General features: G+C 56.7%; 41 protein-coding genes. 9 read left to right on the top strand and 32 right to left on the bottom strand.

Annotation, left to right across the window (positions count from 1 at the left end):
- Positions 1-207: 207 nt before the first annotated feature.
- Positions 208-1,866 (bottom strand): acetolactate synthase large subunit, encoded by a 1,659-nt coding sequence (locus AC2FLJ_RS22295; protein WP_282171154.1) that lies wholly within the window; start codon positions 1,864-1,866, stop codon positions 208-210.
- Positions 1,856-2,050 carry a hypothetical protein gene (locus tag AC2FLJ_RS22290; protein WP_282171155.1) on the bottom strand — a complete coding sequence of 65 codons (195 nt, stop codon included), beginning with the start codon at positions 2,048-2,050 and terminating at the stop codon, positions 1,856-1,858. The genes AC2FLJ_RS22295 and AC2FLJ_RS22290 overlap by 11 nt, the downstream gene beginning before the upstream one ends.
- 175 nt (positions 2,051-2,225) lie before the next feature.
- Between AC2FLJ_RS22290 and AC2FLJ_RS22285 the strand changes: the two genes are divergently transcribed.
- Positions 2,226-2,843 carry a GNAT family N-acetyltransferase gene (locus AC2FLJ_RS22285; protein WP_282171156.1) on the top strand — a complete coding sequence of 206 codons (618 nt, stop codon included), beginning with the start codon at positions 2,226-2,228 and terminating at the stop codon, positions 2,841-2,843.
- 515 nt (positions 2,844-3,358) lie between these two features.
- Here the strand turns inward: AC2FLJ_RS22285 and AC2FLJ_RS22280 are convergent.
- The 6 genes from AC2FLJ_RS22280 to AC2FLJ_RS22255 are packed head-to-tail and all read right to left on the bottom strand — an operon-like array spanning position 3,359 to position 8,985.
- The gene (locus AC2FLJ_RS22280; protein ID WP_058277033.1) at positions 3,359-4,150 is read right to left on the bottom strand and encodes an SDR family NAD(P)-dependent oxidoreductase; all 792 of its coding nucleotides are present in this window, start codon (positions 4,148-4,150) and stop codon (positions 3,359-3,361) included.
- A gap of 21 nt (positions 4,151-4,171) precedes the next feature.
- Complete coding sequence (locus tag AC2FLJ_RS22275) at positions 4,172-4,969, bottom strand: SDR family NAD(P)-dependent oxidoreductase (RefSeq protein WP_058277032.1); 798 nt, start codon at positions 4,967-4,969, stop codon at positions 4,172-4,174.
- Positions 4,966-5,784, bottom strand: coding sequence for an ABC transporter permease (locus tag AC2FLJ_RS22270; protein WP_282169969.1), 819 nt, complete (start codon positions 5,782-5,784; stop codon positions 4,966-4,968). The genes AC2FLJ_RS22275 and AC2FLJ_RS22270 overlap by 4 nt, the downstream gene beginning before the upstream one ends.
- A 9-nt stretch (positions 5,785-5,793) precedes the next feature.
- Positions 5,794-6,645 carry an ABC transporter permease gene (locus AC2FLJ_RS22265; protein ID WP_282169970.1) on the bottom strand — a complete coding sequence of 284 codons (852 nt, stop codon included), beginning with the start codon at positions 6,643-6,645 and terminating at the stop codon, positions 5,794-5,796.
- Positions 6,646-6,667: 22 nt separating this feature from the next.
- Positions 6,668-7,825: an ABC transporter substrate-binding protein gene (locus AC2FLJ_RS22260; RefSeq protein WP_058277121.1), complete on the bottom strand. Its 1,158-nt coding sequence runs from the start codon at positions 7,823-7,825 to the stop codon at positions 6,668-6,670.
- Positions 7,826-7,863: 38 nt separating this feature from the next.
- Entirely contained in the window at positions 7,864-8,985 is a 1,122-nt protein-coding gene (locus tag AC2FLJ_RS22255) for an ABC transporter ATP-binding protein (protein ID WP_058277029.1), read from the bottom strand.
- Between the two features lie 127 nt (positions 8,986-9,112).
- Between AC2FLJ_RS22255 and AC2FLJ_RS22250 the strand changes: the two genes are divergently transcribed.
- Together AC2FLJ_RS22250 and AC2FLJ_RS22245 are read left to right on the top strand one after the other, a co-directional pair.
- Positions 9,113-9,937: a helix-turn-helix transcriptional regulator gene (locus tag AC2FLJ_RS22250; RefSeq protein ID WP_282169971.1), complete on the top strand. Its 825-nt coding sequence runs from the start codon at positions 9,113-9,115 to the stop codon at positions 9,935-9,937.
- Between the two features lie 306 nt (positions 9,938-10,243).
- On the top strand, positions 10,244-11,284 hold the full coding sequence (locus AC2FLJ_RS22245) for an IS110 family RNA-guided transposase (RefSeq protein ID WP_282169972.1): 1,041 nt from the start codon (positions 10,244-10,246) through the stop codon (positions 11,282-11,284).
- A 748-nt stretch (positions 11,285-12,032) separates the two neighbouring features.
- Here the strand turns inward: AC2FLJ_RS22245 and AC2FLJ_RS22240 are convergent.
- The 8 genes from AC2FLJ_RS22240 to AC2FLJ_RS22205 all read right to left on the bottom strand — a co-directional run bounded on the left by AC2FLJ_RS22240 (position 12,033) and on the right by AC2FLJ_RS22205 (position 21,209).
- A complete protein-coding gene (locus AC2FLJ_RS22240; RefSeq protein WP_282119703.1) occupies positions 12,033-13,178 on the bottom strand; it encodes a serine hydrolase domain-containing protein in 1,146 nt (381 codons plus the stop codon).
- Positions 13,175-15,265 carry an acetate--CoA ligase family protein gene (locus AC2FLJ_RS22235; RefSeq protein ID WP_282119702.1) on the bottom strand — a complete coding sequence of 697 codons (2,091 nt, stop codon included), beginning with the start codon at positions 15,263-15,265 and terminating at the stop codon, positions 13,175-13,177. The genes AC2FLJ_RS22240 and AC2FLJ_RS22235 overlap by 4 nt, the downstream gene beginning before the upstream one ends.
- Positions 15,262-16,422, bottom strand: a complete 1,161-nt coding sequence (locus tag AC2FLJ_RS22230) for an acyl-CoA dehydrogenase family protein (protein ID WP_199913573.1) — start codon at positions 16,420-16,422, stop codon at positions 15,262-15,264. The genes AC2FLJ_RS22235 and AC2FLJ_RS22230 overlap by 4 nt, the downstream gene beginning before the upstream one ends.
- 12 nt (positions 16,423-16,434) lie before the next feature.
- Positions 16,435-17,232, bottom strand: a complete 798-nt coding sequence (locus AC2FLJ_RS22225; protein ID WP_108862254.1) for an ABC transporter permease — start codon at positions 17,230-17,232, stop codon at positions 16,435-16,437.
- Positions 17,229-18,077: an ABC transporter permease gene (locus AC2FLJ_RS22220; RefSeq protein ID WP_058272685.1), complete on the bottom strand. Its 849-nt coding sequence runs from the start codon at positions 18,075-18,077 to the stop codon at positions 17,229-17,231. Before AC2FLJ_RS22220 ends, AC2FLJ_RS22225 begins: the two co-directional genes overlap by 4 nt.
- A 62-nt stretch (positions 18,078-18,139) precedes the next feature.
- The gene (locus AC2FLJ_RS22215) at positions 18,140-19,246 is read right to left on the bottom strand and encodes an extracellular solute-binding protein (protein WP_058272769.1); all 1,107 of its coding nucleotides are present in this window, start codon (positions 19,244-19,246) and stop codon (positions 18,140-18,142) included.
- 78 nt (positions 19,247-19,324) lie between these two features.
- On the bottom strand, positions 19,325-20,326 hold the full coding sequence (locus AC2FLJ_RS22210) for an ABC transporter ATP-binding protein (RefSeq protein WP_282119701.1): 1,002 nt from the start codon (positions 20,324-20,326) through the stop codon (positions 19,325-19,327).
- Complete coding sequence (locus tag AC2FLJ_RS22205; RefSeq protein WP_058272684.1) at positions 20,319-21,209, bottom strand: beta-keto acid cleavage family enzyme; 891 nt, start codon at positions 21,207-21,209, stop codon at positions 20,319-20,321. Before AC2FLJ_RS22205 ends, AC2FLJ_RS22210 begins: the two co-directional genes overlap by 8 nt.
- A gap of 120 nt (positions 21,210-21,329) precedes the next feature.
- Between AC2FLJ_RS22205 and AC2FLJ_RS22200 the strand changes: the two genes are divergently transcribed.
- Positions 21,330-22,385 (top strand): GlxA family transcriptional regulator, encoded by a 1,056-nt coding sequence (locus AC2FLJ_RS22200; protein ID WP_282119700.1) that lies wholly within the window; start codon positions 21,330-21,332, stop codon positions 22,383-22,385.
- On the opposite strand, the gene AC2FLJ_RS22195 is transcribed toward AC2FLJ_RS22200, so the two are convergent.
- The 4 genes from AC2FLJ_RS22195 to AC2FLJ_RS22180 are packed head-to-tail and all read right to left on the bottom strand — an operon-like array spanning position 22,382 to position 26,670.
- On the bottom strand, positions 22,382-23,332 hold the full coding sequence (locus tag AC2FLJ_RS22195; protein ID WP_282119699.1) for a 3-hydroxyacyl-CoA dehydrogenase NAD-binding domain-containing protein: 951 nt from the start codon (positions 23,330-23,332) through the stop codon (positions 22,382-22,384). The two genes, AC2FLJ_RS22200 and AC2FLJ_RS22195, sit on opposite strands and share 4 nt — an antisense overlap.
- Positions 23,329-24,132: a carnitinyl-CoA dehydratase gene (locus AC2FLJ_RS22190; RefSeq protein WP_108862257.1), complete on the bottom strand. Its 804-nt coding sequence runs from the start codon at positions 24,130-24,132 to the stop codon at positions 23,329-23,331. Before AC2FLJ_RS22190 ends, AC2FLJ_RS22195 begins: the two co-directional genes overlap by 4 nt.
- Positions 24,133-24,136: 4 nt before the next feature.
- Positions 24,137-25,177 (bottom strand): LLM class flavin-dependent oxidoreductase, encoded by a 1,041-nt coding sequence (locus AC2FLJ_RS22185; RefSeq protein ID WP_282119698.1) that lies wholly within the window; start codon positions 25,175-25,177, stop codon positions 24,137-24,139.
- Positions 25,178-25,188: 11 nt separating this feature from the next.
- A complete protein-coding gene (locus AC2FLJ_RS22180; RefSeq protein ID WP_282119697.1) occupies positions 25,189-26,670 on the bottom strand; it encodes an aldehyde dehydrogenase in 1,482 nt (493 codons plus the stop codon).
- A 142-nt stretch (positions 26,671-26,812) separates the two neighbouring features.
- On the opposite strand from AC2FLJ_RS22180, the gene AC2FLJ_RS22175 reads away from it, so the two are divergent.
- The 4 genes from AC2FLJ_RS22175 to AC2FLJ_RS22160 are packed head-to-tail and all read left to right on the top strand — an operon-like array spanning position 26,813 to position 30,716.
- Positions 26,813-27,211: a RidA family protein gene (locus AC2FLJ_RS22175; protein WP_282119696.1), complete on the top strand. Its 399-nt coding sequence runs from the start codon at positions 26,813-26,815 to the stop codon at positions 27,209-27,211.
- Complete coding sequence (locus AC2FLJ_RS22170) at positions 27,204-28,004, top strand: alpha/beta fold hydrolase (RefSeq protein ID WP_496707697.1); 801 nt, start codon at positions 27,204-27,206, stop codon at positions 28,002-28,004. Before AC2FLJ_RS22175 ends, AC2FLJ_RS22170 begins: the two co-directional genes overlap by 8 nt.
- On the top strand, positions 28,001-30,100 hold the full coding sequence (locus tag AC2FLJ_RS22165) for a CoA transferase (RefSeq protein ID WP_282119694.1): 2,100 nt from the start codon (positions 28,001-28,003) through the stop codon (positions 30,098-30,100). Before AC2FLJ_RS22170 ends, AC2FLJ_RS22165 begins: the two co-directional genes overlap by 4 nt.
- A 13-nt stretch (positions 30,101-30,113) precedes the next feature.
- Positions 30,114-30,716 (top strand): amino acid synthesis family protein, encoded by a 603-nt coding sequence (locus tag AC2FLJ_RS22160; RefSeq protein ID WP_058272677.1) that lies wholly within the window; start codon positions 30,114-30,116, stop codon positions 30,714-30,716.
- 864 nt (positions 30,717-31,580) lie between these two features.
- Here AC2FLJ_RS22160 and AC2FLJ_RS22155 read toward each other — a convergent pair.
- From AC2FLJ_RS22155 to AC2FLJ_RS22100, 12 genes are all read right to left on the bottom strand, one after another.
- Complete coding sequence (locus AC2FLJ_RS22155) at positions 31,581-32,666, bottom strand: hypothetical protein (RefSeq protein ID WP_093965092.1); 1,086 nt, start codon at positions 32,664-32,666, stop codon at positions 31,581-31,583.
- Between the two features lie 27 nt (positions 32,667-32,693).
- On the bottom strand, positions 32,694-32,927 hold the full coding sequence (locus tag AC2FLJ_RS22150; RefSeq protein WP_481668634.1) for a hypothetical protein: 234 nt from the start codon (positions 32,925-32,927) through the stop codon (positions 32,694-32,696).
- Complete coding sequence (locus AC2FLJ_RS22145; RefSeq protein ID WP_481668633.1) at positions 32,924-33,214, bottom strand: hypothetical protein; 291 nt, start codon at positions 33,212-33,214, stop codon at positions 32,924-32,926. Before AC2FLJ_RS22145 ends, AC2FLJ_RS22150 begins: the two co-directional genes overlap by 4 nt.
- Before the next feature lie 130 nt (positions 33,215-33,344).
- Positions 33,345-35,732, bottom strand: a complete 2,388-nt coding sequence (locus AC2FLJ_RS22140) for a zinc-dependent metalloprotease (protein WP_481668632.1) — start codon at positions 35,730-35,732, stop codon at positions 33,345-33,347.
- 367 nt (positions 35,733-36,099) lie between these two features.
- Positions 36,100-36,732, bottom strand: a complete 633-nt coding sequence (locus AC2FLJ_RS22135; RefSeq protein ID WP_496707693.1) for a tyrosine-type recombinase/integrase — start codon at positions 36,730-36,732, stop codon at positions 36,100-36,102.
- 262 nt (positions 36,733-36,994) lie between these two features.
- Entirely contained in the window at positions 36,995-38,674 is a 1,680-nt protein-coding gene (locus AC2FLJ_RS22130; RefSeq protein ID WP_281995932.1) for an amidohydrolase, read from the bottom strand.
- A 31-nt stretch (positions 38,675-38,705) separates the two neighbouring features.
- Positions 38,706-39,926 carry a serine hydrolase domain-containing protein gene (locus AC2FLJ_RS22125; RefSeq protein WP_171238375.1) on the bottom strand — a complete coding sequence of 407 codons (1,221 nt, stop codon included), beginning with the start codon at positions 39,924-39,926 and terminating at the stop codon, positions 38,706-38,708.
- A gap of 108 nt (positions 39,927-40,034) precedes the next feature.
- Positions 40,035-41,066, bottom strand: coding sequence for an extracellular solute-binding protein (locus AC2FLJ_RS22120; protein WP_171238374.1), 1,032 nt, complete (start codon positions 41,064-41,066; stop codon positions 40,035-40,037).
- Positions 41,067-41,116: 50 nt separating this feature from the next.
- The gene (locus tag AC2FLJ_RS22115; RefSeq protein ID WP_425595924.1) at positions 41,117-41,947 is read right to left on the bottom strand and encodes an ABC transporter permease; all 831 of its coding nucleotides are present in this window, start codon (positions 41,945-41,947) and stop codon (positions 41,117-41,119) included.
- Complete coding sequence (locus tag AC2FLJ_RS22110; RefSeq protein ID WP_171238372.1) at positions 41,940-42,896, bottom strand: ABC transporter permease; 957 nt, start codon at positions 42,894-42,896, stop codon at positions 41,940-41,942. The genes AC2FLJ_RS22115 and AC2FLJ_RS22110 overlap by 8 nt, the downstream gene beginning before the upstream one ends.
- Positions 42,896-43,957, bottom strand: a complete 1,062-nt coding sequence (locus AC2FLJ_RS22105; protein WP_171238371.1) for an ABC transporter ATP-binding protein — start codon at positions 43,955-43,957, stop codon at positions 42,896-42,898. The genes AC2FLJ_RS22110 and AC2FLJ_RS22105 overlap by 1 nt, the downstream gene beginning before the upstream one ends.
- A 114-nt stretch (positions 43,958-44,071) precedes the next feature.
- Entirely contained in the window at positions 44,072-44,848 is a 777-nt protein-coding gene (locus AC2FLJ_RS22100; protein WP_170352659.1) for a helix-turn-helix transcriptional regulator, read from the bottom strand.
- Positions 44,849-45,347: 499 nt separating this feature from the next.
- Here AC2FLJ_RS22100 and AC2FLJ_RS22095 point away from each other — a divergent pair, with 499 nt between their 5' ends.
- Positions 45,348-46,067 carry an NYN domain-containing protein gene (locus tag AC2FLJ_RS22095; RefSeq protein WP_282170906.1) on the top strand — a complete coding sequence of 240 codons (720 nt, stop codon included), beginning with the start codon at positions 45,348-45,350 and terminating at the stop codon, positions 46,065-46,067.
- Positions 46,068-46,541 lie beyond the last annotated feature (474 nt).

The raw sequence follows: 46,541 nt of genomic DNA, 5'->3' as shown, positions 1-46,541 counted from the left end.
TTTGACAGAGTTCATAAGGTCGTGAATGGGCCTATGGCGACAGAAGGCACGGTTTTGCGAATGACCGTTTTGTCCGCACTGTGTGAATTCAGCATGACCTTAATCTTGCTCTCGCAGCGAACGGCAGGTTCGACGGGCCGCACCGCAGCGGAGGAGACCGGTGGTCAACGGCGGTTGTGGGCCGTCCGTTTCAAAAAGAATTTGTGCTCAAGATGCTGGCGGGCACACAACTTCGATCAAGAAAGGGCCGTCACGTGATAGCCCCGCAGAAAGGGCTTTTACAAAGCCATCGGTGTCTTCAATTCGTATCCCGGGAACACCATGCCCTTTAGCAAGCGCAACCCAGTCAAGCGTTGGGTTTTCCACATCAAACATTGCCTCCGCATTCTTGCCAAAACTCTCAACACCGACATTTGCCAGCTCATCCCGAAGTATTTGATAGCCGCGGTTGGCAAATACAATCACCGTAACATCCAGGCTTTCGCGCGCCATCGTCCACAAAGATTGCAATGTGTACATGGCGGATCCATCGCCTGTTAGTGCAATTACTTTTCTGTCTGGACATGCAATTGCTGCGCCAGTTGCGCACGGTAGGCAAAGCCCTATCGCCCCACCGGTTCCCCCAAGCAAGTCATGTGGTCGCGCTGCTGCAGTCGGAGGAATGACGTGGAACCCGGACGTCACGGATTCATTGCAAACGATAGCATTTTCGGGAATGAGGGCCGCTAACGTCTGGCCGACTTTTGCTAAGGTGAGATCTCCGGTTGGGATTGGAGGCAGGTCGAGAGCGTATGTGTTCAGCTGTGTCTTGCTCGAAACACCAACTGCGTCTGCCAGTGATTGAAGAGTCCATGCAATATCATCCCTCGGAGCGCACAGGCTTGAAACCGTGCAACCGGCGGGCTCAGGTGTGCTCGGTTTCCCCGGGTATGCAAAGAAGGCAACGGGTTGGTCGGCGCCGATCAAAGTGATTGACGATGTCTGTTCAAGCTGAGCGATCTTGGGTGCAATTGGATACACAAGTTGATCCAATTTGGCAGCCCCGGCCCCCTTCGAAATTCGAGGGATTAGAGTATCCGCCAACAGGCGGCATCCGGTTTTGACGGAAATTTTTCCAGCCAGTACATGAAGTGAACCAAAAAGCGCGGACCCACCTATCATCAAAGCTGCGTTTGCAGTCTTCAGACGCATGGCTGCGGCCTCGATGTCTTCCAAAGACGGACGATGAAGTGGTTGGGCCAGAATGCTATTCGTCGCAGGGCCAGTCGCTGCATCCCAAGCAGTATCGGCGGGAAGAACAAGAGTGGCGATCTGGCCGTTTTGAGATCGGGCGGCCTGAATGGCTGCGGCCCCGTCCGATGCGACGCTTGTGGCGTGATCAGAAACTCGTGTCCAATGGCTTATAGCCTGACTTACGCCAATAATGTCCCCTCTGAGTGGGCTTTCATAACGCAGGTGATGTGTTGCGTGATCTCCCACCACATTCACGATCCCGGACCTTGATTTTCGGGCGTTGTGTAGATTGGCAAATGCGTTGCCTAGCCCCGGTGCAAGATGCAGCAGAGTGCCGGCGACGTCCCGTTTCATGCGGTAGTAGCCATCAGCGGCGCCCGTCGTTCCACCCTCGAACAGGCACAGAACACAGTTCATCTCGGGATGTCTATCAAGAGCCGCAACAAAGTGCATTTCAGACGTGCCTGGATTGGCGAAAACTGTATCCACGCCGTTGTGAAGAAAGGTTTTGACTAAAGATTCTGCGCCGTTCATTCGATCACCGCCAACTCTGATTTCGACGAACTTTATGGGAGAGACAATCCAAAAGTAACTGAAAAAGCTTTCGATGATGTGCAGGTCGTCAATCGTCATCGATGCCCTCGCCCGCAAGACTTGCCATGTTGAACAACGCGGGATCGTGGTGGTTTTCGGCCAGTTCAAGTCGAACTCGGATCGCCCAGACATGCTTAGGTTTTCGCGGCCGCTTCTGACCGACGATACGTCCCTTGTTCCAGGTTGGGCGAAGCGCGAATGGCAGGTAAGTTAGGGTTTCCATGACTGACCCTCCGATCCGCCATACCCTCCCACAACGACAACCCGACATTGACGAGAGACAATATCACAGGATGCTGCGTCGCCTCAGAGGTCTGCTGGGAGCTCGACGCAGTCATCCTTCGTTGCTTAAGCAGGACAATAAATTGCGCATTTGACAACAAGTATTTGCGGCCCACATGCTGAAACGTGAAAATCGAGGTGTAACGACCAAAGGTAATTTCATGTTTAGATCATCAACCCGAAGTGAGGCAGAAAGTTTGTTAAGCGGACTTGCTCTTGGATTTTCTGCCGACCCATTCATGCGTTGGCTGTATCCTGAACCTGCCGATTTCCTTACCCACTTCCCGCGCGTAATGGACTTCTTTGGGGGGCGTGCATTTGAACAGGGTAGCGCGTTTCGAAACGATGATTTTACTGCTGGCGCACTTTGGCTTCCGCCAAGCATTCACCCTGACGAAGAACTGCTTGTCGCCTGTTTTGAGCAGACGGTCTCATCAGAAAAGCATGATGCGTTGTTCGAAACCTTCGGGCAGATGGACAATTATCATCCCGATGAGGACTGCTGGCATTTAGCTTTTATTGCGGTCGATCCAATTCGCCAAGGAAAAGGGTTGGGGTCCGCGTTGCTTGAATGCTGCCTCAAACGTTGTGATGAAGATGGAAGACCTGCTTACTTAGAGTCGACAAACCCTACAAATCTATCGCTGTATAAGCGCTATGGTTTCCAAGAGATGGGTCTAATCAAAGCCGACCAAGCCCCACCCCTGTTTCCGATGTTTCGAGCCGCCCAATAGCGGTAGATCAAACGGCTGCATTTGTCTGCAATCTGTGAGTTCGGCAGTTTCAGGATTTTTTTGTCCGTAGCGAATGGCCGGTCTGGTGAAGCCGCACTGCGGCATCAGTGACTGCGATGAATGTCTCTTATGGGCCGGCCATGATTTGGGTAGTTGGCGAGGCCCAGCATATACTGCAATGCCTCCGATGGCTGCAACGAGCCCAAAGCGGAAGTGCTCCATCTCTGAACCAAGCAGGCGCAACAAACTATTCGCCGAAGTCACCAGCTGCGTCGCAGAAAGAAAAGCGGCCATTCATTCAAAGCGCAGCGAACTTTGGTACGTCGATGTCTGAGTTGCGGACTTTCCCGACCTTCGGCTGAAATGCTCCAGAAGCCGCATCCGGCCCATTGCAGTCATTCGTCGTGAAAGTTCTCGCCGCATTGCGGCTCCACCGATCCAGCCATTCGCTGCGCCGCCAAAGTGATCGTGCAACTCAAAGTCCGATGGTCATGATTGTCCTATTCGCTTGGCATTTAACCTTTTGCGTACCAGCCGTTGTCAACATAGGTTGCATTGCCGTTCACAAAGCTGGCCTCATCAGATGCAAGAAAAACCACCGCCGCGGCCACTTCCTCTGGATAGCAAATGCGTCCCTGCGTTGCCGCCATCCCAGAGTCTTCCCATTCCTGTCCGGCGGCGTCCAACTCTGCTATTTCCTTGAGGCCATGCGCCGTTTCAACAAACCCAGGGCAGACCGCGTTACACCGGATGCCCGCATCGCGATATTCGGTTGAGATCGTGCGCGCCAGTTGAAGAACCGCGCCTTTTGACATGCAGTAGACTGACTCCAACGCATAGCCCAGTTCAGCCGCAATAGACGAAGTAATCACGATTGAGCCGCCGCCATTTGCGCTCATGTCCTGAACCGCACGACGGCAGGTCAGAAAGGCCGATTTCACGTTTACATCCATCAACCAGTCATATTCTTCTTCGCTGGTTTCATGCATCGCTTTGACGATGATGGTTCCTGCGTGATTGAACAGGACATTATAGGGTCCAAAGGCTTCAAGGGCAGCGTCAAAGGCAGCATTGATCTCGGCGTCCTTGGTGACATCAGCATGAAAAAATGCCGCCTCACCACCTGTGTCGCGGATCATGTCGACTGTTTTCCGACCCTCTTCATTCTTGATATCAAAGATGCTGACCTTGGCACCTTCTTCGGCAAACATCAGCGCGGTGGCCCGCCCCATTCCAGTGGCTCCCCCTGTAATCACGGCAACTTTTCCCGCGAGGCGGCCATTGGGTGTCTTGAGGCTATTGGTCATATTGGTGCTCCGTACAGAAGTTCAGATGCATTCTCCGCCATCGATGACCAGCGCATGGCCCGTCATAAAGGTGGACATGTCGGAGGCCAGAAACAGGATTGAATCGGCCATTTCTTCGGTCGTGCCCCAGCGTCCCATCGGAATGGTTTCAGACACGTAGTTTTCTAGCTTTTCGCGCCCGCCCATTTGCACTTCGAAACCGGCGTTAAACGGCGTGTCGATAAAACCCGGACACAGGGCGTTAAAACGAACATTGTGTTTGGCATAATCTGCGGCCATCTGACGGGTCATGGCGACCACTGCATGCTTGGTAGTGGCATAGGCAATCATTTCGCGGTCGTATTGCACACCCGAGTTTGACGAAGTGATGATTACACTGCCACCTCCCTGCTCGCGCATGGGACCCACCGCAGCGCGAGCCGCGATAAAATGCGACCGCACGTTCAATCGCCAGGACATGTCCAAACCTTCAACGGGCACCTGCTCAAGGTTGCCTTCAACCTGATAGCCAGCGTGAGAGTGCAGGACATCAAGGCGCCCGTAAGCTTTGACGACTCTGTCGACCTCGGCTTTGACTGCCTGATCGTCGGTGACATCTAGCCCTCTCGAGGCCGCCACCAGCCCCTCGCCATGTAAGTCTTCGACCACATGCGCAGCCTTGTCGGCGTCCAGATCTGTCACAATAACTTTGGCGCCATGACGGGCCATGGCCATTGCCCCTGCCCGGCCAATTCCTGATCCGGCGCCTGTCACCAGAACAACCTTGCCGCCGAGTATCGGAAAAGGTCGGGCCTTAAGAGATTTTTCTGCAAGGGTCATCGGGACTTTTTACCTCCGCGTTGCAGCAACAACTGGGCGGTAATCAGCAGTAACAGAGACACGCCCATCACCATCGTTCCAATCGCGTTGATTTCAGGTGTCACACCGCGTCGGATGGATGAGAACACATAGATCGGCAGCGTCGTTTCTGAGCCCGCCACAAAGAACGCGATGATGAAGTCGTCGAAGCTAAAGGTGAAGCTCAGCAAAAAACCCGCCAGGATGGCCGGAAAGATCATCGGCAATGTCACCTGTCGGAACGTTCCCATCGGCGTGGCGTAGAGATCCGAAGAGGCCTCGGTCAGCGCGCGATCCATCCCCGCGAGCCGTGCCCGTACGATAATTACCACAAGCGCCATCAGGAACATCGTGTGGGCGGCGATCAGCGAGCCGATGCCCATGCGCAGCTTTGGCGGCTTGAACCCGTCCGGCCAAATCGCCGCAATCAGCGGGTTCAGTTGGTCAAATACGGTGACCAGCCCGATCAAAGTGGCGATCCCAATTACAATGCCGGGGATCATCACCGCAACATAGATCAGCAGATCAAAGGTAGCTCGCACGGGACCACGAATGCCCTGCAGGGCGACGGCGGCCATGGTGCCAAAGACGCTGGCAAACAGCGCCGAACAAAATGCCACGATCAGGCTGGTTTCCAGCGCGTCCATCACGAACGGATTGGACAGCGCCTTACCATACCATTTGGTTGAGAACCCCTGAAGCTGGCTCGCGTGTCGACCGGCGTTAAAGCTGAACAGGGCGATGACACCGATAGGAATGTAGAGAAAAAGGTAAACGCAGATTGCATACAGTCTCATCGCATAGCCTCACATAATCGATACGTCTTCACGGCTTGCGCCGAGGCGGCTAATCAGCCGCATGTAGATCGTGACGGTAATCAGCATGACGACCACAAGGGTGACAGCAACCGCCGACCCATAGGCCCAGTTGCGTGACTGCAGGAACAGGTCGACCAGTGCATTGCCAACAAAGAACACTTTGCCACCGCCCAGCAGAGCCGGGATCAGGTATTCGCCCATCAACAGGATAAAGACGAGCATGCAACCAGTCGCAATGCCGGGCACCGAAAGCGGGAGCGTGATCTGAAGAAAGGTCTTCCACGGCTTTGCGCCCAGATCAGACGACGCCTCGAGCAGGCGTTTGTCGAGTTTGTCGAGGCTGACATAGATTGGGAACACCATCAGCGGTAGATACCCATAGATAATCCCAACCAGCACCGCAAACGGCGTGTTGATTAGGCGTAGTCCCTCAATTCCGACCCATTCGAACAAGGCAGGTATCCCGCGTCCACCCAGCAGGAAAATCCAAGCGTAACTGCGGATCAGGATCGACGTCCAGAATGGCACGATCACCAGAACCAACAGGATGGTTTTCCACCTCGGAGTCGTTTTGACAGCGAGAAAGTAAGCCAGGGGATAGGCGATAAGCAGCGCCGCCATGGTTCCTAACGGCGCCAACGTCATCGTATTTTTGAACGCTGCCCAGCGTGCAGGAAGGTTGGTGTATTGTTCCAAAGTGAGAGCGAGCTCAACGCCACCTGACGAGGCTCGCTCTCCAAAGCTAAAGATGAAGACAACTGTTAACGGAATGATCAGCATCACGAGGAACCAAGTTCCCGCAGGTGCCAACAACAACCAGTTGCGTGTTCTATTCGTCATGTTGTCTTCACCTTAGTTCAGATCAGGCCGACTTGAACCGAGCCATCAGCTCGGCGCGGTTCGGATCGGTCAGAGTGACTGCGGCCCCGAATTCCAGTGGGCTCAAAAGCTCCTGAGCCGGGAAGATGATCGGATCATTCTTCAACTCTTCGGGCAGTTGATCATATGTTCGGGAATCTGCCGTCGGATAGCCGTGCGCCAGCACTTCTTTGACGTTAACATTCGGATCCAGCATGAAGTTGATCAACGCATAGGCCGCTGCCTTGCGCTCGGAGCTTTTGGGGATCGCCCAGTAATCGCTCCAGATTTCGCCGCCCTCTTTGCCAAGCACATAGGCGATCTCGGGTATGTCGGTGTTCAGCTGCTTGCCGTCGCCGGACCAGCAGATGGTCAACCAGGCATCCCCATTACGCATACCCGGCTGATAGTCCGACGTAATGGCAAACAGATGTGGCTTCACGTCAATCAGCAGTTTCTCGGCATCGGCCAGCTCTTTCTCGTCAACCGAATTGAACGAATAGCCAAAGGCGTTCAGGGCGCTGCCAATCGTGGTCAGCTGATAGTCGTGCACGATGGTACGACCCGAGAACTTGCCCATGGTGATATCAAAGAACTCTCGCCATGATGAAATCGCATTTCCACCATTGTGCTTAGTGTTGACGGCCATGCCGGTCGATCCCCAGTTCTTGGGAACACCATAGAGCTTACCGTTGACTGAACCTGCCTCGGCGTAGCGCGCATCAAAGGCCGACGCATCATAGTTCGGCAACATCGACGTATCCAACGGTTCGATCAGATCCTCTTTGACGTAATCTTCAAACGTGTAGTTGGTGGGCACATAGACATCCCAACCGGTGGCACCGGCCTGCAACTTGGCTAGCATTTCTTCGTTCGAGCCAAAGACGTTGACCTGCACATGTGCGCCGGTCGCCTCAGTAAAGGCGTCAAAGTTGGCCAGATCATGATAGTTCGGCCATGTAGCCAGAACCACGCGATCACCAATATCGCCAGCATATGCAGGTTGTGGGCGCAAACCGGGCACCGAGGCCCCCATCACAGCCGCTGCCGCACCAAGGCCGGTTACATTCAGGAAATGGCGCCGCGTGATTGAGCCTTTCCGGTAGCTTTCCAGCTTCTCCATGAACTCCTTCTTGGAGATATGGTCGATGGTCTTTGTCATTTTCTTTACTCCCTTTTGCATGGTTGTTGTGGACGTCGTTAATTTCGGTCGAGAATGAGCGCCGCCGATGTCTCCCACGAGACCAGGGCTTTGTCGCGGACGGCAAAAGCACCTTCGCTAAGGTCCGCCTGACGCGGAGCGAGTACGAGGAAGTCACCAAGGGTTTCGTGCGTCACCAGGTATTCAGTGTGTTCGCCAAGAAAAATTCGGTTGTGGACTTCGACCTCAAGACCTTTGCCCTGACGGCGCAGTTTCATTTGTTCAGGGCGCACGCTAACGCACACCTCCTGCCCGTCGACAAGACCATCACCGGGCATGCCCTGTATCCGCATTCCATTGTCCAGAAGCACCTCAGACAAGCCGTCCGTCGAACGCTGAAGTTTGCCATTAAAGAAGTTGGACGTGCCTACAAAATCAGCGACATAGCGAGAATTTGGGCGATCATACAACTCTTGCGGGCTACCGATCTGCACAATTCTGCCGTCCCGCATGATGCAAATGCGATCGCTCATCGATAGTGCCTCTTCCTGGTCGTGTGTCACCAGTACAAAGGTGATACCCAACTGGCGTTGCAGATCCTGCAGTTCGATCTGCATCTCCTTACGCAACTTGCGATCAAGCGCGGCCATGGGTTCGTCCAGCAACAGGAGTTTGGGCTCATTGATGATAGCGCGGGCCAGGGCCACGCGCTGTTGCTGGCCGCCTGACATCTCCCAGATCTTGCGATCCTCAAAGCCTGCCAGTTGCACCACATCAAGGGCTTTGCTCACCCGTTCCGAAATCTCTGCCTTTGGTATGCGCGGGCGGATCTGGCGTAACCCGTACCCGATATTTTGCGCCACGGTCATATGTGGGAACAATGCATATTGCTGAAACACCATGTTCACCGGACGGTGGTGCGCTTCGAGCGTGTTCACCACCTTTCCATCCAGCAACACATCCCCTTCGGTGGGGGTTTCGAAACCTGCCAGCATCCTCAAAGCTGTTGTCTTGCCGCATCCGGACGGGCCTAGAAAGGAAAGGAACTCGCCCTCGGCAATCGAAAGGTTCAAATCACTGGCGGCCAACACTTCGCCAAAGCGCTTTGTCACTCCACGCAGTTCTGCGATCGGTTTTTTGCCAGCTGGCTCAACCTCGCCAACATATCCCCCGTTTTCCATTTATTTCTATCTTTTTCCGATTTGTTGACTACTATCTATATTGGAAAAACTGTAAGAAAAACTTGTTTCAGTGTATATACCATGTTTTTAGTATATCAATCTGAATAGCAGGGCGCGGAGGAGGATCATGAAAGCTTTGTACGAAGCAACCGGCACGCTCATTGACGCTATCGGCTCAGAGAGCTTTGCACAAACCTTGTCTGATACGCTGAGGCAGATCACCCCGTTCGATTACACTGTTGTATTTGGATATTTTGGCCAAGCCCGCCCTTTGGATTTGTATGACGATTTCCCAAAAAATAAGCGCAAGGTCTTTGTTGAGGACTATCAGGAAGGCCCATACTTGCTTGACCCATTTTATCTTGTTTGCGAGACCGATTTCGTTCCCGGACTGCATCGAATTCGCGATCTGGCACCGGACAGGTTTTTTCAGGGCGAATACTATCGCAGCTATTATGCCCGAACCGGGCTTGCGGAAGAAATGGGCTTTGTGATCCGGCTTCCTGAATCCGCCAGTGTGGTTGTTTCCGTGATGCGTGAGCAAAAGGCTTTTTCAGCCAAGGATTTCCGACAACTCAATGAGTTTTGGCCCATTGTGCAGGCGACATGCAAAAGACACTGGGACGATCTTGCCAACCGGTTTGGATCTGTTGAAGGCGAGGTAGCAGATGATGATCTTTATCAAAGCGTGGCCCTTGCTTTTACCAATTTCGGACAGGGTGCCCTGACACCAAGAGAACGCCAGGTCGTCGAATACACGCTCAAAGGTCATTCCGCAGACGCTGTGGGGCGCATCCTCGAAATTTCCCCCGGCACTGTGCGTATCCACCGAAGGAATGTTTATTCAAAACTGCAGATCCGATCTCAAGGTGAGTTGTTTTCGAAGTTCATAGATGAATTGGTTTCGGGCGGACACTCATCGTTGTCGTCCAAATCACTGAACGCTAACTGAAGCCGATCGCCTTGGAGCGTACTTGCTCCAACTTCTTTTCACGAACGGTGAAGGCGAGGCAGAGCCCCTGCAAAACATAAAAACGTCTGAGTGTTCTGTGGGGTGTGAAGAAAGCATGCTCCATATTCGAACGGGACGCCTCCTGAGGCCTCATTCATCCATCTCGAGTGACCGCTTTTCTATTTTGGCTTGCATTTCATGCGCCTGCAGCGAATGACATGGTGTGATCGCGGTGGTCGCTCTCCTTGGGCAAACGAGGCCTGATATTATCAGCCTCACCAATCAAAAGCCGTGAGGAGAACGACCATGAGCCATTATGTTGGTCTCGACGTTTCATTGAAAGAGGTCTCGGTTTGCGTTGTGGATGCGGAAGGCACGGTCTTGCATCGCGCGTCTATTCCGACCGAACCAGATACCATTGCGGAATACATTTCGCGGAGAGCCCCCGATGTGGAGCGCGTCGTGCATGAAAGCGGGATAATGGCCACTTGGCTGACGCGTGAACTTGCGCGCCGAGCTGTGCCGATCACCTGTATCGACGCGCGCATGGCGCATAAGGCTCTGTCGGCGCGCCTCAACAAGTCAGACAAGGCAGACGCGGAAGGGTTGGCACAGTTGGCGCGGACCGGCTGGTTCACCGAGGTCCACATTCGCAGTGAAGCGTCGGACCGCGTGCGAGCACTGGTTGCAGCGCGGGAGAGATTGATCCGCATGCGCAAGGATCTTGAAGCTCATATCCGGGGCGTCCTGAAGACTTTCGGCATCCGCATGGGGCCTGTCCTGCGCGCGCACTATCGACAAGGGTTCCGCGACCAGCTGGCCGAGGCTGGTTCTTGTGATCCAATGTTGGAGCTGCTGGCGCAAACGATGATCCCGATCCACAAAAAGCTTTGCGCCTCGGCGGAAATGCTGGGTGATGAATTGATACATGTCGCCAAACAGAACCCACTGGCGCGGCGCCTCATGACCGTGCCGGGTGTGGGGCCGCTGGTTGCGTTGAATTTCATTGCGACAATAGATGATGCAAGCCGGTTCCGCCGGTCGCGCGATGTCGGCGCGTTCCTGGGGCTGACACCAAGACGATATCAATCCGGTGAGATCGACAGAACAGGCCGCATCTCCAAGTGCGGGGATGCCGAGATGCGTCGATTGCTTGTTTCCGCCGCCACGTCCTTGATGACACAGGTCAGGCGGTTCTCAGCCCTCAAATCCTGGGCAATCCGGCTCAGTACGCGAAAAGGCTTCAAGAAGGCCGCTGTGGCCACCGCGCGCAAAATCGCGGTGATCCTCCACGCGATCTGGCGCGACGGGACAGATTTCAATTGGACAAAGGAGCCTGCAAGCTGACAACCAGAAAGCCCGCCCGAGGATAGGGTGGGTTTGGCGTCCTCCGGGACGGAGGCAGATCGATCTCGCGTAAAGCGGTCGAGGTGGCGCAACCAGCATCAACCTCGTGAATGACATTCCAGACGATCAGCCCCGGACGCCATCATGAAGCAGCATCACCTGACTTCGGAGAGAACCAAGACCCCGGCGGACAACAAATCCAACGCCCTTGACAATACCGCGATCAGAGAACCGCTTCCCGCCCTTCGTGACGGATGCCGCACCTTTCATGAATGAGCAGATTGGGCTCGAAGCAGACATGCGGCAGTGCAGCGGTCGAAGGTTGAGCCTGTTCCCGTAAGCAGACTTTAGGAAAAACGAGATGACCCGGCGATTTCATCGGCTTGGCCAATCGTGCTGACATTCGTCTTCCACAAGCCACCCTTCGCACAAACCGGGCTGATCGACGGCTCAGAGCCCAAGAATACCGGATGCTGCACCTCGCACCAATGGCTTGGAATCGCGGAAAGCCGACATTGGCTCCAATCAAGGCGGCACATTACCGGGCATTCATTTGTGATGCCCAAAAAATTTCTGATTTCAACGAACCGGTCGTTCGTTCATGAATCTCAGAGCTTCGCAAGAGGTAGCCTGAAAACAGAAGGATACACACGCGCTGCGTCAGGAAAAGTGTTCTTCCAGATGTCATTTATGATAACGGGCGAACTTGGAAAAGATGGCGCGAGACATTTGCTACTATACCTGAATCCTATGCGGTTTCGGCGCAGCAGACGTGTCGCAGAACCTGCGCGACGTTGCTCATGAAGGTGTCATCATACCCGGCGTCGTTTTCGAGAACGCTCAGGAACGCGCATGACGTGCCAGTGACCGTGTCCACCATCAGGAACTGGCCACCGTAACCGGCATGCGCAACCACCCGTCCGTCGGTCATGATATGGTTGGAGTAGCGCAGCCATTCTTTTGGCGGTGTCAGAGATGGTGCTGAGCGGGTCAGGCTTTGGCGGAGGAAATTTGCATTGGCACATGCGTTTCCAGACAGATCAAGACCGCCGCGCGCAAGAAATAGGCCAAACCGTGCGAGATCCCGAGCACTCAGGCAACCCCCACCGGAAAAGGCAGGGAAACCATCTTTGCTCAGGCTGATGTGAAAGGCGCCCTCGTAACCAACGGCATCTGCAATCCGTTCAATTTGTGCTGTAAGTGGGACGGGGCAAACCTGCGCTGCGATCAATGTCAGCACATCTGTGTTGGCCGACTTGTACTCCGCTACTGTTCGCGCCTCTGTCTCTCTGAACCCCCTAATTCTGGAAGCAAAGTCCTTGAGCGAGATTTCCTCCTGATCCTCGGTGGGTAGGCGCCAGCCCAGGGCAATCTCTTCATCATAGCAATCCGCATGCGGGTCATCATAGTCTTCGGTAAAATCATTGCTGACTGCCATATCCAGGAGAGCCTGAACGTTAACCTCGCGGTAGCCAGATCCAATATCGGGCAAATACTGTGCAACCTTTGCGTCAGGCGAGACGAACCCTTGGCCGATCAACTGTCCCATAATCAGGTGAATGTGCAGTTTTGTAATGGATTGGATCGAATGCGGTCGGTCTGTCCCAAAATCTGGTGCGGCCTGTTCCATGATCACCTGCCCGTCCCGTAGGCAGCAAAACGCAGAGAAGGCGGGATGTGCCAGAAGGTCCGCCAATGCGGGCACGGTTGCTGTCAGGTCCTGGTGGGCCTCTTCGAGCATCAACACATTTCGCGAACGCACCATCAGGGTGCGTCGGAACAGGCGGTGCGCGTTGTGAAATCCATGGCGGCGGTGGGCAGGCTGATTCCAACGCTGCTTGTTGTCTGGCCCCACGGTCAGATCGGGGTTGGGGGCTACCTTCAACCTGCTCATGTGCAATTCTCGTGGATCAACGCGTCGACGGCGACAACGTGGTCAGCATAGACAAACATCGGATTGATCTCAATTTCGCTGACCTTTTCGCGGGCCTGCAGGAAAGCATCACAAAGGTCGTTCAGCACGGTGACCACCTTGTTTATATCGGCGCGTGGACGGCCTCGAAAGCCTTCCAACAGGTGAAAAATCTTGAGCGATTTCAGAGCACTGGCGATATCGTCCTGCGTGGAGGGCAGAAGGACCGTTGTGGCATCCCCAACCAGTTCGGTCAAAACTCCGCCACTGCCCAGCACCAGTGCTGCGCCAAACTGCGGGTCATTGCGCAAGGTGACAATCATCTCTGCAACAGGCGTGGGCGACATGGCCTCAATCAGGTAGCTATCGCTCACGGCCTGCTTATCATAGGCAGTGACAGCCGTGTTCATTTGATCAAGTGCTTGCTTTAACGCGGCGCCATCGGCAATGCCCAGAGCAACCGCGCCTGCCTCACTCTTGTGGGCCAGCCGGGTAGACATCATCTTGAGCGCGACCGGATAGCCGATCTTTTTTGCGGCCACCTCGGCTTTTTGAGCCGTCGTTGTCCGGCCCGAAGGGACCGTGAAACCGCGCTCTGCAAGCCAGGCCTTGCCCGCGTCCTCAGTCAGCATGCCGAGTGAGCCAGGCGGGGTTCCGGCAATCAGTGGCTCCGGCCTTGTCGCCAGAATGCGATTACGTCGCGCGGCCCAAATGCTGGCGCTTTGCATGGCGTTGAGCGTTTCGTGAATGCCCTGCATCGGCGCGACTCCGATCGAGATCAGATAACGGCGGGTGACCTTGTCCAGATTCTCCGGCAGGGTCGCACAAATCGCTGCCGGGATTCCGCGATCGCAGGCAGCCTGTGCAAAGGCGCTGGCATCGTTTTGGTAATAGATCTTGGAGGCATCTAGCCCTTCTGCAGGATAGTCCTGCACCAGAACTGCCGCTTCGGCCCCTACGGCGTCCATCGCTTTGACGAAGACCGGATAGGTCAATTCGGCCTGCCCCCAGATCGGTGTGGTGTAATCCAGCGGGTTTGACACTGTTGCGATGTCTGGCAGCAGATCCACCAGGGCCGCATGCTCCGTTGCGCGGACAGCCGAGAACGTGAGCCCGATCTTTTCCGCGTGATCGGCCAGCATCGTCGCGCCGCCCCCCGAACAGGTGAAACCCGCAACGCTTGGCCCCTTGGGCGCGCCGACCACACAAAGGTACTTCAGCGTTTCCAGAAACTGCGCGGGGCTGGTGACACTGATCACGCCCGTGCGCGCAAACAACGCCTCATAGAGCGCGTCTGACCCCGACAGCGATCCCGTGTGACTGACAGTCAGAGCTGCGCCGATTGAAGAGCTGCCTGTCTTGAGCGCAACCACAGCCACGCCTCGCTCAATGGCTTTCAGGGCGGCGCGTTCAAAGGCGGGAATATCTTGAAGGCCCTCAATATGCAGCCCGATAGCACGCACTGCCGGGTCATCAGCGAAGGCGTCAAGAAAGTCCTCTAACCCCAGAACCGCCTGATTGCCTGCCGATACCATATATGCCAGTGGCAAGGAGCGCGCAGACATGGTGATGTCAGAGGAAAACATGCCCGATTGGGTGACAATCGCTGCACCGTAACCGGGTGACCAGCCACCGTGTTCGAAAGACCAAAGTGCTGCGTTGTCGATGTAGTTGATCAAACCGTAACAATTGGGACCGATGAGGGCCATGTCACCGGTTGCCTCGATCAGCGCCTGTTCTGCCGCCGCATCGCCGGTTTCCTTGAATCCTGCAGAAAAACAGACCACGCCACCGACGCCCATCTCAGCCAATTCGCCCAATGCGGCGACAATACCACCTGCGGGAATGGCCAGATAGACAGCATCAGGCGCTTCAGGCAGATCAGCGATACAGGGCACGCAAGGCACCCCCTTCAGATCTGTTCGCCTGGGGTTCACCGCCCACATTTGCCCTGCAAACCCACGCCTGCGCGCCTCTCTTACGGCAATGGTCGCATCCCGCCCGCCGATAAAAGCGATGGAGCGCGGCTTGAGAAGCCGCTCAAAGTTGGCGCGTCTCTTTGGGGTCATGCACCCAGGGGCCGCAGGATGGAGCGTGTGATGATGTGGCGTTGAATTTCAGAGGTGCCGTCCCAGATCCGCTCAAGTCGGCTGTCGCGCCAGAAGCGTTGGATCGGCATTTCCTCCATCAGCCCCATGCCACCGTAGATCTGCACCGCATCATCGGCGATCTTGCCCAGCATTTCTGAACAAAAGACCTTGATCATCGCCGCATCCGCATCGCTCATCACGCCCTGTTCGGCACGCGCCACGGCGTCTTTGACCATTAGGTCGGCTGCGCGCAATCCAATAGCGCCATCTGCAAGCCGGAAACCGGTGGCCTGAAACGCCCCGATGGGTTTGCCAAACTGCTTTCGGGACGCGGCCCATTCGGTGGCCATCTCCAGTATGCGCTCCGCCTTGCCACAACAGGTCGCCCCCACCCAGATGCGCCCCATGCCCAGCCATTTGCCAGAGAGTTCAAGACCACGCCCTTCTTCCCCCAGCACCTGCCCCGGACCAAGGCGCACATTATCGAAGTGCAGTTCAAACGTCTTGTAGCCGCGATAGCTGACACATTTGGTGCCTTCGCGGCAGTCAAAGCCCGGTGTGCCAACGTCCACCAAAAAGGCCGTCACCCGTTTGCGCGGTCCACGTGGCGTTTCGTCAGCACCCGTCGCAGCAAAAACGATCGCAAAATCGGGCATACAGGGGCCAGAGATGAAATGCTTTGAACCATTCAGGATCCAGTCATCTCCATCCCGCCGGGCGTTGGTTTTCATACCCATTACGTCCGACCCCGCGTCCGGTTCCGTCAGGGCGAACAACTCTCGTTTTTCACCGCGCACCGCGGGGAAAAGGTAACGTTCGCGCTGATCGCCCTCGCAAGCCATGAGCAGTTCCGTGGGACGCGCAGCCCAGCTTTGCAGGGCATGGCTGGTCTTGCCGTACTCGCGTTCAATCAAGGACATAGGCCCGTAACCAAGGCCTCCGCCCCCGACCTCTTCGGGCAAGTTGCAGGCAAACAGTCCCAACTCCTGGGCCTTCGCCTCAATCTGACGGCCAATCTCTTCGGGGACATAGCCCATCTGGTCCACTTCCTCCTCGTGTGGATACATTTCTGTTTCCACAAAGCGGCGGACGGTGCTGATCAGCAGGTCGGTTTCAACACTGGCTTCCATGTTCATAAGGCGCCTCCTTTATGGGGCTTCGGACTTGTCGTTACGACGGGACATGATCGAAAAGATCACGAAGGCAATAAGCGTGATGGCGATCAACACCACAGCGGCGGCGGCTACCGTCGGATCGGTGTTTTCGCGGATGCCGTTCCACATGCGGCGCGGCAGGGTGTAGACGGTGTATTTGGAGATGAACAGCGTCACGACAATTTCATCCCAGCTGAGAATGAAGGCAAAAAGCGCTCCGGCAAAGACCCCCGGTTTGATTGAGGGCAGGATCACCAGGCGCATTGTGGTCCAGTTCGAAGCACCAAGGTTCTTGGAGGCTTGTTCCAATTTGGGATCAAAGGTCGCCAGCGAGGCGCTGACTGTGATCAGCACCATGGGGGCTGCCAAGATCGTATGCGCGAGGATCAGCCCGGCGTAGCTGTCCAACAGGCCAAGCGGGATCCACAGTCGATAGAACGCCATGGCAGAAATGATCTGCGGGATGATCAGCGGCAGCAGCAGGAAGGCGCGCATCAGCTCGGAATACTTTGAGGATACCCGCCACAGGCCAATGGCACAGAGCGTGCCAAGGAATGTTGCCAGCAGTGAGGTCGAGACTGCGATCACGCCACTTTGGAAAAAGCTCGACAGCCATTCCTCGGAAGTGAACAGCTTTTGAAAATGGCGCAGGGACAATTCGCCCTTTGGCATAGACAGAAAACGCTTTGGCGTCAGTGATACGGGAATGGCGATCAGCGCGGGCGTCACCAGAAACAGCAACAAAACCCATGCGCCCACGCGGTTGAACTTGGAGAACAGACCTGATGTCATCGTGCAGCCCCCCCAAACACGGTGCTGAGCTTCATGAAACGCGACATGATCCACAGCATCGCCAGAACGCCCGTCAGCATGATTGCCGCCAGCATCGCGGCTGTGCCCCACTTCAGGGTGACCAGCAATTGCACAGAAATGTACTCTGCCACCATGAGCACTTTGCCACCGCCTAATACGGCAGGGGTGACGTAAAACCCAAGGCTCAGGATGAAGACCAGCAGGGTCGAAGCCACCAACCCTGGCAGGGTCAGTGGCAGGTAAATGCGCCAGAAGGTCTGCGTGCTGCTGGCGCCCAGATTGCGCGAGGCATCCATCACACGCGTATCAAGCGATTGCATCGAGACCAGCAGTGGCAGTACCGCATAGGGGATCATGTAATGCACCATGCCGATCAGCACGCCCAACTCATTGCGCATAAAGGCGATGGGCTCGGCAATCAGTCCAATGTTTTCCAGCGTACCGTTCACCAACCCTTTGCGCCCCAGCAGCATCAGCCAGCTAAAAGTGCGCACAAGGATGGAAATCCAAAAGGACACAAGAAGCAACGTCAGCATATAGTTCTTCTGGCGTTGGTGGCAGTGCACCATGGCATAGGCGATGGAATAGCCCAGCGTGACACTGAACATCGTGGTGATGATGCAGATGCGCACCGTAGTCCAGACAATGCGGATCAGCGCATCGCTTTCCGCCAGTTTGGCGTAATTACTCAATCCAGGTTCCGGGTCCGTGACGCTGAGCCACAGGATGTTCAGGATCGGCCCCAGATAGAGCGCTATGACCATCAGCATCAAAGGTGCGATGATCAGCCAGCCGGGGTGGATATGTCGGGTGAAGGCTTGCATGAAATGTCCTGGGCCAAATCGATGGCCGCCCGCAGGAAGACACGGGCGGCTATCAGGCGTGTTTAGCTGATCGCCTCAAGGAAGGCGTTCACCGCATCACCGCCGTTTTTCCCCCACCAGTCGGGATCGTTATAAACGATTTTGTCGATGTTCATTGCCGAGGTGATCGCATAAGGCTGCTGATCTTCGGGGATCTGGCCGAAGGCTTCGGGGTTAGAGGGCGTCATACCAAGGCAATCAAGCAGCGCCAGCTGTGCAGGCACCTCTTGCGCTGTGGCGATGAAGTCCATTACGGCCGCACCTGCGGGGTTGCCCTTGGGCACGATATAGGCCCCCGGCATCGCCATGGCCTGATTGTTCACCAGCTTGTAGCGCCCATCGGTGTCATTTTCGATGTTACGTCCCCGGTTCTGCCAGACCATGCCGAGCGAGACTTCGCCATTCACTACCATGGAATGCGCCTCGGACCCTGAGCCCCAGTAAAGGCTGTTGTCCTTGATCGATTTGATCTTGGCGAGGGCGCGATCCATGTCCAACGGGTAAAGCGCATCGCCCGCAACGCCATCCGCCATAAGTGCTGCTTCGAGCGAGCCATTGGCCCATTTGTACAGCGAGCGCATGCCCGGGAATTTGGCGGTATCAAAGAAATCCGCCCAGTTCTGCGGGGGATTATCGCCATAGGCTTCGGTGTCATAGACAAAGGCATAGCCATAAAGGATGATCGAAACCCCATATTCCAGCGCATAGCCTGGCAGGGTCTTTTCCTTGGAAACAACAGAGTAATCAATTGGTTCCAGATGGCCTGTTGGCCCAAGGGACACGGCATTGAAAAGGTCTGCGTCCGCAACGTCGGCAGTGACATTGCCGCTGTCGACCATTTCCTTGATCTTGCCTTCCAGAGGGCCGGAGGTGTCAAATTTCAGTCCCTTGCCAGTCTTGGCGGTGAAGGCATCGCCAATGGCGGAGCCGTGGCATTCTTCAGACTGGCCACCCCAGTTCCACATCACCACGTGATCAGCAGCGGCTTCGGCATCACCTGCCATCACGGCGCTCATCGCCACGCCCGAGGCACCACAAAGCGCCAGGAACGTGCGGCGATCCATGCGGCCTTTCTTGTAGGCCTGCGCGCTGTCTTGCAGCATCTCTTTCTTGAATTGTCTATCGTGCATTTTCATCCTCCTATTGGGTTCGGGAGTTCCCGGACTTTTGCTCAATGGCACCTTTTGGCGGCACACGTTTTTGGGGCTTTAGCCCGTTTGTAATTCCACAGCAGCTTCGTCTTTCCACAACAGGTCCACGGTATCGCCTTCGTTCAAGGCTTCGCTGTTGCGCCAGACATCGATGTCCACTTCGATTTCGGTACCATCGCTGGCATCCACGATGACGCGCTGCATTGAACCAAAGTAGGTAATAGAGCGCACCACCCCACTCGTCTGTGCCTCCGCATGGCCCGCGCCTTTGCGCAGGTCGATTTTTTCGGGACGCAGGGCGTAAGTTTTGCCGTCTTGCTGAATGAAGTTGGATTTGCCCAAGAAACTGGCCGTGAACTGGTTCACTGGCCGCTCATAGAGCTCCTGAGGCGTACCAATCTGTTCAATCGCCCCGTCGCGCATGATCACGATGCGGTCCGACATGGACAGCGCTTCTTCCTGATCATGGGTGACGTAGATGAAGGTCGTGCCAACTCGGCGGTGAATATCCTTGAGTTGCTCCTGCACCTCGACCCGCAGTTTCTTGTCAAGCGCGCCAAGCGGTTCGTCCAACAGCAACACCGGTGGCGCAAAACACAGCGCACGTGCCAGCGCGACGCGCTGTTGCTGCCCGCCGGACAGCTGCCCCGGCTTGCGGTCCGCGAAATCCTGCAGCTGGACCAATTCCAGCATCTCGTCGACCCGCGCCCTAATCTCTGACGTGGGACGTTTGCGCACACTCAAGGCGTATCCGATGTTGTCTCGCACGCTCATATGGGGGAACAGCGCGTAGCCCTGAAATACCATGCCAAAATTGCGTTTTTCCGCGGGGGTTTGCGCGATGGAGGACCCATCCAGCGCAATGTCCCCTTCAGAGATATCGAGGAACCCCGCGATCATCATCAACAGCGTGGTCTTGCCCGACCCCGAGGGGCCCAGCAGAGTCAGAAACTCACCTTTCTGAATATCCAGACTGATGTTGTTGACTGCCCGGAATGTCCCGAACAGTTTCGAGACATTACGCACCTGCAAACTGCCTGTATCGGCGAGGTCAGCCATCCGCGCCTCTCAACTTCAGCTTGTTGCGCGCCTCTTGCGGGGTCAGCACACGCCCCCCCATGCGCTCAATGATCTCGCGGGCACGGGTGACAAGCTGGCCGTTGGTCGCCAGAACCCCGCGCTCCAAATAGATGTTGTCCTCCAGCCCTACGCGCACATTGCCACCCAACGCGACAGAGGCCGCTGCCATGGGCATTTGACCGCGTCCAATCCCGAAGCTGGCCCAGCTGGCCCCGGCAGGCAGTTGCGCTTTCATGGCAGCCATGGTTTCGACGGTCTGATCCGCGCCCCAGGGAATGCCCAGACAAAGCTGGAACATGGGAGGCGCATCAATCAGCCCCTCATCCACCATCGCCTTGGCGAAGCGGATATGGCCAAGGTCAAAGACTTCCAGTTCCGGCTTCACCCCCCATTCCTGCACCAATGCCGCCATACGCCGCAGTGTTGGCGGGGTAGAGATATAGATCATGTCCGTGTCAGAGAAATTCAGTGTCCCGCAATCCAGTGAACATATATCGGGCAAGCATTCCTTGATGTGAGCGAGCCGTTCCTCGGGGCCGATCATGTCCGTGCCGGGGCCCGGCATCGCTGGGTTGGCCGGGTCCGAGATCCAGTCGCCGCCCATCCCGGCGGTCACATTGATCACCACATCGGTGTCACTGTCGCGCACCCGGTCCACGATTTCCTTGAAAAGCTTCGGGTCGCGTGAGCCTTGGCCCGTCTCGGGATCACGCGCGTGAATATGCGCGGCGGAGGCCCCTGCCTTGGCCGCCTCAATCGCCGCATTAGCGATCTCTTTCGGCGTGACGGGCACATGCGGACTTTTGCCCGTGGTATCGCCCGCGCCAGTCACGGCGCAAGTCAGGACAACCTCATAGTTCATCTGGCAAACCCCCTATTTTTTTCAGCTTGACGCGGGAAAGGGTAAGAAAGTTGTCGATTATCCGACAGTCTTTCGGCTATGCTGGCGAAAAATCGCACTATGCAATCTGGACTTTAGCTCATGCAAATCGACATGACCCAGCAGACGCCCCGCGCTGTGCATCATGCCATTTTTGTGGTGGTCCCACGGTTCAACATAACCACATTGATCACCATGACCGAAACGATGCGGATCGCGAATTATCTTTCGGCAGAGCCCCTGTTTTCTTGGGACATCGTGTCCTTTGACGGCACTGAAATCGTGGCCAGCAATGGCATGACAACCCGCGTTTCAGCAGAGCAGGACAACCTGCCGCCAGCGGATTACATTTTTGTTTTGGGCAGCTGGGGGACGGAGCATTACGATAACCGCGCGCTTACCGCTTGGCTGCGCAAGCGCGCGCGGGCGGGGAGCAGTATCTGCGGGGTTGAGCTTGGCTGCTATATTGTCGCGCGGGCGGGTCTGTTGGACGGAAAGCCGGCGACGATCCACTGGTCCTGGCTCAGCGGTTTTCGCGAAAGCTTTAACCGGGTGGATGTGCAGGAATGCCTGTTCACCATCGAGGGCAAGATCATGACCTGCTCGGGTGGGCTCGCGGGCGTGGATCTAATGCTTCGTTTGATCGAGCGCACCCATGGCAGTGGCTTTTCGGGCGAAATTGCCGATCAAATGTTGCATCACCCGATCCGCAACGCGGGTGCGTCACAGCGGTCCACCATGGGGCGCAGCACGGAGACCATGCTGCCGCTGGTGCGTGAGGCGATGACGCTGATCGAAGGGAACATAGAAGAACCGCTCAGCGTGCCGGAGATCGCTGATAAGCTGGATGTCTCGCAGCGACAGCTAGAGCGGAAATTCAAGAAACACGTCGGTTGCACTGTGGTGCAGTTCGGTTTGTTGCGACGGTTGCAGAATGCGCGGTTGCTGCTGATCTCCACCGATCTCAGCGTGCGCGAGATTGCCACCGCGTCAGGGTTCAACACCCTGTCCCATTTTGCCTATTCCTTTGGCAAATTCTTTGGTCGCCGCCCTTCGGAATACCGAGAGGCATGGCCTGCAAATGAACCGGCGCCGAGTTGGCCCGGTTCCCTGTCAGATTTCCTTTCAACGCTTAAGGAGATTCCGGGCCGTCCCTAATCCAACCGCGCCTCGCGCAACGCGCGCAACACTGCGACAATCTCTCGATCGCGCTGCGCGGCCATATCCTCAAAGTGGCGATCTCCGGCGATGTCATTGCAACCATCGACCATGCGGCCACGCAGCTCTCGGGTGAGTTCTGGTGCCTCCAGCCGAGTCCAGGGCAGCTTTAGCGCGGGGCCAAACTGATCCAGATTGGTCGCCATGCCGCCCGCGCCACAGGCCACGTGAAAGGCCATACACTGACCTTGGGACACCATGCGCGGCGCAGGCCCATTCATCAAGGCAATGTCGATGTCTTCCGGCGTCGCCTCGCCATTGGCAACCATGTGCAAGGCCTCGCGCCAGAGCGCTTCTTGCAGGCGCGTCGCGACGAAGCCGGGGATTTCTTTTTTCATCAACAGCGGCGCTTTGCCCGCAATTTCGTAAAACTTCCCGGCCCATACCACGGCATCCGGCGCAGTTTTGTCACCGCCCACAATCTCGACCAGCGGCAGCAGGTAGGGCGGATTGAACGGGTGTCCGATCACGCAGCGTTCAGGGGTCGCGCATTTGGCTTGGATCTCGCTCATTGTCAGACCGGAGGTTGAGGAGCCGATGACAACGTCAGGCGGCAGCACCTCTCCCATCTGTGCGTAAAGCGATTGTTTGATCTCCAACCGCTCCGGTGCACTTTCCTGCACGAACTGCGCACCCTCCAGCGCCTGTTCAAGGTCGGTGACAATGCGGAGACGGTCCAAAGACGCGCCCTCAGCCAGCCCCAGATCCGTCAGACTGCCCCAGGCGGTGTTGAGGATCGAATGGAATGCTTCAGTTTCACTGGTGTCATGCAGATAGGCCGTCACATCATAGCCACGGGCCAGAAAATGCGCCGCCCAGCCGCCGCCAATTGGGCCCGCGCCAATGCTGGTGATGCGAGTGACGCTGATAGGATCAGGATACATCATTCACCTTTGAAGTTGGGTTCGCGCTTTTCCACGAAAGCCGCCACCCCTTCGGCAGCATCATCTGATTTGAGCATCTTGCGATAGATCGGCATCGGGTCCGTGCGCATCTTGTGAAACGCCTGCTCCAGTGGCACGCATTCGATTTCGCGCTGCACCTCTTTGACGGATTGCATCGCAAGCGGTGCCGACCAGGCAATCGAAGCCGCCCATTCGCGCGCAGCATCCATCAACTGCTCTTTCGGCACCACCTTGTTGACCAGCCCATAGTGCGCTGCTTCCTGCGCGGTCATGCGGCGGCCCAGCAAGAACATCTCCATCGCAATGTTGTGCGGAATGCGGCGCGGCAATCGTTGCAGCGCGCCCGCGTCCGGCACGATGCCTAGGGGCATTTCCGGCAGCCCGAATTCCACGTGATCGGCGGCGATCAGCAGGTCGCACCCCAACGCCATCTCGAACCCGCCACCAATGGCCAACCCATTGATCGCAGCAATTACGGGCTTGTTCAGCGCCCAGTTTTCAGTGAGCCCGGTGAAGCCGCCAAAGCCGTAGTCATCGGTCTCCCACCAATTATCGAGCTGCATCTCTCCGTCATTGAGCGCCTTTAGGTCCCACCCAGCCGAGAATATCTTCTCTCCACCACCGGTCAGGATCGCGCAGCGCAGATCCTTGTCTTCGTGCAGCTCCTGAAAGGCTGCAGCCAGCGCCTGTGACGTGGGCACATCAATGGCATTCACCTTGCCGCGCTCCAGCGTGACTTCCAGAACATGACCCTCGCGGTGAACCTTAACGCCGTCTGACATCTGCTTATCCCTCTTTGAATTCTGGCATTACTTCGTTGACGAACATGCGCAGGGATTTCTGTTGTGAAGCGTGATCGAGCCCCATGGAGGCGTAATAGATGTACTCATTCACACCCAGCGCCTGATAGCGCTTCAGCTTTTCGATGACCCGGTCGGGAGAACCGAACATCAAGTTCTCCTCCAACATCACGGGGTCGTATTGTTCCCGTCCCTCCAGTTCATCCAGCGGGATGGAGGCGGGGAAGCCGTCCTTCACATCGCCCAGATTGCGAAACAGGTTTTCGAACTGGCTCAGCAGGCGGCGGATCGCCCGCATCGCGTTTTCACCATCGGCTGCGTTGTCATAAACGCATGAATGGCGCATCAAGGCGAAGCGTGGCACCCAGCCGTTGTCGGCCTTTTCAATCGCCTCATCCAGTTGTTTCTTGTAGAGTTCGGCCTCTGCAAAGGGACGTGTGAACGGCCAGCAGTTCACATGGCACCTTTCCCGCATAGCGTAGTCATAGGTGATGGGTGAGCGCGCAGAGACCCAGACCGGCACCTCCTTCTGAAGCGGCTTTGGCACTGAGGTCGAGGTCGGGAATTGCCAGTATTCCCCGTTGTGTTCGTAGTCGCCCTTCCAAAGCTCACGCACCGCAGGCAGCATTTCCTGCATGTAACGCCAGGCATCAGATTGCTTGAGCCCCGGTCTCATTCGGTCAAACTCGCGCTGATAGGCCCCCGAACCGATGCCGAATTCCAACCGCCCGCCGGTGATCAGATCGGTGAACGCCGCTTCGCCCGCCAGGTTGATCGGGTGCCAATAGGCCGCCGTCGCAACGGCCGTGCCCAGACGGATGCGGCTGGTTTCGGCAGCCCACCAAGTAAGGATCTGGAAAGGGTTTGGCGCGATGGTCATTTCCAACGCGTGGTGCTCGGCGGCCCAGACGATATCAAACCCACCCTCTTCGGCGATCTGCACCATCTCCAGCGTGTGACGGGCGACATCCTGCATGTCCAGATTGTCGTCGATCCGCTCCATGTTCACGGCAAGTTGGAATTTCATTGTTCTCTCCCTCAACGCATTACAAACGGATTGGCCATCGGTTCATCAGACGTGTTCATCCAGATCGTCTTTGGGCGGGTATAGTCGTAGATCGCCTGGAACCCGCTTTCGCGGCCATATCCCGATCCTTTGTTGCCCCCGAACTCCGCAATCGGAGACACCACCCGATAGGTGTTCACCCAGACGATACCGGCACGCACTGCCCCCGCCATGCGCAGGGAGCGCGCGCTGTCGCGGGTAAAGATACCTGCTGCCAGCCCATGTTCGCTATCATTGGCCAATGCGAGCACCTCTTCCTCGGTTTTGAACCGCTGCACCGACAGAACCGGGCCAAACAATTCAGTGTCGACAATGCGCAGATCCTGACGAGGGACTTCGATGATCGTGGGTTCATAGAACAGGCCAGACATCCCCTTTGGCTGCTTGCCGCCGACCAGCACTTTGCCGCCTTCTGTTTGGGCATGCGCCACTTCTCGTTGGATATGCTCTAACTGTCCGGTGGTGCACAATGGCCCCATCTGGGTCTCATCCGCCAGCGGGTCCCCAATCACGATCTGGCGGGCCAGCGCGGTCATCTGCTCAAGGAATTGATCGGCAATGTCTTCGTGCAGGTAAAGCCGTGACCCAGCTACACAGCTTTGCCCCGTGGCGCCAAAGATGCCCGCGATAGAGGCGTTTACAGCGCTTTCGATATTGGCATCGTCAAAGACGATGAACGGGGATTTGCCCCCCAATTCCAACGACACTTCGGCAAAATTTCGTTTGACGTTCTCCAGCACATGCCGCGCGGCATTTGGCCCTCCGGTAAAGGACACACGGGCCACGAGCGGATGACCTGTGAGCGCACGGCCGCAGGGCTCCCCATGGCCGGTGATGATGTTGACGACGCCGGGGGGAATGCCCGCCTCTTCAATCAGCTTACCAAACTCCAGCATCGCCGCACTGGCATGTTCAGAGGCTTTCAGCACGACGGTATTGCCAGCCGCAAGCGCCGGGCCAATCTTGACGGCCACCAGAAACAGTTGCGAATTCCACGGCACCACGGCAGCCACCACCCCAAGGGGTTCACGCCTCGTGAAGACGAACATGTCGGGTTTGTCGATGGGCAGTGTTTCGCCGCTGACCTTGTCGGCACAGCCTGCAAAGAAGTGAAAGAACTCGGCGATATACGTCGCCTGCCAGCGGGTCTCCTTTAGCATCTTGCCGGTATCAATGGATTCCGTGCGCCCCAATGCTTCTGAATGTTCCGCCAGCAGATCGCCCAGCTTGCGCAGGCACTTGCCCCGTTGCGTCGGCGTCATGCCTGCCCAGGGTCCGGTTGTGAATGCGGCATGTGCGGCCTCAACTGCACGGTTCACGTCAGCCTCGGTCGCTTCGGGCACACGGCTCCAGACGTTGCCATCAGCGGGGTTCACGCTGTCAAAGGTGCCGCCGTCCTCTGCATCACACCACTGTCCGTCGATCAGCATTTGGTAGTTGGTGATTTCACCCATGGCCTGCATCCCCCCTCTGTTACCCTCTCATTCATCTCCGCTTTTGCGTCACATGTGCACGAAATTACGACAAAGGTTGTCGAAAAATCTGAAAGCGCTTTTGATGGATCAAGGCAGGCTTGCCGCAAGGGAGGCCGTATTTATGGCGAAGAAAAAGCAAGTGATTGGCGGCCCGCTTGAAATTGGCGGGCGGGTCTTGTCCCTGTCGCGTGCCATACGGGCGGGTGATTTTGTGTATCTGACCGGGCAAATCCCCATGAAAGATGGCGCGCCTATGACCACCGGCACGGTAAAGGAGCAAACCCGCGCCGTGCTGGATGACATCACCGCCACGCTGGCGCTGGCGGACTGCACCCGCGATGATGTGATCAAAGCGATGGTTTGGTTGCGGGATCGCAGCGACTTTCCCGGTTTCAATGCGGTCTACGGGGAGTACTTTCCAATAGAACCGCCCACTCGGTCGGCGGTGGTCAGCGATCTGCTGGTCGATGTCCGGGTAGAGGTCGAGGTGGTCGCCTACCGCCCGTTAGACGATGCTTAAGGCGCCTGATGGTACTGCCTACAGCTGGGCTGGGCCTGGGGTTGGGCCGGTCGTGGTGATGATCCACGGCCTGGGTCTGAACCATGACTGTTGGCAGTGGACGACCCCCGCGCTGAGTGATCAATACCGCGTGCTGCACTATGACCTTTTCGGACATGGACAAAGTACACCGCCGCCCGCGAGGCCGAGTCTATCGCTGTTTTCGGATCAACTGGCGGCCCTACTGGATCACTGTGATGTCCGCTCAGCGACCTTGGTGGGGTTTTCCCTTGGCGGCATGATCGCGCGTCGGTTTGCGCAGGACCGTCCGGCCAGGGCGGACGCACTGGCAATCCTGCACTCACCCCACAAACGCACCGATGCGGCTCAGGCTGCTATTCTAAAACGTGTCGATCAAGCCCGCCGAGACGGACCACAAGCCACTGTGGAGGCCGCGTTGGAACGCTGGTTTACGGCAAATTTCCGACAGGCCAACCCGGCAATGATGGACACCGTGCGCGGCTGGGTAAAGGCAAACGACATTAGCATTTATCACACGATCTATCGTGTATTGGCGGATGGCATCGACGAAATCGTGGCCCCAACGCCGCCCATCAGCTGTCCTGTACTGGTGATCACCGGCGACGAAGACTATGGCAACGGCCCCGAAATGACCCGCGCCATAGCCGCAGAGATTGAGCAATCAAAGGCTGTTATCCTTTCGGGTCTCCGTCACATGGCGCTGGCCGAAAACCCCGACGCCGTGAACGCCCCCCTGCGCGGCTTTCTTGATGGTCTGGAAATGGCCATATGAGCACACAAATCCTGAAAGGTCTGCGCGTGCTGGATCTGAGCCGCATGTTATCCGGCCCTTACTGCACCATGCACCTTGCGGATCACGGTGCAGAGGTGATCAAGATCGAAGCGGGTACGGGCGATACGAGCCGTGGCAATGGCCCATTCCGCGACGATGATCCCGATCACAACTGGGCCGGTTACTTCGTCAGTTTGAACCGCGGCAAGAAGAGCATCCAACTGGACCTGAAATCAGATGGGGGAAAGAACCAGTTTCGCGCGCTTGCCGCCACTGCGGATGTCATTGTCGAAAACTTTCGGCCCGGCGTGATGGATCGCCTGGGCCTTTCTTATGAAACACTCGCCGAGCTGAACCCAAGAATCGTCTATGCGGCAATCAGAGGATTTGGCGATCCGCGCACAGGGACAAGCCCATATGCGCACTGGCCGTCCTATGACGTGGTAGCGCAAGCTATGGGCGGATTGATGTCCATCACCGGGCCGAACGCCGACAGCCCCACCAAGACCGGCCCCGGCGTCGGCGACATCTTCACCGGCATGATGATGGCTTTTGGCATCATGGCCGCCTTGCGCGAGGCGGAAGCAACCGGCAAAGGACAGTTCGTCGACGTGGCCATGTACGACGCCATGATCTCTTTGTGCGAGCGCATGGTCTACCTTCATGATTACACCGACAAGGTGCCGGGGCCCGAAGGCAACGGGCACCCCTTTCTCAGCCCGTTCGGATTGTACCCGGCAGCGGACGGGCACGTGGCGCTTGGCATCGTCGACGATGCGTTTTGGCGCCGTTTGACTGAGCTGATGGGGAAGCCTGCCCTTGGTACTGATCCCCGGTTTGCCTCGCGCAGCGCACGGGCTGCCCACGCGGGTGAGGTTGACCGCCTGGTCTCAGGCTGGTTCTCAAAGCTGAGCAAAGCTGAGCTGACCAAAACACTGGGCGGTGAGGTTCCCTTTGGCCCATTAAACACCATTCAGGACATTGCCCGCGACCCCCATATCGAGGCTCGTAAAATGCTCACACAGGTGCACGGCCCGGATGCTGAAACGAGGCCCTGGACGGTTGCCGCCAACCCGCTGCGCTTTGGCGCGCACGGGCATGGGACATTGAACCCGCCACCCGCTCTGGGGGCGGACAATGACGTGCTTGAGACCCTGACGCCAACCTCATCACCCATGGCACCGGAAACCAAGCGCACCCTGCGCGACGCCTTTGGGCGTTTCGCCACGGGGGTCACGGTTGTCACGACCCGCCAGTCTGACGGCACGCCGCGTGGCTTTACGGCAAATTCCTTCTCTTCTGTCTCGCTCGACCCACCACTCTTGCTGGTCTGCATCGGCAAGGCTGCACTTTCCTGCGACACATTCGCAACCTGTGATCATTTCACGGTCAACATTCTGGCAGATGATCAAAAGGAGGTTTCGGGCCTCTTTGCCTCGCAGTCGCCAGAGAAGTTCAACAGCGTCAAATGGCATCCCAATGCGCAAGACATGCCCGTTATCGATGGTGCCCTTGCCAGCTTTGGCTGCGCGCAACATAGGCTGGTGGATGCAGGGGATCATCTGATCCTTATTGGTTGTGTGCTCGACTTCGAGACATCCGATGGGGATCCTCTGGGGTACTACAAGGGCGCATACTTTGATCTTGGGTTGGACCGTGCGGTGACCGAAGCAGCAACCAAAGGTGATGTGACAATCGCGGCTGTTTTGGCACACGAAGGCGGGTTGCTGCTGAAAGAAGAGGCTGACGGAAGTGTGACGCTGCCATCCGCGTCCTCGACACAGGCCTTACTCAAGGCTCTGGGCGATGAATTGATGAAGGCAGAATTGACGCAACTTTATGCTGTCTATCAGGTCACGGAAACGGGTGCGCAACGCATCGTCTATCACGCGCGCGTGCAGGGCGATGCCGATACCGGGTTGACGTTTTTCTCCCTTGATATCTTGCCACTGTCGCGGGTGTCCGACGATGCCGAGCGTTCTCTCTTGCGCAGATACGCGCAAGAGCACCGGCATGGCACCTTCGGCATATATCAGGGAACCGAAGTCGAAGGCGTTGTGCACAGACTGTCCGGAAATCACAAATATCACATCTGACAGGAGAATTCCCATGATACCCGAACTGCGCAAAGTCATTACATTTGACGAAGACATCCATACCGAAGGCGGACGTGCCTCTGACCCTGTCTTGCGCATGATCGGAGTGGCAGCCGTAGTGGAAAACCCCTGGGCGGGGCGTGGGTTCGTCGAAGACCTGCAGCCAGAGATCCAGCGCATGGCTCCCGTTCTGGGCAAAATGCTGACCGATCGCCTGATTACATTGGCAGGTTCGGGCGACGCAATAGAGGCCTACGGAAAAGCCTGCATCGCCGGAACCAGCTGCGAAGTGGAGCACGCTTCGGCGCTGATCCACACTTTGCAGTTTGGCAATTTCTACCGCGAGGCCGTTGATGCCAAAAGCTATCTTGGTTTCACTAACACGCGCGGACCGGCAAACACCCAGATCCAGATCCCGTTGATGGACAAACATGATACGGGTCGGCGCTCGCATTATCTGACCGTTCAGTTTTCCATCTATGACGCACCTGATGTGAATGAACTTGTCGTCGCATTGGGGGCCGCGACCCGAGGACGTCCACATCATCGTATCGGAGATCGATATTCTGATCTTGCAGCCTTGGGGCGCGACGTAGAGAACCCTGCCGGTGTTTGAGCAGACGCGATCTGCACGCGATCAAACCAAGGCGTGCAATGACCTCGCCCAAACTATAGAGGTGGGTTTGGACTACCCTAGTGGGAATTTCCCAAGCTATGAATAAAAAGGCGAACGTCGGCTTCGGTGGCTCGATAGTTGCCCATCGCCCTCGCAGCGAAAGGCCACTTTAGCCCGACGTGCTTTTCGCTGCGGGTGCAAAGCACATGAAGCGGTCATTGAGAGCGAAAAACTTAACGGCAGGTCTGTCCGCAACTCAGACGCTCGATGCTCGCGCAGCGAACGACCGATTTTGAGTTGCCCCGATTTGGTAGACTTGAACGTCCGCTTTCGGGAAATCGCGCTGCAGTGCCGCGAACTCTCCGGTGATTTTGTTGGTGAGGAGGCGCGATGTTTGCGGCGACAGCATCCGGCAGCTTCGTCCGCAAAGTAGACGTTCACGCAAGTTGCAGCGAAAGACCGCACCGAGCCCAAGGCTGCCATTGCCATTTCTCGCTGCGTGCGCTCGCAGCACAATAATCGCCGCGATTGCATCATCTTCAGCGCCGCCATGCGGCGTGAAGCTCGGCCATTCGCTCGGGATGCAGCGAGGTTGTCAGCTGCAATCTACAGGTTGCGGACAAACCCGCCGCTCACCAGACTCAGCCAGACGACGGCTAACTGAGCTTTGCCAGCCTTCTCGCATTGTGACGGCTTCGCAAGTGCAACATAACTCCGCGTGCAGCGAACGGCGCAATGCGGCCGTTAGTCAAAACTCTAAGCGGACGACCGCAAAGGGCACCTTGTTCGGCAAGATGTGCTGGTCACAGGTGGGTTTCATAAACCGTTTTTGCAAGCTGCAGATATTACTGGCTATTGAAACAATTAGCGCTCATGCAGTTGCTCACGCAGCGCAGCAATTGCAGACGGAAGATCGTCCTCGAAACCGGGAATGAACGCCTGCTGGATCGCAGCATTCAATGCGTCGTCGGCAACTGCCTCGGCTGCGGTGGCCGATCCGGAAAGAGTCTCGAACTCCTCAAAAGCCTCAAGGACTAGAAGCGGCTCTCGCAGGATGCCCTGAACCGTCATGCTGATCGACATATGTTCGACCTGGTTGTTGTTCTCCGGCGGGCCAACGAATTCGGGTGCGAAGCCGGAAACGCCCCAGATCGATGAGTTGTCCAGTGCGATCCCGGTTTCGTATTGCCAGATCGTTCCGACATGGAAACGCGTGGTGAATCCGTGGTTGAACAGCTTGATATGTGTGAGTGGGTTGCGGCGCGAGGACCCCACAATCAATTGCTGCCAGAGGTAGAGCGCAGCCTGCTCCCTTCCGCGAATGTATTCCGAAGTCTCCAGCATGTGCTCCGGCGGAACTATATCAATCAGTTTGATTGCTGCCTCGAACAGGTCAAGCGCCGTGTCGAGCGCTGTGTCATCAGTGCCGCCCCCTGACATATCGGCCAGCTTGAAGGCGTGAAACCGGGTGTAGGCCCCGCCGAGCGCTTCAAGGTATGGTTCGCCCTCTTCTGACGCAAGCGCGTCGACAACGCGATAGGCATCCCAACCATCTGCGCGCAACTGGTCGGTATCCACGTCCCAGAAGGTCGATGGAATCTGGCGGCCGAAATCACCGGTTCGAAGAGCGAGCGTCCTGAGCCCCTCGGCATACTCCATCAGTTGCTCGGATGTGACCACACCGTCATCGAGGCGGGCGAGATGACCGGAGATAGAAATGTCGCCCAGAACTGGCTCTTCGCTCAGGCCCGCATCTCGCAACGCCTCTTCCACTTGAACTCGGTTCGCCTCGGCAACAGGCGCCGATCCTGTTTCGGCTTTGGAAAATACGCTACCTTCCAGCCGTTGCTCCGGAAGCCCGAAGAACAGGAACCGAACCTGTGGAACGGCCAGAACGACGACCGCAAAGGCCAGACAGGACAAGGTCCCAGTCCACGCCAACCATTTCATAGCTCATCCGGCCCCTGTACAACGCGATTATTTCGTAAGCGCATCGAAATCGGATGTATCAACATTGGCGACAGCTTCCTGTGCGATCGCATCGTAATCCGTCGCTTTGTTGGCTTCCTCAGCGACTTCGGCTGCAAGCGCAGCCGAGGTCCCGATAGTCGCGGCCGTCCGCACCTCGTCTTCGCTGGAGTCGCAGGCGGCCAGCACACTTAGACAGATGGCAATTGCCGGTGCCAGAGCTCGTCTGTTTTGCGATGTCACTTGGTGTAATCCTCGAACCCTTCGACATTGCCGCCGATGACCGTGCAGTTACCTGCGGCTTGAATTGTCGGCTGGTCCCAGTTGACATTCCAGTTCACGACGATGGTGTCGCCGTTTTCCGAAGCGGGGAACACCGAAATCGCAGCATTGGGCAGATCCGCGAACTCGGGAACTTGCCAAAGGTAGTCGTGACAGGTTTTGAGGGCGTTGGTTGTCTGCCTGTCAAAGGCTTGAGCAGCATTGGCTGCAACCACGAAAACAAGGCAGGCGCCGATAGTTTTTAGCATTGAAAATGTCCTCACAGATTTCCATATCAACCAGCTTAAACCCAAGCTTAGTTCGCCATCAGACTTCGTCAAACAGAATATGTTGTTTCTGGACCTTCAATTCTTGCGCTGGACCGACGAGCCAGCACCGCTACTGCTTCTCTGCGCCTTGTTCGGAAAGACCCTTACCCAGCATAGCGTTCACACGGTCGAGTTCCGCGCTCGCTATCTCCCCGATGGAGGTTCCCTTCAGTCCGCCAACTGCGACCATGGCAACCTCCAACGGGTACTCGGCATCGACCAGTGCGACAAGATCCTCGGCATTGCGATCCTCGGTGGTTAGGTCGGTCAGGATGTCGATATAGGCTATTATTGCACCGTTCTGCGCTGGCGAAACCAGTTCCTTTGACGGCAGATCGCTCAATAGTGTTTCGGTGACCAGCGAGACGTATTCCTGCAGCGACATGGCTGTGTCGCCCAGGAGACGACGTTGCATGTAAACCATCCTGACGCTCTTCCGGTTCATGACTTCGTCCATGATCTGCGCCGCTGCGTTTTCGACCGAAATCAACCCTCCGATGGGCCGAAAACGTCCGAGCAAGTCCGGGTCTGCAAAAGCATTGAGGCCATGGATGGCTTCACCGGTAAGAAACTCTACGGCTCTCCTCTGCTCTTCAGGGTCTACATAGGCGAACGGTCGGTCGTCGCCGGAGGTCTGTGTAACACCGCCGATCAGCTTGCCGACGCTTCCAGCGATACCGACATAGCGATTGAGCGCGTCTCCGTAGATCTCCTCTAGCATGGCTTGTGGATTGCGCGCGTCCTCTACTGCGAGGGGCAACGCCGCAAGGCTCGCGTGCAGCGCGGCGATCCCCGCACGCGTTGCCAAGATCCTGTCTGCCCCAATGTTCTCAGTCTGAACACGGTGATCGAACTGGGCAAGATACTCCTCGCCACGTTCGCCTGCTCCCCAAATGAGTTCCGGACGCTCCTCGGCTTCCGCCGCGATGGAATCAAGCTCCTCTGCGTCGACATCGGAGGAATACCCCCATCGGATGGCGTGCCGATCGTAGGAGCCAATGATAGGAATGAGTTGCGTGACGCCATCATCCGGCTCCGCCACGTAGTTGAACCGCCCATAGGCCATGATGGAGGACGTGCTGCCGTTCTCCGCAGTGAATAACGGGTCCCTGAGCTGTGCCGTCGACCAGGCCGTCGAGGCGCGGTGGTTGTGCCGCAACCCGAGCGTATGGCCCACCTCATGTGACACGACGTACCGCAGGATGCGCCCCTGCAATTCCTCCGGCAGCGGCAGTTTGGCCGCGGCGGGATCGGTCCGGTGCATCAGCAAATAGTAGTAGCGGCTGAAAAGGTTCAAGACGTCCGGCCAAACCAGAATATGGGCGGAGAGAATTTCGCCGGACCGGGGGTCGTGGATGTTCGGCCCCATCGCGTTCTGCACCGGCTGTGCAACCCAGCGGATGACACTGTGGCGAACATCTTCCGGGGACCAGCCGGGGACTTCATCCCGGCTTGGCGCGTCACGGGCTATGATTGCATTGGTGAAGCCCGCGGCCTCGAAGGCGGTCTGCCAGTCCTCAACCGCCTGGCGAATGTAGGGACGCCAACGATCAGGGATTTCACGGGATAGATAGAAAACGATCGGTTCAACCGGGTCCGACGGGCGTGGTGCATCCGGGTCGGCGTGTTCCAGGCGGAAGCGAAGGGCGGCACGGTCGCGTGATTGCACCTCGCCGAACGCGCTTTCAAAAACCAGATATTCGGTGAAGAAAAATCCAACCCTGTCGTCATAGGGGCGACGCTCAATCGGGGTTTCCGGCAATACGGCAATCGAATGCGCCGTTTCCACCGAAATCGGCTGTGCCAGCCCGGCCTGATCGGTCGCTTCGAAGGTCAGTTGCGAGCGGACAAAGAGGTTGTCGGGATAGACCGATGCTTCAGCAACGTAGGATCGGTCGGGGTCGTTCGGCCCAGGAACGAGACCAGTGGATGCCAATTGGGCGGCGACCGAGTATCCCACAATATCGCCCCCGAACGCCTCCTGCAAATCCACGAGTACGGCGCCAGTGTTGCTTTCCGCGAGGATCGGGAAATCGACGATGATGGGACCAAGGTTGGCGCGTTCCACAGCGAGGTTCACAGGGCGAAGCTTGTCACGCCCGCCAGTGTAATAGGGATCGCCCGAAACCTTTTCGAACGAGGTCCCTGAAAGGGACCGCACCATGACCCGATCGGGCCGCCGTTCCAACTGGATCAGGCGGGCCCCCAAGGCGTTTCCGCCGAATGCCACTGCGTCGGTGGGATATCTGGAAACTTCGGCGTACCAGATCAGGCTGCGTTCGAACATGTCGCGCGGTATCGCAAGCAACAGATCGCCGTCTTTTTGGTAGAGGTCGAAGACTCCAGATCGAACCTCGGCACCGGCTATACGCTCCTGAAAGCTCGCCGATTGCGCCCTGGCATTTGCGGGCATCAGCGGGACAGCAAAGGCAATGCAAAGTGCGAATGCCAGGCGCATCATGGGTCTCCTCGTCGACGAATTTTCAAGCGCGCTCACGTTTCCAGAGATCGGACATTCCAGTCTGGTAGTGTTGCAAGTGTCCGACATTCGAAAATGCTAACACTGAAGTTTAAATTTGAGAATTCACAAAGCCGCCATAGGCCGTATCCGCGGCCAAGCTCCGGAAACCGCCCACCTTAACCGCTTCTGCTTCCATGCCCACATTGACTTTGTGCTCACGGCGAAAATCCGCACGGTCGGCATGGCCGCCTCTGGTGCGGCATGCAGCATCGGGGAAGTATGGGCTCGATCCGACCCACCGCTGCGCCGCGAACGCAGGTCCGCTCAGGATTGGCGAACGGCAAGAGCCGCCCGCCAACGTGGATCAAATGTCGATTTGCTCGGCAATGCTCAGCGCATCTTCGAGTTCGACACCAAGGTACCGTACTGTGCTGTCTACCTTGGTGTGACCGAGCAGAAGTTGAACCGCTCCTAGATTTCCGGTTTTGCGGTAAATCTCAGCTGCTTTGGTCCGGCGCAGCGAATGGGTGCCGTATCCACTGGGTTCTAGCCCAATCGCGGCCACCCAACCCCTCACAAGCCGGCCATATTGGCGCGTTGAGATATGCGGGCGGTCATGAAACCTGCTGGGAAACATGAAACGGCAGCCGAGCATCTCCGGTGACTTGATCCATGCGGCAATGGTATCCCGCGTGTTTTCAGAGAGTTCAAACTGAACGGGCCGCTTGGTTTTGCTCTGGATCACGGACACCCTTTCGCGGACGCGATCATCCCTCACTAGGTCGGTGACGGCCAGTTTCACCAAGTCGCATCCGCGAAGCTTGCTATCTATTGCCACGTTGAACAGTGCTAGATCGCGCAGGTTGCCCGCCAGTTCGAGCCGCGCGCGGATCGCCCAGACCTGTTTCGGCAACAGTGGTCGTTTCTGGCCGATGATCCGGCCCTTGTTCCAGGCTCTTCGTTTCGGGGTAACAGCGGGAAGTTGGACTCTTGACATAGTTTGCTCTCCAATCCTCCCGCCAATCCCAGACATCAGCACAGCGCTGACGCCTCAGTTTACTGGTGGCTTGAATGGCCGTTGTCAGGTTGCGTGTTCTTTGGGAAACGCCGCGGATGCATTGGGCAGGTTTGAGCCCAAAATACGGAACGCTGCACCGTGTGCCAATGTCGGCATTGCGGTGCCCAAGGCTGACAACCGACGATGAAAAGGAGGAGCATCGAAACTTTGACACAATCTTTTCATGGCCTCTCTGGCGGAATCAGCTTTGGAGATCTCCAAAAGAGATTCTTCCCCCGCAAATTGTCAGCGCAATGCGCGCATGGGCCAACTGGTTTTTATCAATTGAAAACAGATCCTGTTCGAGGATGGCGATGTCGGCCAGGTATCCTGGCTTCAAGCGGCCCTTTCGGTCCTCGTTAAACTCTAGCCAGGCATTGTCATGCGTGTAGGCAGACAGCGTAGCCATAAGGCTTTGACGGTTGTCCAGCCAAGGAGGTGGCAGCTCAGTGCAGTTAACGGCCCCGGCAACCGTCATCATTGTGTCGACAGGGACGACTGGCCAATCCGTCGAGAAACAGACTTTGGCGCCGCTCTCACGGATCTTGTTCCATGCAAAAGCAAAAGGGATTTGCTCCGCTGTCAGAATATCTCCGGCGGAATAGGGGGAAAACAATCCTCCTGCGGGTGAGTGCAGGGGTTGAAGAGAGGCAACGACGTCAAGGGCAACCAGCCGGGGCAGGTCCGCGGGGTCTATTACTTCAATATGTTCGATGCGGTGTCGGGAATCTCGGGCGCCGTTGGCGTTGCGCGCTGCCTCGTAACCGTCCAACGTACGCCGAACGGCACCGTCGCCAATGGCATGCGTGCTGAGTTGCAACCCCATTGCATCAGCGCGAATACAGGCTTCGTTGAAGTGTTCCGCACTGAAAACGGCATCACCGAAGCTCTTAGGTTTTCCCGGATAAGGCGCAAGCATCAGCGCCGTGTAGCTGTCCAGCACGCCGTCCATGAACATCTTAACCCGCCCTGACCAAACCATATTGGACGCAAAACGGCGGCGCATTTCATCGGCCTCTTGCAACCGATCCAGAGGGTCGGTGTTCTTCAAATGCATGGGCACCTGAACACGGATCGGAAGGCGCCCCTCGGCCTCAAGTTCGCTGAGCAGTTCAAGTTGATAAAAGTTGCCATCCATGTTGTGCAGCCCCGTAATCCCGTGGGATGCACAGTGGTTCAGGCCACGTAGGATGACCTCTTTGTCAAAGGCGCGTTCTTTGGGCGTTGCGGGTGGCTCGGGATCCGCTCCTGTGACGTAGCCCAGCAGATCACGTCCTCCCAGTTGCGACAGGCGCAGAACCGGGCCAAAAGCACCGGTTTCATTCAGCTGACCTTGTGCGGTGCCGTCCCCAGCCATCACGATTTCCGAACCGGGGGGAACAACTGAGCCGTGAAGAATGCCTGCCTTCTCCAAGGCAATTGTGTTCGCCCAGACCGTGTGGTGGTCAGCCGACATCAGCGCAACGGGACGCTCAGACAGAATGCGATCCAAATATTGCCGAGTGGTTTTAACGCCTGGTCCAAGAATTTCGTAATCGGCCGCAACGCCCATCAGCAAAGGTTCTTCTGGGTGCTCAGCCGCAAAAGTTCGCAACGCCTTGGTCAGAGCATCTGCGCCCATCGTTTCGCGCAGGTCCAGCATTCCCAACTCGGCCGCCCCGCCAAAAAGGTGCACGTGGCTGTCAATAAAGCCGGGCATAACTGTGCCACCGGCAGCGTCGATGATTTTGGTTCCGGCCCCAGCCATGGCGCGAATGTCGTCGGTGTCTCCGACAGCCACAATTGTGTCGCCCCGAATGGCCAATGCCGAAGCCTTTGGTGTGGCCTCGTCAAAGGTCAGAAGAGAGCCGTTGAGGATAATCAGATCAGGCGTCGGCGACATGCGGCCTCGTGTGTCTGAGATGGGTTTCGAACTAACCAAGCGCGCGAATGATGGCCTCGCAAGCGCGCACGGCATCGTGGCTAAAGGACTGGATCAGATAGTCGGGCCAGCTGGACAGCTTGACGATAACGACGTCCGCCATCAGATCAATGAAGATCAGTTGACCAAAAACTCCACGCGCCATGAACACGCCCCGACCGGGGTCGTGAACCCACCAGAACCTTCGGTATGCCCCTTGGGGAGACAGCACGTCATAGGGATCACCATGTTTCGAGGGGTCCGCACCCGAACAAATCCCCGAAACCCAGCTTTCCGGCACCACTTGTTGGTCACCAACTTTGCCACCATCGGCCATCATCCGACCGAACCGCGCATAATCGCGCAGCGTTGCGTTGAACCCACCGTCCGCGAGCGCGGTCTTGGCGTCGTCCACTGTGAAAAAGCCGGAATGCACGCAGCCAATTTTTTGCCAGATACGGCTCGACAAGAGCGAAGCAAGGTCTTCTCCGCTGACGCGTTCCAAGGCCCAGGCTACGACATCCGTCTCGATCGAGCGGTAAGAAAACACCTGCCCATGGGGTCTGACTTGAGGCAATGTCAGAATAACGTCCCGAATGGTTGGCTTGATTTCACCCTTGCGAACGGGGCGCCAGCCTGACGCCACATCGACGCGGGTCATGTCGCTGTCCGGAAGGCCGTAATCCTCGGTGAAACGCACCCCTGATTGCATATCAAGCGCCTGATCCACGGTGCATCCGGCATAGCCTGTCGCGGCCAATTCCGGCACGATGTTTTCAAGCGGTTCCGTGAGGTCGAGCTTGCCCTCTCCATGGAGCACACCGGCCAGAGATCCAATCAGGGATTTGGAGACGGATTGGCCCAGATGCGTAGCGTCTGGAGTGAAATCGTTGGCGTAAATCTCGGTAAGTATCTGGTCACCCTTCAGCACCAGGAAACCATCTGTGTAGCTTTCAGAGAGCCAGGCCGCGACGGAAAGGGGGCGGTCGTCAAAAGTTTGAAATTCGATTTCCAACAGGTCGCGGTGGGCCTGTTTCAATTCTCGGGTCTCCGGTCCTGGACGCACATCTACCGTAGGAAACAGGCTTCGCATGTTCTGGAAAGTCCAGCGATTGAACGGAGCAAGGTCCCAGTTCTCGAGCGAAGGACGCTTCTCAGGCGGGGGCGGGAAGCCCTGCATGATGCCGATCTCACGCGCCGTCTTGGGCCTGGTGCCGGATTTGCTGTCGTGCATTTTCCACGCTCCCGCAGGGCGACCAAAAAGGGGTCGCAGTCAGAGTAAGAAACTTCGGAAAGTGACGGCCCGGCCAACGGCGGGCCGTCATTCAGGAGACTTCAAGCCTTATTGCTTCAGGCGGGTCCAAACCTTGTTGTAAAGGTCAACGACATCCTGATCGCAGGGCTTCACAAAGTCCGGAACCGGTGCATCGGCGGGCATGACGATCTCAGGCGCGCTGAGCATCTCGGGGTCCATAAAGGCCTCCGACCCTTTGATACCGTTGGCATAGCGCGCGAAGTTCGAGGTCATCGCGGCGTTCTCCGGGTCCATCATGAAGTTCACAAAGAGCTTTGCGTTTTCCATGTTGGGTGCATCGGCAAGAACGGCAACATTGTCCATCCAGCCAGTGAAACCCTCTTTTGGATAGGCGTATTGCAGCGAGGGGCGATCCGCCCGAGCGCGCATGGCAGCGCCATTCCAGCTTTGCGACAGGTCTACGTCTTTCGATGTCAGCTTCTCGATCACCGCATAATCCATCGTGCGCCAGTCGCCCTTGGCCTTGGCGAGAAGCGCCATCAGCTCTTTCATCTGATCGGGGTTCGAGTTGCAACGCGGGTATCCGAGGTAACGCAGACCGGCGTTGATCACATCGTTCATGTCATTGAGCATGTTGATGCGACCTTTGAGTTCTTCGGGAGTATCAAAGATCAGACCAAGCGTGTTGATGTCGCCGCTGTAGACTGCGCTGTCGACTGTAAAGCTGGTGGTGCCCCACTGGTAGGGAACTGAATACTTGCGACCCGGATCCCAGTAGACATCGACCCAGTTCGGATCCATGTTCTTGAAGTTCTCCATTTCGGACGCGTTGATCTCGGCCAGCAGGCCTTCGCCAACCATGATCGCAATCATGTAGTCGCCGGGCACAACGACGTCATAGCCGGTGTTGCCTTCCTTGACCTTGGCCAACATGGTTTCATTGCTGTCATAGCCATCCAGCGTGACTTCGACGCCATATTGGGCTTCGAATTTCTCGATCATCTCGGGGTTGGTGTAGTTGCCCCAGTTGTAGATGTTCAGTTTGCCTTCGGCGTGGGCCGAGGCTGCGCTAAGCGCGAGGGCTGAGACAGCGGCGGCTTTGAGTAGTGAGTGTTTCATTTTAGTCCTCCGTTGAGTGGTTAGCGTCCCGCACCGACGCGGGCTTCTTGTTATTTTCGTTTGCGTTGCAGAAAGAAGGTGAGCGTGACCATGGCCACGGTCAGCCCGATCAGGATTGTCGAGACGGCGTTGACCTCTGGCGTCACGCCACGACGGATCTGGCCGAGGATGTAGATAGGCAAAGTGGTCTCGCCCGGGCCGGCCACCAGAAGCGTGATGATCACGTCATCCAGCGATACGACAAAGGCTAGCATGGCGCCCGCCATGACTCCGGGCATCAGGACCGGCAGCGTCACATGGCGGAATGTTTGCCAGGGTGTTGCGTACAAATCCGCAGCGGCGGCTTCATAGGTCACGGACATATCTGACAAACGTGCGCGTATCGGCATGTAAGCAAAGGGCACGCAGAAAACCGTGTGGGCGAGGATCAGCCAGCCGATCCCGGTTACCCCCGTGAGCTGGCGCAGGATCGAAAAGAAGGCCAGCGTGGCAATCGCCGTGACAATCTCGGGGATCATCAGGGGTTGGTTTATGAGCGCGATGGCCGCAGAGCGACCGCGATAGACGCCCCCGCGCGTTGTTGCCAATGCTGCCATTGTGGCAATGATGGTGGAAAACACGGTCGCCGTGAGCGCAACCTGAATAGAGATCATCGCCGAACGCCGGATGTCGTCGTTTTCCAAGGCTGCCGCGTACCAGCGCAAGCTGAACTCGGTCCACCGCACAACAGAGCGGTTGTCGTTGAAAGAGAACACGACCAGTACGGCAATTGGTGCGTAGAGGAACAACAGAACCAGCCAGGACATGCCAGTAAACAGGGGTTGCCTGCGCAACTCGCGAGACCCGGTCGACGGGCGGAATATCGACAGCAGTTTATCCATGTCCACCCTCCTTCGAAGCACCTGCCCGCAGGCTGACAAGGAGCGCGATCAACACAACTGCCATCAGGATCAGCGCTGCCGCGGCCCCAAAGGGCCAATTGCGCCCCGACCCGAATTGCAAGGCGATCAGGTTGCCGATCATCAGTTTCTTGCCACCGCCCAACAGTTCCGGCGTGATGTAGGCCCCGAGCGCCGGGATCAGCACCAGCACGCAGCCTGCGACGATGCCCGGGCGGGTAATCGGGATGATGATGTGGCGGAAAACCTGCGTACGCGTCGCATAGAGGTCATGTCCGGCCTCAAGCAGCGAAAAATCGAACTTCTCGAGCGAGGCATAGATCGGGAGGATCATGAATGGCAGGTAGCTGTAGACCAGCCCGGCAAGTACCGCGCCGTCGGTGTACAACATCTCAAGCGGTTCGCTGATCAGGCCGATCTTCATCAGCATCAGGTTCACAAAGCCCTCGTCCCGTACGATCAAAAGCATCGAGTAGGTACGGATCAAGAGGTTGGTCCAGAACGGTAGCGTGATGGCGAAGAGCCAGAAATTGCGTTGCTCCGGAGGGCGGGCCGCAATGAAGTAGGCCACGGGAAACCCGAGGATCAGGGTGCCAATCATGGTGGTGATGGCGAGACCAAAGGAGCGCCCGAAGATTTGCAGATAGGCGCTGTTGAAGCTCAGCGTATCATCAAAGATGTCCCTCTCGAAAAGGAACTGCACGTAGGCGTCGTAGGAGAACACCCATTCAACGCCGCCGTATGTTCCGGGCTCAAGAAACGAGTAAACCAGGGCAATCGAGAGCGGGAACAGACCAAAGATGCCAATGATCCCGAGTGCTGGGGTCAGCAGGAAGAGCCGCGTTCTGCGCCTTTGACGCGCGCGTTCTTCTTGGGCCGCGCGCAATCTCGTTTCGGCGTCGGTGCGCGAGATATGTGCAGCGGCACTCATCAGTCTTCCAGCACGTGCAGCATGGAGGTGTCACATTCGAGGCCAACCCGCGATCCGACGGGGCGTGGGGTGGAAACCTGGACATGAACGCTGACGCCATCTTCCAACAGCACGAGCATCTGTGACCCGGCCCCGAAATAGATGCTGTCTACGACCTCACCTCGCAAGAGCGCCGTCTCTGCACTCTCATCAACCACGCGGATGGTTTCAGGGCGTAGAGCCACATGCACGGGGCCGGGTGTGAGCGAGGTGCTGGCTGTATGAACCGTGAGTGGTGAACCCTCGCCAAATTGGATTTTTGCCGCATCCCCGTCAAAGCCAAGCAACGTCGCATGCACGATATTGGTGTCGCCAATAAAGTCCGCGACGAACCTGCTTTGTGGAGCTGTGTAGATCTCTTCCGGTGTGCCAACTTGGCGTATCGCACCTGCCGACATCACTGCGATCTGGTCCGACATTGCCAGCGCTTCACCTTGGTCATGGGTGACAAAGACAAAGGTAATGCCTGTCTCATGCTGCAGCCGCTTCAACTCGCTCTGCATCCCTTTTCGAAGTTTCAGGTCCAGCGCAGAAAGTGGCTCATCAAGAAGAAGAACCTTGGGACGCGGCGCCAGCGCGCGCGCCAAAGCCACGCGTTGCTGCTGCCCGCCTGACAACTGATCTACACGACGCGTTGCAAACTCTCCGAGCTGGACCAGGTCCAGCATCTCGTTGATGGTGCTGTCGATTTCGGCCTTGGGCCTCTTCAGCATCTCAAGGCCAAACCCAACGTTGCGGGCCACGCTCATGTGGGGAAACAGCGCATAGTTCTGGAACACTGTATTCACGGGGCGATTGTTTGGAGCCAAATGGCCGATCGACTCGCCATCCAGTGCAATCTCGCCTTCGGTCGGAAGCTCGAACCCGGCGATCAATCGCAAAAGCGTCGTCTTGCCACAACCCGACGGGCCCAAAAGCGTGAAAAAGCTTCCTTCGGGAATGGTCAGCGACACGTCTCCCAGAGCCGTTACGGCCGCTTGGCCTTCGCCAAAGCGTTTTGTCACATTCTTTACGTCGATCATGGTCTGATCCAGACACCTGCACTTGTTGGTATGCAGAATCAGCTTAGAGCCATGAGACCGAACCTGTGAATACCTCCAAAGGGCGGGGTGACTTGTACCCCCAAAGGGGTAGGCCTAGTCGTTGGTCGAATGCAGGAACATCGAAAACAGGGCAGATTGAGAAGAAATTCCCAGCTTTCGGTAGATGTTCTTGCGATGCACTTTGATCGTCGAAGGGGAAACGTCCAGCAAAAGTGCTATCGACCGCGTCGAGTGCCCGCGCAAAAGGGATTGCACCACCTCGATCTCCCGCTGTGTCAAACCCTTGCAAACCTTGTCGATCACCCCATCGAAATCGACCTCGCTATCTTCGAACTGGCCTGATGAGGGGGTGCGATGAAAGTGCTGCTCGCAAAGCGCCGATATTATTGGATGTAGATCCGTTAGCCTTTCGACATCCCGCCGGGAGAACCGGGTTCTTCCCTCCGAGGGACCGAGGGAAAGAAACAAGGTGCCGTTGGCAATTGTCACGAAAACCCCCATCTCATCTCTTAGAAACAGGGTCTTGTAGTAGATGCGAAAGTAGTCGGAGTTGGCAAACCTGTCTGGCGCCACGTCTCTCAGCACCATCACCGGTTCGTGGCGTTCACCGATGAAACGAACAACAAATGGGTCCAGCAACCAAGCGCGATCAAGCCATCGGTCCACAACGACCGAGCGGCGTTCTGCACGTACATTGTCATAGACATGTTCGGGCGCTTTTCCTGGGTTCAGAAGGCTGACAAACGCGCCCTTGAACGAAGCTGCTCCGCGCATGAGGTTCAACAACTCTGGCATAAAGTTGGACGTCCCTACGGCCCGAATAGCCCCAGCTACGTCTTCCGAGTACGTTGGTTGTGCGGACTTACCCAAGTATCCCACCTAGCGATAGGGCGTTTCCAAGCCAATGTGGACAGTCGGAATTAACTTGGCAACCTTTTCACACTGAAATCTGCCTCGAAAAGCTTTTCCGCATCGGCTCGCTGGATCAATTCCGCAATCTGCTCCAGCACAAGTCTTCTAAGATCAAAGAGGCCAGGTAACTTTGAGTTGTCACTTGTATCGCTTCAGCACTTGAACCTGATGATTTGCCAAATCTGGGTAACTTCGTGTCTGTGCAAAGGAACTCTGATCCAAGGAATAGCTGAGTGTTTCGAATGGAAGCGGACATTGCATCAATGGCGATGGATGGCAGCTTTGTCCGCTCAGCGGTCATTCAGACGGAACGCAGCGAACGGCTGCTCTGAGCCTATCGCTGACCGCTAAGTAAACTCCAGGTCTCTGTTTTTGTGAGTGTTCTGGTTTTCGTGTCGGCAGTTCGATAAGTAGCGACAAGTTAAGACAAGAGTAGACAAAACATGGTGCCAACCAGATGACCGAACGTGCTCAACCGTTATTGGCGACGCTGATTGATGCCGACAACGTACCAGCCAAATTTGCGGAAGCAATTCTCAAGGAGGTCGCTTCAATAGGCGAACCCGCGCTTAGACGAGTTTATGGCGATTGGACCAGTAGTCGGCTGAAAGGTTGGTCCGAGGTAATCCTATCGCTGGGTCTTGTTGCACACCAGCAGACCGCCAATACGTCGGGTAAGAACGCATCCGATATTGGTCTTGTGATAGATGCGATGGACATCCTACATGGAGGTCGGTTCGACGGGTTTGTCTTGGTTTCTTCCGACAGTGATTTCACCAGTTTAGCCAATCGTCTCAGAGAGGATGGCTTAATGGTGATTGGCATCGGAGAGAAAAAAACTCCGGAGCCACTTCGGAACGTGTGCAACCGGTTCATTTTTATTGAAAACCTTGTAGCAGACGAAGGCGAAGCCAAGAAACTGGCTTCTGCAAAGGAGCAGCCCCAAAAAGCTGCAAAGTTACTCTTGGATGCTATGGCTCGTATCCAACAAGATGATGAGTGGTTTCATCTTGGGCAACTTGGCCAGTCAGTAGTCGCTGCACGTCCAGATTTTGATGCTCGGACCTACGGAAAGGGAAAACTGAGCGATCTTGTAGCTGCGATCAAAGGCTTCGAAACGAAGAGACAGGGCAACAGCCTCTTCGTTCGTTACGTCCAGCCAAGGGCAAAGTCCTGAGAATATTCACTTACCTTCAACCTGACTGACCGTTTTGTCCCGCTCACCTGTCTTTGCTCACAGGCGACCCCAATGACCTCTGTGGGTGGCTCCTGCATTGCAAGTGTTTTCTGGTGATATTCGCGGTCTTTTCGTCAGTACTGTCGTCTGTCCGGCCTGTCTATGTTTTGGCATTGCCTCCACTGGCCCTGATGAATTCCGCGAGCGAGGTTCCAATCGGGTTATCGGCCTCTGAAGAGGGCCGCAGCCATTCTCGGAGTGCCCTTGCTCTTGGTTGACTTAATTCCGCATCATCATTTCAACGTCTTGCATCTCGGATGCAGTCAGCGCGGTTAGAACGCCGGCTGCCTATATTCCTGTTTCTTTGTGAGCATCGCCCAGATGGAACGCGCTGCCTGGTTCTGTCGCAAACTTTGTCCCTACCTGTCAGGTCGAGTGCATTTCTGGTAGCGCGCACTAGAACTTGACAGGAGC

This window comes from Ruegeria sp. CDSA034 (assembly GCF_059612275.1).
The sequence above is the reverse complement of the archived record's forward strand: the minus strand, read 5'-3'. Positions and strand labels throughout refer to the sequence as shown.

What these genes read in the sequence shown, in the direction of transcription:
- AC2FLJ_RS22115 (WP_425595924.1), bottom strand. Translation starts at nt 41,947, where the DNA reads ATGGATAAACTGCTGTCGATATTCCGCCCGTCGACCGGGTCTCGCGAG.
- AC2FLJ_RS22265 (WP_282169970.1), bottom strand. Translation starts at nt 6,645, where the DNA reads ATGACGAATAGAACACGCAACTGGTTGTTGTTGGCACCTGCGGGAACT.
- AC2FLJ_RS22210 (WP_282119701.1), bottom strand. Translation starts at nt 20,326, where the DNA reads ATGGCTGACCTCGCCGATACAGGCAGTTTGCAGGTGCGTAATGTCTCG.
- AC2FLJ_RS22225 (WP_108862254.1), bottom strand. Translation starts at nt 17,232, where the DNA reads ATGACATCAGGTCTGTTCTCCAAGTTCAACCGCGTGGGCGCATGGGTT.
- AC2FLJ_RS22145 (WP_481668633.1), bottom strand. Translation starts at nt 33,214, where the DNA reads ATGCTAAAAACTATCGGCGCCTGCCTTGTTTTCGTGGTTGCAGCCAAT.
- AC2FLJ_RS22135 (WP_496707693.1), bottom strand. Translation starts at nt 36,732, where the DNA reads ATGTCAAGAGTCCAACTTCCCGCTGTTACCCCGAAACGAAGAGCCTGG.
- AC2FLJ_RS22280 (WP_058277033.1), bottom strand. Translation starts at nt 4,150, where the DNA reads ATGACCAATAGCCTCAAGACACCCAATGGCCGCCTCGCGGGAAAAGTT.
- AC2FLJ_RS22155 (WP_093965092.1), bottom strand. Translation starts at nt 32,666, where the DNA reads ATGAAATGGTTGGCGTGGACTGGGACCTTGTCCTGTCTGGCCTTTGCG.
- AC2FLJ_RS22270 (WP_282169969.1), bottom strand. Translation starts at nt 5,784, where the DNA reads ATGAGACTGTATGCAATCTGCGTTTACCTTTTTCTCTACATTCCTATC.
- AC2FLJ_RS22245 (WP_282169972.1), top strand. Translation starts at nt 10,244, where the DNA reads ATGAGCCATTATGTTGGTCTCGACGTTTCATTGAAAGAGGTCTCGGTT.
- AC2FLJ_RS22165 (WP_282119694.1), top strand. Translation starts at nt 28,001, where the DNA reads ATGAGCACACAAATCCTGAAAGGTCTGCGCGTGCTGGATCTGAGCCGC.
- AC2FLJ_RS22110 (WP_171238372.1), bottom strand. Translation starts at nt 42,896, where the DNA reads ATGAGTGCCGCTGCACATATCTCGCGCACCGACGCCGAAACGAGATTG.
- AC2FLJ_RS22095 (WP_282170906.1), top strand. Translation starts at nt 45,348, where the DNA reads ATGACCGAACGTGCTCAACCGTTATTGGCGACGCTGATTGATGCCGAC.
- AC2FLJ_RS22120 (WP_171238374.1), bottom strand. Translation starts at nt 41,066, where the DNA reads ATGAAACACTCACTACTCAAAGCCGCCGCTGTCTCAGCCCTCGCGCTT.
- AC2FLJ_RS22260 (WP_058277121.1), bottom strand. Translation starts at nt 7,825, where the DNA reads ATGACAAAGACCATCGACCATATCTCCAAGAAGGAGTTCATGGAGAAG.
- AC2FLJ_RS22220 (WP_058272685.1), bottom strand. Translation starts at nt 18,077, where the DNA reads ATGCAAGCCTTCACCCGACATATCCACCCCGGCTGGCTGATCATCGCA.
- AC2FLJ_RS22185 (WP_282119698.1), bottom strand. Translation starts at nt 25,177, where the DNA reads ATGAAATTCCAACTTGCCGTGAACATGGAGCGGATCGACGACAATCTG.
- AC2FLJ_RS22105 (WP_171238371.1), bottom strand. Translation starts at nt 43,957, where the DNA reads ATGATCGACGTAAAGAATGTGACAAAACGCTTTGGCGAAGGCCAAGCG.
- AC2FLJ_RS22255 (WP_058277029.1), bottom strand. Translation starts at nt 8,985, where the DNA reads ATGGAAAACGGGGGATATGTTGGCGAGGTTGAGCCAGCTGGCAAAAAA.
- AC2FLJ_RS22240 (WP_282119703.1), bottom strand. Translation starts at nt 13,178, where the DNA reads ATGAGCAGGTTGAAGGTAGCCCCCAACCCCGATCTGACCGTGGGGCCA.
- AC2FLJ_RS22170 (WP_496707697.1), top strand. Translation starts at nt 27,204, where the DNA reads ATGCTTAAGGCGCCTGATGGTACTGCCTACAGCTGGGCTGGGCCTGGG.
- AC2FLJ_RS22125 (WP_171238375.1), bottom strand. Translation starts at nt 39,926, where the DNA reads ATGCACGACAGCAAATCCGGCACCAGGCCCAAGACGGCGCGTGAGATC.
- AC2FLJ_RS22160 (WP_058272677.1), top strand. Translation starts at nt 30,114, where the DNA reads ATGATACCCGAACTGCGCAAAGTCATTACATTTGACGAAGACATCCAT.
- AC2FLJ_RS22175 (WP_282119696.1), top strand. Translation starts at nt 26,813, where the DNA reads ATGGCGAAGAAAAAGCAAGTGATTGGCGGCCCGCTTGAAATTGGCGGG.
- AC2FLJ_RS22275 (WP_058277032.1), bottom strand. Translation starts at nt 4,969, where the DNA reads ATGACCCTTGCAGAAAAATCTCTTAAGGCCCGACCTTTTCCGATACTC.
- AC2FLJ_RS22230 (WP_199913573.1), bottom strand. Translation starts at nt 16,422, where the DNA reads ATGAACATGGAAGCCAGTGTTGAAACCGACCTGCTGATCAGCACCGTC.
- AC2FLJ_RS22200 (WP_282119700.1), top strand. Translation starts at nt 21,330, where the DNA reads ATGCAAATCGACATGACCCAGCAGACGCCCCGCGCTGTGCATCATGCC.
- AC2FLJ_RS22140 (WP_481668632.1), bottom strand. Translation starts at nt 35,732, where the DNA reads ATGCGCCTGGCATTCGCACTTTGCATTGCCTTTGCTGTCCCGCTGATG.
- AC2FLJ_RS22195 (WP_282119699.1), bottom strand. Translation starts at nt 23,332, where the DNA reads ATGATGTATCCTGATCCTATCAGCGTCACTCGCATCACCAGCATTGGC.
- AC2FLJ_RS22180 (WP_282119697.1), bottom strand. Translation starts at nt 26,670, where the DNA reads ATGGGTGAAATCACCAACTACCAAATGCTGATCGACGGACAGTGGTGT.
- AC2FLJ_RS22290 (WP_282171155.1), bottom strand. Translation starts at nt 2,050, where the DNA reads ATGGAAACCCTAACTTACCTGCCATTCGCGCTTCGCCCAACCTGGAAC.
- AC2FLJ_RS22250 (WP_282169971.1), top strand. Translation starts at nt 9,113, where the DNA reads ATGAAAGCTTTGTACGAAGCAACCGGCACGCTCATTGACGCTATCGGC.
- AC2FLJ_RS22285 (WP_282171156.1), top strand. Translation starts at nt 2,226, where the DNA reads ATGCTGAAACGTGAAAATCGAGGTGTAACGACCAAAGGTAATTTCATG.
- AC2FLJ_RS22215 (WP_058272769.1), bottom strand. Translation starts at nt 19,246, where the DNA reads ATGCACGATAGACAATTCAAGAAAGAGATGCTGCAAGACAGCGCGCAG.
- AC2FLJ_RS22295 (WP_282171154.1), bottom strand. Translation starts at nt 1,866, where the DNA reads ATGACGATTGACGACCTGCACATCATCGAAAGCTTTTTCAGTTACTTT.
- AC2FLJ_RS22235 (WP_282119702.1), bottom strand. Translation starts at nt 15,265, where the DNA reads ATGACCCCAAAGAGACGCGCCAACTTTGAGCGGCTTCTCAAGCCGCGC.
- AC2FLJ_RS22190 (WP_108862257.1), bottom strand. Translation starts at nt 24,132, where the DNA reads ATGTCAGACGGCGTTAAGGTTCACCGCGAGGGTCATGTTCTGGAAGTC.
- AC2FLJ_RS22205 (WP_058272684.1), bottom strand. Translation starts at nt 21,209, where the DNA reads ATGAACTATGAGGTTGTCCTGACTTGCGCCGTGACTGGCGCGGGCGAT.
- AC2FLJ_RS22130 (WP_281995932.1), bottom strand. Translation starts at nt 38,674, where the DNA reads ATGTCGCCGACGCCTGATCTGATTATCCTCAACGGCTCTCTTCTGACC.